Below are 57,671 nucleotides of genomic sequence, written 5' to 3'. Positions count from 1 at the left end.
CATCGCCGTGATCCGCAACACGCGTCGAATGCCGGTCATATCTTCGTCCCTTACACCAACCCGCCCGGCCGCCGCCCGAGCCGAACCCCCTTGGCAAGCGAGCATGGCAGCGTCGTGACACACGCCAAGACCAAAATCGATCCAATTTTTGATTGAGAGTTATTAGCATTATCGATATTGGCGCCGTGCAAATCGATTGAATGGGGGTCGTTGGGAAATGTCGAAGACAATGGGCCGCGTCATGCTGTTGGCCGGATGCGTCATGGCGCAACCCGGCTGGGCCGCGGATCGGCCGACCGCCCCCCTTTCGCCCGTCGACGACACGACCGCCGCCACCGACGCGCAGAGCGACATTGTCGTCAAAGGCCTGCGCGAGGCGAGCGCCAGCATCACCGGCACCGACGCCTCCGCGCGCCGCTATCCCCAGTCGCTGCGCATCATCGATCGCGCGCTGCTCGACCGGCTGGGTGCGACCCGACTGGACGATACGGTCGAGCTGGCCGGCGGCGTCGCCCGCCAGAACGACTTTGGCGGGCTGTGGGACAAATATTCGATCCGCGGTTTTGCCGGCAACGAGAATAGCGGCCCCGATGTCCTCATCAACCGGTTCAGCAGTAATCTGGGCTTCAACGCCCCCATCGACACCGCCACGGTCGAGCGGTTCGAATTCCTGAAGGGCGCCGCCGCCGCGCTGTCCGGCCTGGGCGAGCCGGGCGGGTCGCTCAACATCGTCACCAAGGCGCCGACCAGCACCCTTCAGGGCGAAACCTCGCTCAGCTATGGCAGCTGGAACCGGGTGCGCGCGACCGGCGACATCGGCGGCCCCGTCACCGACACGCTGGCGGTGCGGATGATCGGCGTGGCGGAGGAGGGCGACAGCTTCCGCCGCTACGTCCATACCGACCGGCTGCTGCTCGCCCCCTCGGTCGCGTTCACGCCCAGCGACAGCCTGCGCCTGCTCTACCAGGCCGAGTTCATGCGCAACCGCGCGCCGATCGATCGTGGCGTGGCGGCGATTCGGGGCGATGCGCGCGCGATGGACCGCGCCACATATCTCGGCGAGCCCGCCGATGGCCGCATGACCCAGCGCATGCTGTGGCAACAGGGCAGCGTCTTCGCCGCGCTCTCTGACCGCGTCTCGCTGGAGGGCGGGCTATCGAGCCGCGCCGGCTTCCTGACCGGCTATGCGACGCAAGTCGATTTCGGCGCGCGCGGGGTGCAGGCCGATGGCCGGACGATCGGGCGGTCGCGGCGTTTCCATGATTTCCGCTGGCAGGACCTGACCGCGCGGATCGAGATGACCGCCAAGCTCGACTGGCTGGGCCTATCGCACGAACTCCGCTTCGGGGCCGACCGGGTGCGGCATGGCATGGACTTCCGCATGGACCAGGCACGCGGCCGACCCGGTGCGCCGATCCTGACCATCGACGCCTTCAACCCCGTCTATGGCCAGACGCTGCCGGTGCCGACGCCGTTTCAGGACCGGCATCATTCCTTCCGCAGCGAGAGCCTCTATGCGCAGGACCTGATCCGCTTCGGCGACTTTACCGCGCTGATCGGCGCGCGCTGGAATAATTTCCGCGAGTCGATGCTCAACCGCATCCGGGGTCTGCGGCTGGAGACGGTGGATCGCGGCATCACCCCGCGCGCCGCGCTGACCTGGGCGGCGGCACCCAACCTGTCGCTATTCACCAGCTGGGGCCAGTCGCTGCGGCTCAACCCGTCGGACGGCGTCGCCAGTTTCGACGCGGAGAAGAGCGATTCGGCCGAGGTCGGCGCGAAATACACGCTGTTCGGTGGTGCGCTGACCGGTCAGACGGCGCTGTTCACCATGACGAAGCGCAACGTGCTGAACCCCAACGCCACCGACGTCTTCGTCAAGACGCAGATCGGCCGCCAGCGCTCGCGCGGCGTGGAGACGGTCGCCGATCTGGCACTGACCGGCGGGCTGACCGCGACCGGCACCTTCACCTATACCGACGCAACGGTGCGCAACGACAAGAATGCCGCGCTGATCGGCACGATGCTGTCCAACGTGCCGCGCTATCTGGGCGCGCTCGACCTGCATCAGCGGATCGGTGCGGTGACGATCGGCGGCGGGGTGAACCATGTCGGCGCGCGTAACGGCGATCCCTTCGCCTCGGGCTATCGCCTGCCCGCCTATACGACGCTGCGCGCCGATGCGACGTGGCGGGTCAATCCGCAGTTCGACGTGCGCGTCGACCTCGAGAATATCTTCGACACCTATTACATCGCCAGTAGCTATGCCGATGTGTGGACGATGCCGGGCGCGCCGAGAAATGTGCGGGTGACGTTGCGGGGGCGGTTCTAAGCTCCCCGCCCTCACCCTTCCCACCCGCCTATGGCGGGCGGGCCCCTTCCCTCTCCCGCTGGGAGAGGGAGGGAGGCGCAAAGCGTCGGAAGGGTGAGGGTGGAGGCTCAGGCGTCGGCCCAGCGGCGCAGCAGATTGTGATACACCCCAGTCAGCTCGACGACCGAGCGATCGCCCTGCCCCTTGTCCGCGCCCAGCCGCTGGATCGCCCGGTCCAGGTCGAACAGGATGCGCCGCTCGCCATCGTTGCGGACCATCGACTGGACCCACAGGAACGACGCGACGCGGGCGCCGCGCGTGACGGCCTCGACCCGGTGCAGGCTGGAGGCGGGATAGAGCACGGCGTCGCCCGCGCCGAGCTTCACCCGCTGTTCGCCGAACAGATCCTCGACCACCAGTTCGCCACCGTCATAGGCGGCCGGGTCTTCGAGGAAGAGGGTCAGCGACAGGTCGGCGCGCATCCGGAAATCGCTGCCGCGCTTCAGTCGCACCGCATTGTCGACATGGACGTCGAACGCCTGACCGCCGGCATAGCGGTTGAACAGCGGCGGATAGACCTTGAGCGGCAGCGCCGCGGCCACGAACAGGGCTGAGCGGCCCAGCGCGTCGAGGACCATTCGCCCCGCCTGGGTGGCGGCGGCGCTATCCTCCGGCAATTGTTCGTTGCGCTTGGCGAGCGCGGCCTGCGGCCCCGAGGTCGCGTTGCCGTCGACCCAGGGACTGTCGTCGATGATCCCGCGAATGGCGGCGACGCCGGCGGGATCGAGTATGTTCGGAATCGCGATCAGCATGGCGGCAACGCTATCCGGTTCAGAAATTATAGAACAGGCTGAGCGTCGTCTGCCGCCGGTCGCCGGGCACTGCCCAGCCGCCGGTGACCATGCCGGTCGTCGCATTCACATTGTTACGCACGCTGGTGACGTACTTCTCGTCGGTGAAGTTCTGGACATTGAGCTGCAGGGTCCAGCGTTGCGCCACGGTATAGGCCAGATAGGCGCGGTGGATCAGATAATCGTCCACCCGAAACTGCACCGGGTTCAGGCCCACCGGCGCGTTGGTCGCGAACGATCCCTGATAGGTCAGGCCATAGCCGACCTCCAGGCCGAAGGGCAGCTTGTAGGTGGTGAACAGGCTGCCCGAATGTTCGGGCGTCTGGATCAGCCGGCTGCCCGCCTGCGGATCGACGATGCCGGCCGCCTTGTCGCGGTTGGAGATGCTCTGCCGGACCTTGCCGTCGAGATAGGTGTAGTTGGCGAAGATCGTCCAGGCCGGGGTGATCGCGCCCGATGCGCCCAGTGCGATGCCGTCCACTCGGCTGCGTCCGTCGAGTACCTGCAGATTGGCGGGCAGCGACGGATCGTTGGAGGGCACGCGGTAATTGGTGCGTTCGTTGCGGAAGACGGCGGCGGTCAGCTCCAGCCGGCGGTCGAACAGCCCGGCCTTCACGCCGACCTCGTAATTCTTCGCGGTTTCGGGTGCGACGGCGCAGGGGTTGGCGGCGGTCGCCGAGGCCGGCACGCCGCAACCCAGCCGGACGGTCGTCGAGGACGGCGTCCTGGCATTGCCATAGCCGGCATAGATGCTGACATGCTCGACCGGGTGGAACACGCCCCCGACCCGCCAGGAGAACAGCCGCTCGCGACTGACCTGCGGCTGCGTCGCCAGCGTGTTCACCGCCGCCGCAGCCAGCGGCAGCGACCGGAAGTTCGCCTCCTGATACTCCCAGCGCACGCCGCCGTTCAGCTCGAAGAAGCGGTTCAGCTCCAGCGTGTCAAAGGCATAGACCGCGATGTTGCGCGTCTCGCTGCGCGACTGGGCGGTGGTCACGAAGTTGATCGGCCCGGCATAGTTGGTGTCGGGCGCGGCAATGTTGATGAGGGGCAGCGTCACCGCGCTGCCATCGGCGTTGCGCGGCAGCGAGCCTTGGGTGATCCGGTAATTCTCGACCATCCCCGACACGCCGATGTTCAGGACATTGTGCAGCCCGCCCTTCACGCCGGCCTCATGCCGCAGATCGGTCTGGTTATAGAGCAGCTGGTTCTCCTGGTTCCGCACCAGCCCGCGCGGACCCGAGGGCAGATAGAAGCCGGCCGGGACATTGGCGGGGCAGGCCGCGCCGCTGGGCTGTCGGCCGGTCGATGCCAGGCAGAAAATCCCCTGCGGTGCCGAGGTCACGCTGTCCTGCTTCACCTGTTGCCAGCGGGTCAGGTTGCGCACGCTCCAATGATCGTCGATCGCGTGGCGGAAGGTGGCGGTCAGCCGGTCGACGGTGATCGCCTGGCGATCGAGATTGGCCATGCCGAAATAGCTGTCGCGCCGCGCGCCCGGCACGAAGCCGTCGATCAGGCCGTTGTCGAACCAGGGCACGCCGTACACCGGCGTGTTGCGATCCTCCTGATGGACATAGGCGAGCGTCAGGCTGGTCGGCCCGCCGATGCCGATGGTGACCGACGGCGCGATGCCCCAGCGCTCCATCGTCTCGACGTCGCGGCCGGGTACGTCATTATGGTGGTACGCGCCGTTCAGCCGCACCGCGACCAGATCGGACACGCGGACATTGCTGTCGATCGCGCCACGATAGTAATTGTCGGTGCCGGCCGATCCCTGGACGATAGTCAGCGTCTCGGGCGTGGGCACCTTGGAGACCAGGTTGATCGTGCCGCCGACCGATCCCGATCCGTTGAAGACGCTGTTGGCGCCGTTATAGACCTCGACCTGTTGCAGGTTGAACGGGTCGGTGCGGCTATACTGTGCGCTGTCGCGGACGCCGTCGATGGTGACGTCGTTGTTCGCCGAATAGCCGCGCAGGTTGATCGAATCGCCATAGCCGCCACCGCCCTCGCCCGCGCCGAAGGTGATGCCCGGTATCGTCTGGAGCACGTCGCGCAGCGTCTGGAGATTCTGTTTCCGGATGGTCTGTTCGCTGACCACGGTGATCGTCTGCGGCGTGTCGAGCAGCGGCGCGGTCGCCTTGGGACTTTCCAGCGTCGCGGCATGCGCGCGCTGTCCGGTGACGATCACCGTATCGCGCTGGCCGGCGGCGTCCTGTGCGCGGGTCGTCGGTTCGACGCGCGGCGCCTCCTCGGCCGCGGCGACATGTGGCGCGGTGGCCAGAAAGCCCACGCAGGATAGCGCGATGAACGAATGCGACATGATCTTTTCCCCTTCGATCCAGTCGCTATTGCGAGACAATCGCACTGTCAATGCGATTGATAGTGATTCTCATTTATCCAGCATTCCCTCTTTTCCTCCCCTGCGAGGGGAGGTGGCAGGCTACAGACCTGACGAAGAGGTGCCCCCGTCGTCGCGATCAGCCTCCGCTCATGACCGAGTACGCTGTCACCGGCATGCTCCACATGAGTGCGAGTGCGATGGTGCATCGGGATGTCGATACGACCCGGTCGGCGCGACTGACATGCGGGCTACATAATCGCCCGCTAAGCGCGCCCGCGTCGGACCGGCACCCATGCGCCGGATCTGGGGGATCGGGCGCGTATAACGGATGACAGACGGGGCGAAGGGCCGCCGCACCGGCACGGGTCAGGTGCGGGGATGACGCTGTTGCTGGCGATCGCTCTGGCCGGGAGCGTGCAGGACGATCCCGTCCTGGCGGTCGACCTGCCCGCCGGCCCCGTCGCCGCCGGTCTCGACCGGCTGGCGCGGCAAGCGGGACAGGCGCTGGTCGCGCGGCCCGCCGATCTGGCGGGGCGTCACGCCCCCCGGTTGCGCGGCGCGATGCGGCTGTCGACCGCGCTCGATCGCTGGTGCCGGCCGGCGGGACTGTCCTGCCGCCAGCGTGCCGGCGGGATCGTCGTCCGCCGCGCCATTCCACGACCGCCCGAAGCGCGCCCCGCCCCGGCCGCCCCGCCCCCCGTTATCGGTGCGGAGGTGATCGTCTCCGGCCGGCGCGGCACCAGCGTGCAGGGCGAATTGGAGCGAAGCTATTCCGCGTCACAGATCGCGACCGTGGAGCTTGCCCGCCGCGCGCCGCAGAGTCTGGCCGAGCTGCTGTCGGGCCTGCCGGGGCTATGGGTGGACAATTCGGCCGGGGTCGCGGCGAACACGATCCGCGTGCGCGGCATCCCGCTCGACGGGTATCAGGCGATCGCGGTGCAGGAGGACGGCCTGCCGGTGCAGCATGACACGCTGCCCTGGACCGATATCGACCAGTTCATCCGCCCCGACCTGATGATCGAGACGGCCGATTATGTGCGCGGCGGCCCCTCGGCGGTGTTCGCCAGCAATGCGCCGGGCGGCATCCTGAACCTGCGCAGCCGGGCGCCGACTGCGCGGCGATCGGCGGAGACCCGGCTTACCCTCACCGATTACGGCCTGGCGCGGTGGGAGGGCTATGTCGCCGGCCCCATCGCGCCGGGCTGGCGCGCGATCGTCGGCGGGATGGCCACCCGCGACCCCAGCGTCCGCCGCATCGCCTCGACGCTGGGCGGGGGGCAGGTGCGGGCGCGGGTCGACCATGATCTGCCGCAGGGCGGCACGTTGACGCTGGCGCTGCATCTGCTGGACGACGACACGCTCAACATCTCGTCCTTTCCGATGCGCTATGATCGCGGCCGCCTGTCGCCATTGCCCGGTTTCGATCCCCGGCGGGGGAGCTTCTTCGGACCCGATTTCGCCACGCTCGACTTCGCGGCGCTGGGCACGCGACCATTGGGCCGCAACAACCGCAATCGCCTGGCCATGCCCTCGCTTGCGTGGAGCCAGCCGCTGGGCGCGGGCAAGCTGACCCTGCGCGCGCATTACCGCGCCTCGCATACCGAGCGTTACGCCCTGTCCTCCTCGGGCAGTGCGGTTCCGGCGGCGGACATGCTGACCCAGGCCCTGCCCCGCCTGATCGCCGCCTTTCCCGACACGGCCAGCGTCGCGCTGTGCCATGCGGGCGACGGCACGCCCTTCGCCGCGCTGCCGGGCAATGACCGCGTCACCATCCTCAACCCGGTCGCGGCCGATACCCGGCTGCATGAGGCGATCGCCGACCTGTCCTATTCGCGCGCGCTGGACGCGGCGGGGCATCATGACCTGACGCTGGGCGTCTATGGCGTCGGCTATGACTGGCACTTCGCCCGCGCCGTCGCGCGTGCGCTGGTCGAGGCGCGCGAGCAGGGGCGGCGGCTCGATCTGGTCGCGCTGGATGTTAACGGTCGGGCGATCGGCCGGCTCACCGATCGGGGCTTGCTGACCGCCGGTTCGACCTATGAGGCGCTGGAGGGGCGACAGCGCATGGTCGCGCTCTATGCGGCGGACGAATGGCAGGTCGCGCCGCGCTGGCGGATCGACTGGGGCCTGCGCCACGAACGCGCGCGCCTGTCCGCCCGGATCGAGCGGCCCGCGATCCGCGACGGTGGCGATCCGGAGACACTGGCCGACGACCGGCTGATGATCGGATCGGGCCTGTGGGACGATCGCCGCCAGCCGCTGGCGCGGACCGCCGCGACCGTCGCGCTGCATTGGCGTGCCGGTGAGGCGCTGGGGAGTTTCGCGCGGCTGACCCGCGCGATGCGGCTACCCGATCCCGGCGTCTTTCGCATCGGTAGCACCGACGCCCCGCGCGCGCTGACCATCGAACAGGCCGAGCTTGGCCTGATCTGGCGGCGCGGCGCTTTCGGCCTCGACGCGACCGCCTTCGCCAGCCGCTTTCCCAATATCGGCCTGCCCAATCTGTCGCTCGATCCCGCCACCGGCGGGGTGCAGGTCGGGCAATATGACGCGACCGCGCGGACGCTGGGATTGGAACTCGCCGGCCGGGTCGAGCCGATCCCCGGCCTGTCGCTGCGCGGCACCGCGACGTGGCAGGACCCGCGCCTGCTCTCCTATCGCCTGTCGAGCATCATCGATGGCCGCCCGGTCGTCACCGACCTCAGCGGCCGCCTGCCCCGCCGCGTACCGCAATGGATGGGCCGCCTGTCCGCCAGCTGGATCGCGCCCGACACCGGCGTCACGCTCGATGGCGACGTGTCGACGATGGGCCGCCGCTTCGCCGATGATGCCAACACGCTGGCGCTGCCCGGCTTCGCCATTGTCGATCTGGGCGCGAGCTGGGCGGCGACGCCCGCCCTAACTATGCGGCTACGCGCCACCAACATCCTCGACCGGATCGCGGTGATGCAGGGCGACGCGCTGGGCGGCGAGGTCCGCGCCAGCGATGCCGGCGGCGTCATCACCGTTCGCGCCCAGCAGGGCCGCGTCATCGCGCTCAGCGCGGATTGGCGGCTGTGAGCGTCCGGCGATAGGCCGACAGCTCCTGCACCGCCGCCGCCATGTCGCGGCGGAAGGCGGCATCGCCATGCTCGCGCGCCACCACCGCGCTCGCTGCCAGATAGCCGCCCTCGACCGCGCTCAGGCTGTGCGCGCCGCAGATCCAGCGGCTGTCGCCATAGTCGCGGCCACGCGCCAGGATCGCTTGCGCCCGGTCGGGCAACAACTCGGCCATGATCAGCGCGAAGCCCCAGCCATGCGCGGTATGCCCCGAGGGATAATCGCCATTGGCGATCAGCGAGGGCGTGCGCGGCTCGCAGATGGGCAGGTCGGTGCCGATGAACGGTCGCGCGGACTGCCAATAGGCCTTGCCCGCCCGGATCGCCGCCGACCGATCGGCATCGAAGCGCGCGATCAGCGCTTTGGTCACCGGCAGCCGTGCCCAGTCCGGGCGAAAGCCCAGCGCGCCGGCGAAACGCTCACCCAGGTCGCTCGATACGTCCGCCGTCGCCTGCTGCCAGCGCGGCGAGCCCTGCATCGCGCGGCTGTCACGGAATATCTGTGCGTCCGAGCGCGCACGCGGCGAGCCGGCGGCGGGCGGCCCGGGCAGAATGGTCGCCAGGTCCAGCCCCTCGCCCGCGCGCAGATAACCGCTCGTGTCCCGCGCCCCGGCCGGAGCCGACAGCATCATGATTGCCGCCAGACCCGCCCGCCATGACATCACCCGCATATTCCGCTCCATGCCCAAGATGTGATCCGTGTCCCCAAGAGTATCGCAAAGATGTAACGGGGACAGCCATGGCCCGACAATTTTGCGAAAGGTCCGACATCGCCAGCGATGTAACAAAAACGCCATAAATGTCTTAAAACTTTTACAAAAATCCTTGTCCCCGTTTGTCGGCCGCTCCCGTCTTCCCCCGCGATCGTCCGCATGGCCGGGCGAGCTATTGGATTTCCTTGGGGGGTATTTCGTGACGAAGTGGACGAAGAGGGCGCTGCTGCTGGCGTCGAGCACGCTGTTCGCGGTGCAGCCGGCGCTTGCGCAGGATATGGGGGCGCAGGATGGGGCGGCGCAGGATGCGACCGCGCCGGATCAGGGCAGCCCGACGAATGCGGCGGGCGACGTCATCGTCACCGGCTATCGCACCAGCCTGGCCGCCGCGCGCAATTCCAAGCGCGAGGCGACGATCATCAAGGATTCGATCTCGGCCTCCGACATCGCCGCCTTTCCCGACCTGAACCTCGCCGAAGCGCTGCAGCGCCTGCCCGGCGTCGCGATCAACCGCGAGGCAGGCGAAGGTCGCCGGATTTCGCTGCGCGGCCTGGGTCCCGACTTCACCCGCGTCCAGCTCGACGGCATGGAAGTGCTGGGCAATGTCGACTCGCCGCAGGACAGCCGTGGCCAGACGACACGCGACCGCGCCTTCGACTTCAACCTGTTCGCCGCCGAACTGTTCAACCATGTCGATGTCGAGAAGTCCTACCAGGCCAGGCAGACCGAGGGCGGCCTGGCCGGCACCGTCGGCCTCTATACCGCGCGGCCGTTCGACCATAAGGGCGACAAGGTGGCCTTCTCGGCGCAGGGCGGCACCAACTCGCTGACCCGCGATTTCCAGCCGCGGCTGACCGGCCTGATCTCGAAGAACTGGGGTGATTTCGGCATTCTCGTCTCGGCCGCCTATAGCCGCCGCAACACCCGCGAAGAGGGCTTCGATACCTATCGCTGGCGCCGCAACAAGGCCAATGGCAGCGACCTGTCGCGCCTGACCGCCGCCGAGCGGGCCAAGATCAATTCGGGCGACCTGCTGTTCCCGCGCGGCAACCGCCTGTCGGTGTGGGACAGCACGCAGGAGCGGATCGGCCTCACCAGCTCGGCCCAGTGGAACCCGACCGACAAGGTCCATCTGACGCTCGACGGGCTGTACGGCCAGTTCAAGGGCGACCGGTTCGAGACCCATCTCGCCTCGCGCGGCGGCGGCAGCTCGACCTGGCTGGGCGGCGGCGAGACCTTTGCCGGCACCGTCTATCCCAATTCGCGCGTCAACGCGATCCAGTGGAACGACCGCAACGAGGTGGTCTATCTTGACGTCAGCGGCGGCAAGGCGTCGACCGAGACCCGCGTCCAGAACACCAAGAACATCTTCAAACAGCTCGTCCTGTCGGGCGACGCCGAGCTGGCCGACGGCCTGACCTTCACCTGGCTGGGCGGTGTCGAGCGGTCGGGCTATGCGATGCCGGTCAACGACAAGTTCACCCTGGAAGGGTTCGGCGACGTCATCTCCGACTATCGCGGCGGCACCTATTCGATGGTCAACACCTATAAGTTCAACACCGCCGATCCCAATTTCTGGCACGCCAAGCGGCTGTATGCGAACAAGACCTATCAGGACACGGCGTTCGACAACGTCAAGGGCCGCTTCGACTACAAGGTCACGGCCGACGACACGATCAGCGTCGGCGGCGAATGGCGGCGGTTCGGCAATTCGGGCTATTATGCCGAACAGGACAATATCCTGACCAGCGGCTTCGTGTCGGGAAAGGTCAACGCCAATCCCAGCGCCTATGCGCAGACCTATACCGGTTATTCGGGCCAGGACTGGACGATCGTCGACTTCCCCAAGATGCTTCAGACGCTGGGCATCGACCGGTCGCAATATCTGACCAACAAGCTGGGCGTGTTCGCGGTCGAGGAGCGGACGGGTGCCGCCTTCGTCCAATATGACTGGAACCATATCCTGGCCGGCGTGCCGTTCCGCGGCAATATCGGCGCGCGCTATTATCGGACCACTGTCACCTCGGACGGTCTGGCCAGCGTCGGCCCGATTACGGTGCGCGGCGAGTATGAAGGCGTGCTGCCCGCCGCCAACCTGATCTTCGAGCTGGATCAGGGCCTGATGGTCCGTTTCGCCGCGTCGAAGAACATCAACCGCCCCTCGCTGGGCGCGCTGGCGGTCAACGGCTCGGTCAACAACGACAATGGCAATATCACCGTGTCGCTGGGCAACCCCAATCTGCGTCCTTACAAGTCGACCGATTTCGACATCTCGACCGAATATTATTTCGGCTCGGTCGGCTATGTCGCCGCCGCGCTCTTCTACAAGACGCTCGACGGCTATATCTCGACCCAGACGGTCAACAATGTGCCCTATGCGCAGACCGGGCTGCCCGACAATCTCTATCCGGGCGTCACCGGCAGCACGATCGTCGACAGCTATTCGCGGCCCGTCAACCTGCTCAAGACCAACCTGTTCGGCGTCGAGCTGTCCGGCCAGACCGACTTCAAGTTCCTGCCCGCGCCCTTCGACCGGCTGGGGACGGCGGTGAACTTCACCTATGTCGACTCGCGGCTCGACTATTCGAAGATCTACACCGGCAGCATCGCGACCACGCTGGAGGGGCTGAGCAAGTACAACGCCAACGCTACCCTCTATTACCAGGACAAGGCGTTCGACGCGCGCGTCTCGGCCAATTATCGCAGCGGCTATATCTTCAGCGCCTCGCCGGTGCTGACCGCGCTCGGCCCCGATCATGACGTGACCGGGTTCGAGGGCACGGTCTATGTCGATATGTCGGCGCATTATGCACTTACGAAGAACGTCCAGCTGACGCTGAACGGCATCAACCTGACCAACCAGCGCGAGCGGCAATATTCGAACAGCACCAGGCGGCTCTATGTCGTGACCCGTTCGGGCACGACGCTGCTCGGCGGTGTCCGGGTCAGCTTCTGATCCCGATGCCTCTTGATGTCCCGCCGCCGCGGGGTATCGAAATCACCGCGCGTCGGCCCCTGGCGGGGTCGGCGCGCGCCGTTTTTCGACAAGGAATGTCCCCGGATGCCCTGCAACCGGCTCTTCATGGACGGGACCGAATGACCGGATCGGCGGCCTGGGTCGTCGAAGGGCGGTCGCGTCTGCTGACCTATGTCCGCCGGCGCATTCGCGAGCCCGAACAGGCCGAGGATATCGTGCAGGAGGCGATCATGCGCGTCATCGAACAGGAGGGCAAACAGGTGATCGAACAGCCGCTCGCCTATGCCTTTCGCGTGGCGGACTCGGTCATCCATGGCCGCGCCCGGCGGCCTGCGCCCGATACCGGGCCGGTCGATGTCGACCTCGCCTGCGCGCTGCCGCTGGCCGACGAGGTGCTCGACTATCGCCAGCGCTTCGGCCGTTTCCAGACCGCGCTCGCCGCCTTGCCGCCGCAACGCCGCGCGGTGTTCGTCGAGCGGCATCTGGAGGGCAAGTCGCGCAGCCAGATCGCCGAGGAGATGAACATCAGCGTCGAAGCCGTGAAGAAGCATCTGGTCCGCGCCATGATCGATCTGGCCGGCTGTATCGACGACCTGCCCATACGCCTCGGCGGGATCGTGGCGCATGACTGATTCCCTGACACAGGCGCAGCTGGAGCAGGCCGCCGACTGGGCCGATCGACTCGACACGCTGTCGCCCGACGAACGCGGTGAACTGGGCCGCTGGCTGCACGCCTCGCCCGATCACCGCGCGGCACTGGCGCGCATGGTCCGGCTGCTGGGCGACCCCGCGCTGTTCGAGGTCGTCGAGCAGGCGCGGCGTGAGGCGATCCCGCCGCTGCCCGCGATGACCGAACCTCGGCCCGCCCGACGCTGGCCGGCCCGGATCGCCCGTCCCGTTCGCCGGCGGGTGGCGGTCGGCATCGCCGCCGCGCTGGCCGCCGCCGTTGCGACGCCGCTCATCTGGCGTGCCGCCGCACCCGAGCAGGCCGAGACCGTCCGTCTCTACGCCAGCGCCATCGGCCAGCAGCGGCAAGTGGCCTTACCCGACGGATCGGACATGACGCTCGACGCCGCCTCGCGCGTCGCCATCGCCTTTTCGGACGCGGCCCGCGACCTGACGTTGCGATCGGGTGCCGCACGGTTCGAGGTACGGCACGACGCCGACCGCCCCTTCGCCGTGTCCACGCCCGAAGGACAAATGGTCGCACTCGGCACCAATTTCAGCGTCGATCGCGGCGCGGAGCATAGCGAACTGCGTGTGTTTCGCGGCCGCGTTCGGCTGACCGTGCCCGGCCAGCCGTCCGTCATCGTCACCGCCGGACATTGGGCGGAGGCCGGGGCCGGCCCCGTCATCGTCCATGACTTCGATGTTGGCGGCTATCAGGGCTGGCAGGACCGCTGGCTGAGCGGCGACCGCATCCGCCTGGGCGACGCTATCGCGCGGCTGGGCCGCTATAGCGACCGTCCGATCCGTCTCGCCGACCCGGCGCTGGCGAACGAGACGTTCAACGGCCGTTTCCGACTCGATCGACCGGTGGAAAGCCTGACGCTGATCGGCGAATTGTTCGACATGCCCCTCGATCGACGCGGACATGTCCTTCGCCTCGGGCCGAAGCGCCGCGACTGACCAAATTCGACAAATTTTTCCGCCCGCGAGGGCAAATCTTATCTCTTCTGGACAGACACGCCGTGCGTCCGAAATTGAAATATATATGTTTTCCCGTAGGTTAGACGGACACAAACCCCCTAAATCGTTTTCGAGGCTCAACGAAGCCTTTACCGCCTTTCCGCTACGGCTGGCGACATGACCGACCGTTCCGACCCGAATCGCTATCTCCGCATTGAAGGGCGGCAGGCGGAACTGGGCATGTATATCCATGCATTGCACTGTGCGTGGCTGGACAATCCGTTCTGGCGCACCAGCTTCCTGCTCACCGAGCAGGGCGACCGCGAGCAGATTCACGAGTCGATCCCGCATGTCACCATCGACCTGACCAAGGGGCGCGGCCTGACGCTGACCCGCGCCGCCCCCATCGCCGAGGACAGCCCGCCCCCGCCCGCCAAGGTCGCGCGCATCCGGCCGCCCCGACGCAAGCCGCGCACCGATGTCGAAATGGCGACCGCGCTGACCGAGCATGCGACCGCCACCGTTTCCCGCCTGTACGGCGAGGCGCGGCTGGGTCATTCGATCCATGTCCCCGACCTGACGCCCGTGGTCGAGGAGATCGCGCAGTTCATCGCCAAGGGGTCGGCCACCATGCTGGCGGTCACCCGGCTGAAGGACGGCGATCAATATACCTATATCCACTCGGTCGCGGTCGCGACGCTGATGATGGGGCTGGCCCGGCATCTGGGCCTGCCCAAGGACGACATCCGCATCGCGGGCATGGCCGGCCTGCTCCACGACATCGGCAAGATGCATGTCGCGCCCGCGATCGTCGACAAGGCGGGCAAGCTGACGATCAACGAACTGGCCGAGATGCGCCAGCATCCGCGCCTGGGCTATGACGTGCTGGTGGGGATCGAGGATCTCGACCCGCGCATCGTCGATGTGTGCCGCCACCATCACGAGAAGATGGACGGCACCGGCTATCCCGATGGGCTTCGCGACGACCAGCTCAGCGTGTTCGTGCGCATGTCGGCGATCTGCGACGTCTATGACGCGGTGACCTCGATCCGCCCGTACAAGCGCGCTTGGTCGCCGCACGAGGCGCTGGCGCGCATGGCATCGTGGCAAGGGCATCTCGATCCCGAGATGCTGCGCGCCTTCATCGCCAGCCTGGGCATCCAGCCCTATGGCGCGCTGGTGCGGCTGCATTCCAACCGGCTGGGGCTGGTGGTGCGCGAGGGCGACTGCCCGCTGACGCCGATCGTGCGCACCTTCTTCCACATCCCCGACCAGCAGCCCCTGCCGCCCGAGGATGTCGCGACCGCCACCGACCCGATCCTGCGCGGCGAGCGCGGCGATTACTGGTTCGGCGAGCGCTGGCCCGCCATCTATGACGAGATCATGGCGCAGGCCGCGCTGCCCGATCCGCCCCGGCGGCGGCTGGCGGGCGGCACCGCCTGATCTACCCGGCGACACGCCTTTCGCGCGATGGCGCGGGGGCGGCGGAGCATGTATGGCGCAGGCATGATCCGCCTCAGTGAATTGAAACTGCCTCTCCACCATGCGGACGAGGCTCTGCCCGCCGCCATCTGTCGCCGCCTGCGCGTGACGCCGCGCGACATGATCCGCTTCACCATCGCCCGGCGCGGCCATGATGCGCGCGACAAGAACAATATCCAGCTCGTCTATTCGGTCGACGTCACGCTGAAGAACGAACCCGCGGTGCTGGAGCGCTTCCGTCGCGACCGCGATGTGCAGCGCACCCCCGACCAGCGTTATCACCTGCCCAGCGCGCCGCCGGCCGGCGCCAAGCGTCCGGTGGTGATCGGTGCCGGCCCGTGCGGCCTGTTCGCCGCGCTGATCCTGGCGCAGGCCGGACATCGCCCCATCATCCTGGAACGCGGCAAGGTGGTGCGCGAACGCACCCAGGACACCTGGGGCCTGTGGCGGCGCAGCGTGCTGAACCCCGAATCCAACGTGCAGTATGGCGAAGGCGGCGCGGGCACCTTTTCGGACGGCAAGCTCTACAGCCGGATCAAGGACCCGCGCCACCTGAACCGCAAGGTGCTGACCGAGTTCGTCAAGGCGGGCGCGCCGCCCGAAATCCTGACCGAGGCGCATCCGCATATCGGCACCTTCCGCCTGGTCACGATGGTCGAGAGCATGCGCGCGACCATCGAGGAACTGGGCGGTGAATATCGTTTCTCCACCCGGGTCGACGGACTGGACGTCGAGACCGACGGATCGGGCGAACGGCGGGTGCGCGGGCTCCATCTGAACGGCGGCGGCTATCTGGAGGCCGATCATGTCGTCCTCGCCATCGGGCACAGCGCGCGCGACAGTTTCGAGATGCTGCAGGCGGCGGGCGTCCATGTCGAGGCCAAGCCCTTTTCGATCGGCGTGCGGATCGAGCATCCGCAAGGGTGGATCGACCGGGCACGTTTCGGGCATCAGGCGGGGCATCCGATCCTGGGCGCGGCCGAATATCATATCTCGCACCACTGCTCGAACGGGCGCACCGTCTACAGCTTCTGCATGTGCCCCGGCGGCACGGTGGTCGCCGCGACCAGCGAAGAGGGCCGCGTCGCGACCAACGGCATGAGCCAATATTCGCGCAACGAGCGCAACGCCAATTCCGGCTTCGTCGTCGCGATCGATCCGGAGCGCGATTATCCCGGCGATCCGCTGGCCGGGATCAAGCTGCAACGCGTGCTGGAGGAACAGGCCTTCGTCGCGGGCGGCTCGAACTACAAGGCACCGGCGCAGCGGGTCGGCGACTTCCTGGCGGGACGCCCCTCGACCAGCCTGGGATCGGTCACCCCCTCCTACCGCCCCGGCGTGACGCCGACCGACCTGTCGCAATGCCTGCCCGATTTCGTGATCGCCGCGATGCGCGAGGCGATCCCCGCCTTTGGCCGGCAGATCGCAGGCTACGACCATCCCGATGTGGTGATGACGGGCGTTGAGACGCGCACCTCCTCACCGGTCCGCTTCACGCGCGGCGAGGACGGGCACAGCCTGAACACGCGCGGGCTGTTCCCGGCGGGCGAAGGCGCGGGCTATGCCGGCGGCATCCTGTCGGCGGCGGTGGACGGGATCAAGACGGCCGAGGCGGTGGCGCGCAGCATCGGCACCGCGTGAAGATCTTCTTCGACGGCGGCCACCGCCCCGGCGGCATGGAATATGCCGTCGTGCTGGGCGGGCAGGTCCATATCGCCCGCGACCTGGGGCCGGGGACGAGCATGACCGCCGAGTGGCTCGCGCTGATCGCCGCGACACGGTTGGCGCATGAGGCGGGGCTGGCCGATGCGGTGCTGCTGGGCGATGCGGCGGCAGTGATCGCGCAGGCGCTGGGCGACGTGCGCGTGCCGCCGGCGCACCGGGCGCAGTTCCAGCTCTGGTCCGATCTCCCCCGCCCGCCCGGCCGCTTCCGCCTGCGTCACATCAAACGGACGCAGAATCTGGCGGGCATCGCGCTTGCCCGGGCGGCGCTTCGCCAGTCGACTGGCTGAGCGTCACCGCATCGCGAAGGTGCGCGACAGGCCGTGATAGAGCTTTTCGCGGCACACCAGCTGGCTGACCCCGTCGGCGATGAAGGCGGCGGCGAACATCGGCAACATCAGGCCACGGCTGGCGGTCGTCTCCGACAGGATGATCACGGCGGTCAGCGGCGCGCGGACCACCCCGGCAAAATAGCCGACCATGCCCAGGATCACGATCGCCGAGGCGGGCGAGCCGGGAAAGATCGAGCAGAGCAGATTGCCCAGCCCCGCACCGACCGACAGCGACGGCGCGAAGATACCGCCGGGCAACCCCGCAACCGCCGTCGCCAGCGTGGCGAGGAATTTGGCGGGCCCGAACCACAGTGGTGCATCGACCCCGACGATCATCGCGCGCGCCGCGCCGTAACCGGTGCCCCAGGTCAGCCCGGTGCCGACGCCCAGCCCCGCGACGACCAGGCCGCAGATGCCGGCGAACAGGACGGGACGCTGCTTGCTCCACCGCGTCAGCCCGTTGGTGCCGGTTGCCATCGCCAGCATCAGCCGCGCGAAACCGCCCCCCGCCAATCCACCGACGATACCCGCGACCGGGGCCGCGACCAGCGCGGTCAGGATCGGCATATGTGCACCGATCAGCCCGAAATAGACATAGTCCCCCTGCACCGACTGCGCGACCATGCCCGCGATCGCGATCGCGGCGATGACCAGCAGCGTGACCTTCTGCTCATAGGCGGAGGCCAGTTCCTCGATCGCGAAGAGCAGCCCCGCCAGCGGCGTGTTGAACGCCGCCGCGACACCGGCCGCGCCCCCCGCGATCAGCACCGCGCCGCGCAAGGGCACCCCCAGGATACGGTGCGTCAGCCCCATGATGGCGGCGGCGATCTGCACCGTCGGCCCCTCGCGCCCGACCGAGGCGCCGCCCAGCACCGCCGCCAGCGTCAGCCCGGCCTTGCCGACGACGGTGCGGACCGACACCAGCCCCTGCGTCGCGCGTTCGGGATCGGCCTGCGCCGCCATCACCTGCGGAATGCCCGAGCCGCGCGCCAGCGGGACATAGCGGCGGGTGATCCACACCAGCGCGGCGAACAACAGGGGCGTGATCACCAGCGGCGCCCAGTGATAGCGCGCGGCGAAATGGCCGAACATCTCGCTCGCCATGTCCGCGCCCTTCGCGAACAAGGTCGCCGCCAGGCCGATCGCCACCGCGCCGATCAGGATCGCCAGCCGCGTCCGGAACTTGACCGAGCGCGGCCCCTGTCGGCGCAGCAGCGCGCGGTAACGGGCGGGCGTCCAGGTCCGGTATCCGGGGCGGGGCGGGTGCGACTCGGCCATGCTCCGGCTGTACGGCGGCGACCGCGTCGTGACCAGCGGCACGACCCCGCCCCCCGGCTGGCACGGATCATCGACCGGGCCATGACGGAATGCGCCGGCCTCCATCCATGTTATGGCAGCCTCCCTCGCCTGTCGCTCTACTCGGATCGGACAGGCAAGGAGGTACGTCGTGCCACTCCACCATCGCCGCATCCTGATCGTCGAGGACGAATATATGCTCGCCTTCGACCTGCAGACCGAATTGGAAGACGCCGGGGCGGTGGTCATCGGCCCCGAGCCCTCGGTCGCGCGCGCGCTGTCGCGGATCGACCGGGAGGCGCGGATCGATGCCGCGCTGCTCGACATCAACCTGCGCGGCGAAATGGCCTTTCCGGTCGCCGATGCGCTGGCGGCGCGGCACATCCCGTTCCTGTTCGCCAGCGGCTATGACGACACGGTCATCGGCACCCGCTATCCGGGGGTCGACCGGTGCAACAAGCCGTTCAGCAAGCCGTTGTTGCTGGGTTCGCTCGGCCGGTTGCTGGATGCGGCGCCCGCGCGCCACCCCTGACCAGCGGCCGAAAGGAGATGGTCGATGACTCCCCCCGTGACGCCCGATGGCCGCTATATCGTGGTGCGCGGCCGGCTGTGGCGGCGGGCCAACCCGAACCTGCCGGAGGATGAGCGTCAGGCGCATGTCGATGCCCTGATGCGCGCGCGGCGGGCCGTCCGCGACGCGCTGGCGGGGGATGATGCCGAGGCGCTTCGCGCCGCGCGGGCGGCGGTGAACGAGGCCAAGGTGGCGCTGGGTGAGCGGGGGCCGACCTGGTGGCCGGGCGATGAGGATCTGAACCGGCACATGGCGCGCAACACCCGCTATGCCGACTGGTACGCCGCGCTCGACCCGTCGCAGCACCGCTGAACCAACCGCGACGGCGATCGGTTCTGTCTGCTCCAGATCAGGAGACGAGGCAGAATGGCGAGGATGACGCTGAACGGGTTGGAGATGGCCTATACCGATACCGGTCCCCGCAACGGCCCGGCGGTGCTGTTGCTGCATGGCTGGCCCGACGATGCCTCGACCTGGGATGCGGTGGTCAGCGTGCTGGCGGGTGCGGGCCTTCGCGTGATCGTGCCGACCTTGCGCGGCGTCGGCGAAACGCGATTCCGCCGCGCCGACATCCCCCGCACCGGCGACAGCGCGATCCTGGCGCTGGATGCGATCGCGCTGATGGACGGGCTGGGCATCACCCGCTTCCAGGTCGCCGGGCATGACTGGGGCAGCAATATCGCCGAGGCGCTGGCGGTCGGCTGGCCGACGCGGGTCGAGCGGATGGCGATGCTCAGCACCCCGCCCCGGCTGGGCGGCATGCCCACACCGTCCTTCGCACAGGCGCAGCGCCAATGGTATCACTGGTTCATGGCGACCGCGCGCGGCGCGCAGGCGGTGCGCGACGACCGCAAGGGTTTTGCGCATATCAACTGGACCAACTGGTCGCCACCGGGCTGGTTCGATCAGGCGACCTTCGACCGGGTTGCGACGTCGTTCGAGAATCCCGACTGGGCGGCGGTGACGATCCACAGCTATCGCGCGCGCTGGGACGAGGCCAAGCCCGATCCCGCCGGGCGGTGGCTGGCCGAACGCGTCAAGGCGAAGAAGAGCCTGTCGCTTCCCACCCTCTATATTCATGGCGACCGCGACGGGGTGAACCCGCCTTCGACGGCGGACGATGTAGCGGCCAAATTCACCGGGCCGTTCGCCCGGATCACGCTGTCCGGCGTCGGTCACTTCCCGCAGCGCGAGCGCCCCGAGGCGGCGGCGCAGGCGCTACGCCGGCTGTTCACCGGTGACGCCAGCCTGTTCCCGGCAGAAGCCGTGCCGGCAAAGCCGGTGTCGCTGGCGCTGGGCGTCGCCGCGATCGGACTGGCGGTCACGGTCGCCGGGATCGTCGGCAGCCGCCGTCAGGCGGCGGGGCAGTAGCTGCGCAGGAACGCCGCATGGGGCGGGATCGGCGCGATCGCCTCCTCGATCTGGCGATCCAGCCCCGTCAGCGACTCCCGCAACGCCTGGGGGCTGAGCATTCGCACGATCTGGTGATGCGCGCGCGGCATCAGCCCCTGGCCCAGCATCACCGACACCCAAGAATCGATGCGGAAGAGGTCGTCCTGCCCCTGCCACGCGCCCGCGCTTTCGACGAACAGCGCGATGCGTTCCTTTAGGCTGTCAGGTAGCGGCATATCGGCGCACCGCTTCCAGAAGGGGGAGTCGTCGCGCTCGGTCTGGGCGTAATGCAGGATGATGAAGTCGCGGATATGCGCCCATTCATGCGCCGACTGGGCGTTGAACCGCGCCGCCAGCGCACCCGTATCGCTGCCACGAAACGGGAAGGACTGGATCAGCCGCATCACCGCGATCATCACCAGATGGATGCTGGTCGATTCCAGCGGCTCGATGAACCCCGCCGCCAACCCCAGCGCGACGCAATTGCGGTTCCACGCACGCCGCCGCACGCCCGCACGGAATCGCAAAGGGCGCGGATCGAACAACGGCCGCCCCTCGATCGCGCCGAGCAGGGTCGCCGTGGCTTCGTCATCGCTCATATGATCGCCGGCATAGACCAGGCCGTTGCCGACGCGCGTCTGAAGCGGGATCTGCCAGCGCCAGCCGGCACGGTGCGCGATGGCGCGGGTATAGGGCACGGGTTCGCGCACCGCCTCGGTCTGCACCGCCAGCGCGCGGTCGCAGGCCAGCCATTGGCTCCAATCCTCGAACCCCGTCTCCAGCGCCCCTTCGATCAGCAGCGCACGAAAGCCGGTGCAGTCGATGAACAGGTCGCCCGCGATCCGCTCACCGCGTTCGAGATGCAGCGCGGCGATGTCCCCGCCCTCACCGTCGCGCTCGACACGCGTGATCCGCCCCTCGACCCGGCGCACCCCCGCCGGCTCGGCGATGGCGCGCAGGAAGCGCGCATAGGCGGTGGCATCGAGATGATAGGCATAGGCCAGCGTCTCGTTCGCATCGCGCGCGAACCGCCCCGCCGCCGCGGCCCGCGCCTCACGCGAATAATCGGTGTAATCGCGCCCGAAGCCCTGGGCGCGCGCCTCCAGCCAGAAATGCTGGAAATCGGCGATCGGGATCGACCGACCCACCGTGCCGAAGGGATGGAAATAGCGCGCACCCACTTCGTGCCAATTCTCGAACGCGATGCCCAGCTTGAACGTGGCCTGGGTCGCGGACATGAACGCCGCCTCGTCCACCCCCAGAAAGGCGTGGAAGCTGCGTGCGGTGGGGATGGTCGACTCGCCGACGCCGACCGTGCCGATCTCATCCGATTCGATCAGCGTGACGTCGACCAGCGGCCCCAGCTGCCGCACCAGCGCGGTGGCCGCCAGCCAGCCGGCGGTGCCGCCCCCTGCGATGACGACACGGGTGGGCGGGGGCGTGTCGCTCATCGATTCAACCTATGCAGCAGATAGGCGCGCAGCCGTCGCGCACCCTGATCATCCAGCGGGGCGAGCGGCCCGTGCACCGCCGGCGGCAGATGGCCGGTCACCGCCTCGTCGGGCCCAAAGACATAATGGTCGAGGATCACGCGCCAGGCCTGTTTCTCCGCTGCCGGCCGGTCGCGCAGCGACAGGATCGCGTGCATCACCGTGTCCATCGGGCTGTCGAGGAAGTCGGGCGCGGCGTTCCACCAGTAATTCACGAGGACGTTGAAATCGTCCAGCGCCTCGACATGATGCCACCAGAGCGCGGGATAGACGAGCAGATCGCCGGGGCCGAGTTCGGCCACCTGCGCATGGGCGACCGCCTCGGCGAAGCGGGGAAAGCGGTCGAAATCGGGCGCGGCGAAATCGACCATGCTCACCACCTGCCCGCCCGGCGTCGGCGCCAGCGGCCCCGGATAGAGATTGCCGATCTGGTCGGGCGGAAACAGCGTGAAGCGGCGATGCCCGACTGCGCAGATCGCGGCATTGTTCGCCATGTCGTAATGCGCCGAGGCGATGGTGCGGTTGCCGATCCAGATGCTGGCGAGCGGCGGATGCTGCGCGAACAACGCCCCCGCCGGCGTGAGTTCATTCTCGGTCCGAAAGCCGGGCAGATAGGTGTCGAGATCGGTCGACCCCATATAATAGGCCGTACCCGACCGGTCGCCGAGCAGCCGATCGAGAAACTCGGGCAAGGCGAAGGGCCGCGCCTGGAAATTCAGCGCGGTGCCGCTGGCATCGTAATGGAAACGCCCCCGGATCGCAGGGTCGCCGATATAGCCGGTGACCGGCCGTCCCTGATCGAAGCGGCGCAGATAGTCCGCCGCCGCCCCATCGGAGTGCTTGCCCTCGCGCACCAGCGGCCAGTCGGCGGCATGGCCGCGCAGGATGACCGGCACGCCGTCCGCGACCAGCGCCGCCAGGTCGGGCGCGCCGTCCGCCGCAATTTCGTGGACCCGCGCCGCCACGGGCAGGCGGTCAGCCATGCGCGTCCTGCCGGATCTTGCGATCGATCAGATGGCGCAGATTGCCCAGCGACGAGGCGATCCAGATGGCGGGGCGCAGATGGTCCTGCGCGTGCAACATCGCCAGCGTCTCAGGGTCGAGCGCCGCCAGCCGGTCGGTGTCGACGGTCAGGCAATCGGGGATATTGTAGCGCCGCCCCTCGTCCAGATCGAGTTGCAGCAGCGCAGGCGTCAGCAACCCCGCCCCCTCCAGCGCGTCGAACAGCTCGGCCTCGGTCTGCACCCCGACATAGATGCGCTGGAGCATCGCCGAGACATGGTCGAGCAGCGGTGCGTTGCCGCCATGGTCGCGAAAGACGGCCATGCCTTCCGGGGTCAGGCGCGGATGATCGGGATCGACGAACACCATCGGCGCGCCGTCCGCGTCATGCCCGATCGAGAACGGCCCGCGCGCCCGCGTCGCGGGAATATAGCGCGCGTCCCAACGCTCCCCATCGAGGAACAGATTCTCGTCGGGGTCGAGGCCGAGCAGCACCGTGGCATAGAGCCTGTCGCTCTCGTCCCGGCGCAGCAGGATCGCATAGTCGCGCTGCAATTCCTCGAACTCGGGCGGGAAGACGCGCGTCTGGTTGATCGCGTCGCCGTAACGCGCGTGATGACCGACCGCGACGCGAAGGTCGCGGTGGTCGACATTGTTGAGCAGCACGAAGGTCATGATCGCACTCTATACCCGGAAGACCGCCGGGGGGGCAGCGGCCTTCCGAGTTCCGGCATCAGAAGCGGTAGCGCGCACCGACCAGATAGCGGGCGGAGCCTTCCGCCAGATACCAGGTGTTCATGCGGTCGCGACCATAGGTCTGGACGCCCTCCTCCGTCAGGTTGATCGCCTCGAAGCCGAGCGCGAAGCGCGGCGTCAGGTCGAAGCTCATCGAAAGGTCGAGCTGGCCATAAGGTGCGGTGAAGACCGGGTTGCGGTCGCCGCCACGGTTGATGTCGCTCAGGAACTTGTCACGCCAGTTGTACGACAGGCGCATCGAGATGCCGTGCTTGTCGTAGATCAGCGTGGCATTGGCGGTATCCGACAGGCCGACCAGCGCGAAGGTGTTGACCGTCGGATCGGCGGCGATGTCGATGCCGATATTGCCGCGCACCAGCGTGTAGCTGGCGGCGAGGCCGAAGCCGGTCTCGCCCAGGAAATACTGGCCCGCCAGCTCGACGCCATAGATATGCGCGTCGCGGTTGTTGATCGGCGTGTTGACCGCGAAGTTGAACAGCGGATCGCTGGCGTTCGGGCTGACATCCAGGGCACCCAGCACCTGGTCGACGAACCCCTGGTTCAGCGCGCGGCTCTGGGTGTTGTAGTTCGCGCCGAACTGCGCATTGGTCGCCGCGACATTGCCGCCATTCTGCTGGAGCAGCGCGGTGTAGGTGAACAGGTTCACGTCCGTAATGTCGGCGCCGAAGGTGCCGGTCAGCTGCTCCTTCGCCACGCCCGAGCGCGTGCCCGCCGCGCCCGAGGTCGCATCGCGCAGGCCGAACAGGTTGCGGTTGACGACCGTGTTGCCGATAAAATTATGCACCCGCTTGTCGAAGAAGCCCGCCGACAGGAACACGTCCTTGCGCGGATACCATTCCAGCGTGACGTCGATATTGTCGGCCGACAGCGGCAGCAGCCCGGTGTTGTTGGCCGAGCCCGTGGCGATGCCGCCGATCGCGGTCGGCCGCCCCGGCGCGCCGACACCGGTCGAGGCGAACAGATTGCCGTAAGGCGCACGCGAGATCGTCTTGCTGTACGAGGCGCGGGCGAACAGATTGTCCATCACCTCCAGCTTGGCGTCGATCGCGGGCAGCCAGTTGCTGTACGATCCGCGCGCCGTGATCGCCTGACGGTCGGTGCTGTTCTGGACGACGAAGTCGTTGTCGGCGGTCCAGACGATGGCCAGCGGCACCGGCTGGAGCGAGACCGCGCTGACCTTGGTATTCTCGTACCGCAGGCCGGCGACGATCTGCGCGGTGCGGCCGAAGACGGTGCCGTTCCAGGTCCCCTGGAGATAGCCGGCCCAGATATTCTCTCGCACCGAATTATCGCTGTTGGCGTCGATATTGTTGCGATGGTCGACGCCGTCGTTGGTCACGCCGATATAATGGTTGAACAGCGTGTTGTAGAGCTTGGTCGCGTCCTGCGTGCGGAACGCGATCTGGGTGTTCGCGTCGGCGTTCGGGTTGTTATGCTCGAACTTGCAGGTGTTGCAGAACTGGAAGACCTGGCCCGGGGCCAGCTGCGCGACGTCGGGCGGCAGCGAGTTGCCCCAGTCGCCCAGCACCTGGCGGGTGTTGTACTGGGTCTGGCGCGTGGTGGTGGTGCGATAGTCGCCACCGGCGTCGAAGCGGAACTGGTCGTTCAGCTCCCACCCGGCATCGGCGCGAATTTCCTTGATCCGCTGCGTCTGGTTCGACGCGAACTGGCGCTGCACCGCGCTCGACAGATCGCCGACATCGAGGATGCCGTTGCCATTGCCCTTGATGAAGCTCTGCCCCGTAGGCGTCGTGCTGCGCGTGCCATCATTGATGGCCAGCGTCTGCTGCGGGAAGCCGTCGGGCGTCCAGAACAGGCTGTGCGCCGCCACGACCGGCGCGTTGATCGCGACGGTGGTCGAGGTCTGGCCGTTGGGATTGTCCGGCGCGCTCTGCGCCTCGCCGATATGGCCGTCGATCGACAGGCTGAAGCGGTCGGTCGGCTTCCATTCGATATTGCCGCCGAAATCGTACAGCTTGTTCTTCTGCGCGCGGTACGCCTGCTCGAACGCGGCGTCCTTCACGCCGTTGATCGTCTCGGCCAGGAATTGCGTCGTGGCGATGCCGTTGCTGGCATCGTCGAACGTCACTTCGCCGAACGGACGGTTGAACCAGTTGGACTGGCTCGACCGGCGCTCCGACTGGCGGAGCTGCGCGTAGAGGCCATCGGCGGTGAAGGTCAGCGTCTCGGTCGGGCGGAATTGGATGATCGCCTGGCCGTTGATGCGCTCGCGGCTGGCCTCCGAGAAGTGATAGCGGAAGTCGTTGGGGACCGAGACCAGCGGGTTGCCGGTCGGGCGGTTGTTGATCTTGGTCGCCGCGTTCACGAACCCGTTGGACGGGTTCAGGAAGTCACTCAGCGAGCGGATGTTCCAGTTATCCGGCGCGACGCTGGCGAAGCTGAAATTGCGCTTCTGATAGCTGCCGAACAGCGACACGCCGAAGCGCTGCTCGCTGTCGGACCAGCCGACCGTGCCCGACGCCTCGGGCGTGACACGCGCGCCGCAGTCGATGCAGTCGGCCGAGCTGTTGTCATAGCTGCCCTTGACGCCCAGCGAGCCGATGAAGCCGGTATCGGCCGCATCGAGCGGACGGCGGCTGACCACGTTGATCGTCGCGCCGATCCCGCCCGAGGGGATGGCCGCGCGACCGGTCTTGTAGACCTCCAGCGTCTTCACGCCTTCGGAGGCGAGGTTGGAGAAGTCGAACGACCGGCCGAAGCCGCCCGCGCCGTCGCCGCCCTGGTCGCCGCCGACCGCGACGATGTTCGAGGTGGCCAGCTGACGCCCGTTGAGCGTGACGAGGTTGTACTGTGCGCCGAAGCCGCGCACCGTGACGGTCGAGCCTTCGCCGTTGCGCCGGTCGATCGACACGCCGGTGATACGCTGCAGCGACTCGGCCAGGTTGGTGTTGGCGAACTTGCCGATGTCCTCGGCGCTGATCGCGTCGACGACGCCGTTCGAGTCGCGCTTGATCGCGATCGAGCGCTCCAGCGAAGCGCGGACACCGGTGACGACGATATCGCCGCTATTGGTTTCGGGCTGGGCGTTGGTGGGGCTGGCCTCGCCAGCGGGGGGCGGCGGATTGCCGGTATCGGCCTGCGGTGTGCCCTGCTGCGGATCGCCGGCGGCGACCTGTGCCTGGGCGTGGCCGGCCAGCAACAGCCCGGCGCTCAGCCCCAGTATCGATGTCGAGCGCACGAGTGCGCGCGCAAGCGTCTTCCCCTTCATCCCACCTCTCCCTGTTCACGACGTCATGGCGCCGCTGTGTTCTGCCCGGCCGTTCATCGGCCAAGTCTTTGTATCAAAGCCTTGCTATACCGACCGACATCGGTGTCAACGAAATTGCCACCCACCTATGTCGGTCGGATCGATCAGTTGGTCGACTGTGCTCCCGCCGCCACAGTCACATCGCCCGACGCCACGGGATGCTCGGCATCGGTGGCCAGCGTCAGGCGATAGCGACCCGGCGCGGTGGCCCAGCCGCTGCCCTTGGTCCAGCGTGCCAGGATGCGCGGATCGGCGGCGATCGAGATTTGCCGCGTCTCGCCCGGCGCCAGCGTCACCCGCTGGAACCCGGCCAGCCGCAGCGGCCCCTGCCCCTGGCCGGTGACATATATCTGCGGCACGACGACGCCCGCGCGCTTGCCACTATTGGTGACCGCCACCGCGACCGCCGGGGCGGCGCCACCGGTAAAGCGTGGGCTGCCGAAGCGGAATCGGGTGTAGCTGAGGCCATGGCCGAACGGGAATAGCGGCCGGTCGCCGCGCGCGGCATACCAGCGATAGCCGACATCGCTGCCCTCCTGATAATCGACCGGGAAGGGAGCGAGGTCGCCGGTGTCGACGACGCCCGCATTGCTCGACGCATCGGTCAGCGCGGTCACGCCGGCGGGCAGGACCGGGCGCGGACGCGGCAGTTGCGCGATGGCGCGCGGGAAGCTGATCGGCAGGCGGCCGGAGGCGTCGACCTGTCCGAACAGCACGCGCGCGATCGCCTCGCCACCGCGCTGGCCGGGATACCAGGCCTGGACGATGCCGGCGACATCATTCACCCAGGGCATCAGCACCGGGCCACCCGTCTCCAGCACGACCACGCTGCGCGGATTGGCCTTGGCCACCGCCGCGATCACCGCATCCTGATTGTCGGGCAGCGACAGCGAGGGGGCATCCTGCGCCTCGGTCTGCCACTGGGTGGCGAAGACGATGGCGACATCGGCGGCCTTGGCGGCGGCGGCCGCCGCCGCCGGATCGCGCCCGTCGACGAAGCTCACCTGCGCGTCCGGTGCCGCCGCCCGGATCGCGCGCAGCGGCGACGAGCTGTGATAGGTGATCCGCGCGAAGGACGCCGCCGCGCCCTTGGTCAGCGGAATCTCGATCGGCACGCCACCGACCGAGCGCACCTGGCTCGACCCGCCGCCCGACAGCACGCCGACATCGGCATGGCCGCCGATCACCACGATCCGCTTGGCGCTCGCCGCCAGCGGCAGGACGTCGCGGTCGTTCTTCAGAAGGACGATCCCGGCCTCGGCGGTGCGCTGGGCGACATCGGCATGCGCGGCATAGTCGATCGCCTGCGCGGTCGCGGGCGTGGGATCGTCGTACAGCCCGCTGGCGATGACGCCGGTCAGGATGCGCGTCACCATCTCGTCGAGCCGCGCCTCGGGTACGCGACCGGCCGCGATCGCGTCGGCGAGCGGCTGGCCGAAATAGATCTGCTTGTCGAGTTCCTGCCCCGATTCCTGGTCGAGCCCGGCGAGCGCGGCCTTCTCGGTCGAATGGACGCCGCCCCAGTCGCTCATGACGAAGCCCGGATAGCGCCATTCGCCGCGCAATATGTCGGTCAGGAGGAAGCGGTTCTCGCAGGCATAGTCGCCGTTGATCTTGTTATAGGCGCACATGACCGATCCCGGCCGACCGCCGTCGATCGCGATCTTGAACGCCAACAAGTCACTCTCGCGCAAGGCCTTTTCGTCGATCCGCGCATCCAGGATGTTGCGCCCCGTCTCCTGCGCGTTGAGGACGTAATGCTTGACCGTCGAGACGATGTGGTTCGATTCGACGCCCCGGATCGACTCGCCCGCCATGATGCCGGCCAGCAGCGGGTCCTCGCCCAGATATTCGAAATTGCGGCCGTTCCAGGCGTCGCGCGTCAGGTTGACCCCGCCCGCGAGCAGCACGTTGAAGGTCTTGGCCCGCGCTTCCGCGCCGATCATCGCGCCGCCGGCATAGGCGATGGCGGGATCGAAACTGGCCGCCGTGGTCAGGCTGGAGGGCAAGGCGGTGGCGGTATCACCTTTGCGCTGTTCGACCTGGTTGGCCACGCCGAGGCTGGCGTCGCTCTCCCGCAGCGTCGGCACGCCCAGCCGGGGGACGCCCGGCACATAGCCCGCCGACGGAATCATGTCGGCATGGCGTTCCTTGGTCATCGGCGGGAACAGGCCATGGACATAGGCGAGCTTTTCGGCGCGCGTCATCGCCTTGACCAGCGCGCGCGCGCGCTCGGCGGCGGGCGCAGCCGTGTTGCGCCACACGCCATCGACCGGGGCCGCCTGCTGCGCCGACAGGGCGACGGGGGCGGCGCCGACGAGAAGGGCGGCGGCAAAAGCGAGGCGATAGGTCATGAACGGCTCCTGGCGGTCGGGGTCGAACAGGAGCGCAAGGGCCCATGGCGAACGGAGGCCAAGCCCCCTGCCCGCACATGATCCTCTCCCGGTGAAACCCCGTTTCGCCATCGATGTTCGGCGTGTATGACATCGATGTCAACGCCAAATCGGTGATGATGGCGTGGGCGATGTCTGCCCAAGGCCGGGACAGGGTCGTGCCGCCTCACGCGTTGCGGGCGGGTCGGCCCTGGCTAAAATGGACAGAATATGCGGCCTTCTCCGATTCCCCTCCCCTCCGGTGCGCCGCGATGAAGCCGCTGACCATCAAGGACGTGGCGCGTCAGGCGGGCGTCTCGCCCAAGACCGTGTCGCGCGTCATCAATGGCGAGGCGCATGTCCGCCCCGAAGTGCGCGAGGCGGTGGCGCGCGTCGTCGCCGAGATGAACTATCAGCCCAACGCCTTTGCGCGCGGGCTGTCGAGCACGCGCTCCTTCCTGATCGGGCTGTTCTTCGACGATCCGGCGTGCAGCTATGCCAATGACGTGCTGCTGGGCGCGCTGGGGCGGGCGCGGGCGCTGGGCCGGCATCTGGTGATCGAGACGGTGGCGTTCGACCGGGCGGACTGGCGCGAGCGGCTGGAGGAAAGCCTGCGCGGCCTGCGGCTGGGCGGGGCGATCCTGACGCCGCCGATCGGCGACCGCGACGACCTGATCGCGATCTTCGAACGGCATGACGTGCCGGTCGTGCGGATCGCGCCGGGCACCCACACCGCGCGCACCCCGCGCGTCTGGATGGACGACCGCGCGGCGGCGCGCACCATGACCGAGCATCTGCTGGCGCAGGGGCATCGCCGGATCGGCTTCGTGCGCGGCAATCCGCAGCACACGGCATCCGAGCGGCGCTGGATGGGCTTTTACGAGGCGATGACCGATTTCGGCATCGTGCCCGACATGGCGCATGTGGCGCAGGGCGACTTCACTTTCCGCTCCGGCCTGCTGGCCGCCGAGACGCTGTTGCGCGGGGCCAACCCGCCCAGCGCGATCTTCGCCAGCAATGACGAAATGGCGCTGGGCGTGCTGACCGCCGCCAGTGCCGCGCAGATCGCGGTGCCGCAATCGCTCGCCATCGCGGGGTTCGACGATGCGCAACTGGCGCGCATGGCCTGGCCGCAGCTGACCACGATCCGCCAGCCCAATGTCGAAATGGCCGCCGCCGCGATCGACCTGCTGGTCGACCGGCCACCCGATGACGGCGTCATGCCCGCGCTGGAGCTTCCCTATGAACTGGTCGTCAGGGCCAGCTCGCGCGTCGAGGACGCGCGCGAGGTCCAGCCGAAACCCCAGACCGGCAGGTAACAGGCGGCGGGCAAAAGCAACGCGGGCAGCAACCCGATCCGGTCGGCGAGCAGCCCGGTCAGCAGCGGCACGACCGCGCCGCCCACCACCGCGACGCACAGCACCATGCCGCCGGCCGGCGCCTCCTCGGGCCGGGCGGGCAGCGCGAGGACGTAGATGGTCGGGTACATGATCGAATTGGCGATCCCGACCGCCAGCAACGCGACCGTCGCCGCCATGCCCTGCCCCAGCAAGGCCGCCAGCACGAGGCAGGGTGCCAGCGTCGCCGCCGCGGCAAGCAGCAGCGCCGGTGCCATCCGCCGCAACAGCCACGCGCCCGCGAACCGCCCGACCATCGCCCCGCCCCAGTACAGCGCGACCAGCCGCGCGGCGGCGACGGGTGACCAGCCCCCGCCATGGCGGGTCATCAGAAAGTCGGTCAGCAGCGCACCGATCGTCACCTCCGCCCCCACATAGGCGAAGATCGCCAGCGCCCCGCCCTGCAACCGCCGGTTGCGCAGCGCCGCCATCCATCGCCCGCGCGCACGCGCCTTGGGCGCCAGCCCGGCCAGCAGGTCGCGGTAACGCGCAAAACCCAACGCCAGCCCCGCCAGCACCAGCGCCGCCAGTCCGAAGGGCAAGGCGGGCAGCCAGCCGCCGGCCCGCACCGTCGCGGGGATCAGCGTGCTCGCCCCCAGCACCGGGCCGATGACGGTGCCCAGTGAGTTGAATCCCTGAAGCAGATTCAGCCGCGTCGCCGCCAGCCGGGGATCGCCCGCCATCGTCACCGCATTGTTGCTGGCGATCTGGAGGAAGGTCGCCCCCGTCGACAGCGCGAGCAGCGCGAGCAGGACGGCCGCATAGACCTGCGTCCCCAGCCCGAGGATCAGCAGCCCGCTGCCCAGCGCCATGATCGCGAGGCCCGTCGCATTGGCGCGCATATAGCCGGCCTGCGCGACCAGCGCGGCGGCGGGAAAGGCGAACAGCAGATAGCTGGAAAAGGAGGCGAACTGCACCGCGCTCGCGGCACCATAGCCCAGCCCCCAGGCGAGGCGCACGCGCGGCACCAGCAGGCTGATCGACGACGCGACGAAGCCGCCGATGAAGAACACCCCGATCGACAGCCGGAACAGCAAGGTCGCCGTCCGCGCCGCATCGCCCTGGGGCGCGAATTGAGATGCGGCGGGCGGATCGCACGGGGACATGGCCCCCTGCCTATCAGCTTTTGTCACGCCGCCAACACCGGCGTCAGGCCCGCATCCGGGCGACACGACCAATCCGGAACACAAAGACGCCCAAATAGACCAGGGTCAGGAGGAGCAATATGCCGAGCGGCCCGACCACCTCGCTCGCTCGCGCGCCCATCTGGTTGAGCCGGATGAACAGATGCATGCCGCCGGTCGCGGGCGAGCCCCAGGCCAGCGTCGCCAGCCAGCGTGGCATCGCGTCGAGCGGCCAGGCGAACCCCGCCAGAAAGACGAGTGGGACCGAGGTCGGCAGGAGGATCTTCAACGCGTCGTCGCCATTCCGAAAGAACGTGCCCACCGCCAGCCCCAGCGCCGCGACCGCCCCGGCAAAGGCGGGCACCGCGACCAGCAGCATCGGCATGTTGCCGCCGCGCGGCATGTCCTGCACCCAATAGATGAACCCGAAATAGAAGAATGCCGCCAGCATGCCGATCACCGTGCATGCCATCCACATGCCGAGCGCGGCGGGCAGGCGGACGGGGGCGGGATTGCGCCGTCGCCGCTCCGCGATCAGCCGGGCGCTGGCGAACAACAGGGTCTGTTGCAGGATGATATTGGCGACCGCCGGGAAGATATAGTCGCGGTAGCCGCCAGTGGTATTGAACAGCGGGTGGACCAGCACGGGCATCGCCGCCTGCCGCGCGGCCACGCCGCCCCGCGCCGCGCGCCATTCCTCGATCGTGTCGACGACCACCTCGGCCAGCCCCGCGCCGACGCTTTCGGCGCGCAGCAGATAGGTGCCGTTGAGCCAGAGCGCGACGCCGCTCGTCCCCCGCCCGGACAGCGCATTGCGGGTGAAATCGGGCGACAGCATCAGAATCGCCTCGGCACCGCGTTCGCGCATCACCGCGCGCGCGGCGGGCATGTCCGCCACTTCGCCCACCACCGCCACCGCCCGCGTCTGGCCCAGATGCGCGACCAGCCGGCGCGACAGGGGGCTGTGATCGCCATCGACCACCACCACCGGCAGACGGGTCGCCGTCTGGTGCGCATAGGGCGCGGGATAGTAGAAGGCATAGAGCAGGACCGACAGCACCGCGACCGCGACCAGGTCGCGCGTCGTCAGGATGGTCAGCAGCGTCTGCTCGAAGGCCGCGCGCACGCTCATGCCTGCGCCCCCGCCCGCCGGATCAGCAAGGCACCCGCCCCGCCGGCGACCAGCGGATAGAGCAGCAGGACGGCGGCATGGCGCAGGAAAGGCATGGCGGCGACACCCATCACCTGATCCATCTGCAGCGTCATGAAATGGGTCAGCGGCAGGATCTGGCTCCACACCCGCGCGAACAGTCCCGCGCCGGTCAGCGGCAGCGACGCCCCCGAATAGGCCAGCGCCGACCCCGCCAGGATCACCGCGCCCGACAGCGACGTCGACACCTCGCGCGTCGCCGCGACCAGCAGGAGCGCGAGCGCGGCGGTGGCGGCGAACAACAGGACCAGCCCGACGACGATCAGCATCAGGCTGCCCTCGGGCCGATAGCCGCGTGCCAGCGTCAGCCACAGCATCCATATGATGCCCCACAACGTCCCCGCCGCGACATGCAGCAACAGCCGCCCGACCAGCGTCGCGACCGGGGCCGGGGTGCGCCGGACAAAGGCGGCGAAGCCATGATTCTCCATCAGCGCGCCGATGCTGGAGACACAGGTGACCGCGATCAGCAGGTGCAGGATGCCCGGCCCCAGCAACAGGCCCAGATACCATTCGAAACTGGTCGTCGGATTGCCCAGGATCGTGACCGCGATACCCGGCAGCGGCAGGCGCGCGCCCGCCACCTGGCCCAGCCCCGCGTCCCGCGCCCTCGCGCGCAGCAGCGTCGCGGTGATCACCGTCCGCAAATTGGTCGCCGCCAGCGCGCCAGTCGACAGGAACACCGCCTGATGGAAGATTTCGACCGGCGCGCCGTCCGCCACACGGCTCCCGACGCCGTGCGGGATGACCACCGCCGCCACCGCCCGCTCGCTGCGGATTATCGCCATCGCGCTATCTAGGTCGGCGCTGCGCGCGACGATGCGAAGGCCGTGCGAGGCCGCGATGTCGCGCGCGATCACCCGCGCCAGCGCGCCGCCGTCATGGTCGACGATCACCGTCTTCAGGCCATAGGGCGACCCCGCGAACAGCATCGCGGCCATCGACCCCAACAGGATCAGCGGCATCAGCGTCAACAGGATCAGGTCGACCCGCGTCCGCCCGATCCGCGCGATCTCGGCCCCAAAACCGGCCCCGACCGCGCTCATTGCGGCCAGTCGAACAGCACGCTCATCCCCGGCCGCAGTCCGGCGACCGGCGTCACCGGTTTCAGCTTCACCGCAAAGGCGCGCACGTCGTAGCCGCGCGACTGGCGGGTGGCGCGCCACGTCGCGAAGCTGCCTTGCGCCGCCACATGCGCGACGCGGAACCGGACGTCGCGGTCGAGCGCGGGCACATGGCCGACCAGCTCGCGGCCCATCGCCATGCCGCGATAATCATCCTCGCGCACGTTCAGCGTCACCCAGGGATGATCGATGTCGATCACCTGAAAGGCGGGCAGGATCGGGCTGACGATCTCGCCGTCGCGCAACAGCCGGCGCGACACCTCGCCATCGATCGGCGATACCAGCTTCGTCTCGCGCAGCAGCGCATCGGCGGTCGCGGTGGCGGCGCTGGCCGCGCGCACCTGGGCATCGGCGATGGCGCGATTCTGGGGGCGGACGCCGGCGACGACCTTGTCATATTGCGCCTTGGCCGCCTGTGCCGCCCGCGCGCTGCTGTCGCGTGCGGCATGCGCCTCGTCGCGGCGCTGCGCGGCGATGACCCCTTCAGCGAACAGCCGGTCGGCGCGCCGGCTGGAGGTGGCGGCGAGGTCGGCGGTCGCCTGCGCCGCCAGCCATGTCGCACGGACCGAGGCGACATCCTCGCCGCGCGCGCCCTCGACCGCGATCGACTGGAGCGCGCGCGCACTGTCGAGTGCGGCCTGCGCCTGTTGGCGGCCATTGGCGACTTCGGGCGCGGACAGCGTGGCGAGCACCTGTCCCCGGCGGATGCGATCGCCCTCATCGACGTGCAGATGGTCGACACGCGCCAGCGTCTTGGTGGCGATGTTGATCTCCTCCGCCTCGACCTCGCCCTGCAACGGCTCGGGCGCGGGGCGGCTGGCGAGCCACAGGCCGATGCCGATCAGGACCGCGACCAGCACCAGCCCGCCCCACAGCAACACCCGCGCCCGGCGTGACGGCGTGGACGAAGGCGCGGGCGGCGGCGCCGTGTCGGCGGGGGTTTCGATCTCGCTCATCGACGCGGCTCCTCCGTCAGGCGGATGTCGGCCCGCGCCAGGTGGTCGGAAAAATCGTCCAGCCGCCCCGACGCGGCCAGCAACCCGGCCAGCGCCAGATCATATTCATAGGCGGTCGCCGCCTTTTGCGTACGCGCGGCGGCCAACACGGCCTCGGCCCCCAGCACGGCGGTCAGCGTCCCCTCGCCCTCGCGGAACGACACGTGCTGAACACGCAGATTCTCGCGCGCCGCCGCCATCGAACTGTCGAGCGACAGGAACGCACGCCGGGCGCTTTCGACCAGATCCCACGCCTTCAGCGTCGCCCCCGTCGCCGCCTTGCGCGACTCGCGCGCGGCATCGGCGGCGGCGGCGGCATTTTCCTGCGCGGCGTTCAGCGCGTGGCGGCGATCGATATTGGACAGCAGCGTGTAGCGCACGCCCACGCCCGCCACCCAGTCCGGCTCGGTCGGCAGGCTGTTGCCGCGATTGAGATTATATTCGCCGAATGCGAAGGCCTGTGGTCGGTAGCGCGACCGGGCGAGGTCGACCCCGGCATCGGCCACGCCGTGCGTCGCCTCCGCCTGGCGCGTCTGAGGCAGGCTCGCCTCGCCCCCCAGGAAGCTGGCGGCGGGGGCGAGCGGACGGCTGGCGACGAACAGCGGGGTCAGCGGCGCGACCGCCTCCACCTCCAGCAGCCGCGACAAATCGCCCCGCGCGCTGTCGGCGGCGATCGCGGCGCGCTGCCATGTGCGGTCGGCGGTGTCGCGCGCCACCTGCGCCTCCAGCGTGCGGGCATGGGGGATGACGCCCGCCGCCTCCAGCTTGCGCGCATCGGACAGCAGCCGGTCGAGCGCCTCGCGCGATTCCAGCGCGGAGGCGGCGAGTTGGGCCGCCATGATCTGCCCGAAATAGACGCGGATCAGGTTCAGCCGGGTCAGGTCACGCGCCTGCGCCGCGCGCGCCGCCGCCATGTCCGCCCCCGCCCTGGCCCCGCGCTGGATCGCCGGGATCGCACCGCCCGAATAGAGCGGCAGGACACCCTGCACCGTGGGGCGGAACACATCGTCGCGATAACGATAGGACAGGCTGTCGGGAATGATCGCGAACAGACCGGGCAGCGCCTGCGAGATGCGGCCGACGATGTCGCCGGCGATCTGTTGAAAGGCGGGCGGCACCGCGCCGGGGATGCCCGACAGGAAATCCTGGGTCGCATCGCTCGCCGACTGTTTCGATCCGGTGAGATCGACCGACAGCGTCTTTTGATATTCCAGATACGGGGCCGAGGCGGTGATGATCGGGCGGCGGAGCGTCGCGACAGCCGCCGCCGTCTCGCGCGCTGCGGTTTCGGCATGATCGGCGGCGGAAAGTGCCGGCGATACCGTCTGCAACCGGTGCGCGGCCGCGTCATAGCTCAGCGCGATCGGTCGATCCTGCGCCATCGTGCCCGCCGGCCACCCCATCAGGGCAAGGGCAAACAGGCATCGCGTGGGACCACGCGGCGAACCGACCGTCTTCACATCGACACTCCCCGTCTGGCCCCCGCCCATGACGGGCATAGCGCGGTTGACGCTTACGTCAAAGGGTCAGGCGTCAAAGGGTCGGGATGCGGAGAGGAGCGATCGGTCGAAATGGGTGCTCCGGCGGGCAGGGCATGACCCCGCCCGCCGTCGCGATGACGTTACTTGCCGCGCAGCGTGTTGATCAGGGCAAGACCCAGCACGCCGCCCAGTGCGGCGGCCGCGAAGGGGCGCTCCTGCACGAAATTGCGCACCGCGTCCTTGGCGTCGCCGAAGGTTTTCTGCGCGGTGCCGGCCAGCTGATCGGACTTGCCCTCGGCCTGCAGCGACTTGTCGCCCATCGCCGACCCCAGACCTTCCTTGACCTGGCCGCCGATGTTGGTGGCCGAACCGGTAAGCGTATCGGTGTTCATCGATCGTCTCCTTGGCAAATGGATGGGACAGCGTCCTATCCCCGCCAGCCCAACGCGCGACGCGCCTTTGGGGTGCATCGCCCCGATCACCCCATCGCTTATCCGGCCAGCCCCGCCGCGACCGCCTGGACGCGCAGGCGCGGGAACACCGCCTCGACCGGCTTGGTATCGGGCATGATATAGACATAGCCGCCCTTGCGTCGGAACAGCGGCTGGATCTGGCGGGCATAGACCGCCTTGGGCACGTTGATGCAGCCAAAGGTGATGCGGTTGTCCGTTGGGTCGGGCGACAGCATCCGCTCGCGCCGCTTCTCGCGGGCACCGGCATCGGTCGGGATCGGGTGGATCGCGACCGAGGTCGCATAGTCGACCCACAGCACCCGCTCGCCCGCCACCGGCAGCCCGAATTTGGCAAGATAGCGGCCCGCCGGCGTCGTCTTTTCGGCCGGTCCCAGATCGGCCAGCTTCTTGCTGCCGACGCCGGGACTCGCTTCGTCGCCGGGCGCGATGCCGATCAGGACGGGGGCGGCGGCGACCTGTTTGCCCTTGCCGTCGAACAGGAACATCGTCGCCTGGGTCTTGTCGATGACCGCCCAGGGCAGGCCGTGATTGTCGCCCGCGCCGCCGACCCAGGTCATGACGCGCGACGCCGCCTCGGACGGCAGCAGGACGGGCGGCGGCGCGACCGGTGTGGCGGCGGTTTTGGGCCTCGTCTTGGTCTTGGCGGACTTGGCCTTGGGCGGCGGTGCAGCCGCCATCGCCGTCGTCGGCAGGATCAACGCCAATCCCGCCATGATCCGCACGATCGGAGTCATCGTTGGGGCATGCTCACAAAAGATCGGCCGCCCCGCGAGGGGACGGCCGAGAGGCTGAAAGGGGATATATTCGGTACGCCTTGCGCGATCAGTGGCGCGCGCGCTTGGCGGGACGCTGTTCCTGAACGGTCAGGCGCTGGTCCATGCCATCGACCCGGCCATTGAGCTGGTCGAGCCGCTGACCGTTGTTCTGCGCCTGTTGCGAGGCGGCCTGCGCCTCGGCCAGCGCGGACTTGGCCGTGCCATCGGTTTCCTGCAACCGGGCCTCGAGCGTGTCGACGCGCTGGCTGACCGGCGCGATCTGTTCGCGGACGAAGGATTTGGTGGCGCAACCGCCAAGGCTGACGGCACCTGCCAGAGTTGCCAGAGCAAGCAGGGATTTGGACGCGTAAGCAGACATTACTGGACTTTCAGTCGTTGACCAACTGAAACAAGCAAGCCGAGCCGTACGAAACGTACAATCCGCATTCTGTTCGACCGTGCCGCATCTTCGACCAGTCGATACGGCCGCGTAACAGGCCGTGAATTTGGCGCAGTTCGTCGCATGACACTTTGGCCCGCCGGGATTACTTGCGCGACTTGCGGCCCGAACCGCTGGCGAACGGATCGCGCGGAATGTCGTCCGAACCGGCTTTTTCGTCGCCCGACACGCGCGGCGTCGCGGCCGATCGGGCGACGCACTGGCGCAGCGCGGTGACCGCCGCACCGCTGCCATCGAGCGGCAGGCGCTCGACCGGCGTATCGCCGCGCGCGATCGCCAACTGACGCGAATTGGCGAAATAGGCGGGGAATTTCGGCTCGAAGCTGGTCACGAAGCCGCGCTTGCCGTCCGCCGCCAGCCCGACCGCGAAATGCCTGGCATAGCCGCCCTTGGACAAAGTGAAGTCGAGCTTGAGCGATTGCTTCGGTTCGATCGACCAGTTGGCGTTGAGCACCGTCAGATGGTTGGTGCCGTCCCGGTCCAGCCCGAGAAGCAGCGTCGTCTCACCCGGGCGGTCATAGACCTTGGTCAGGAAGCAACCCTGCCCGTCCTTGCTGGGCGCCACCGTCCAGCCGCCGCTGATCCCGCGCGGCGGATCGTCGCGCGCGATCGCCGGCACGGGCACGGTCAGTCCGGCGGCAATGGCAAGACAGGCAAAGGACAGGCGCTGACGGGATTTGGGCATATCATGGGTCTCCGCCGGCGATCCTAGCCGGCGGAAAACGCATTGACCATGAACGGCCCCGCCCAGGCGACCGGCATCCGGGCGGGTCGGTCGATCAGGCCTTGAGCGACTTGGCCATGTTCAGATGCGCGGTGACCGTCGGAATCAGGCCGGTGGCGAAGTCCTTCAGCGCGGGCATGTCGCCCGACGCGGCATAGGCCTTCAGCGTGTCGAGCGTCTGCTGGTGCCCGGCGGTCTGCTCGGCGATATAGGCCTGGTCGAAGGCGGTGCCGTTCAACGTCTTCAGCCGATCGAGCTTCTGCTGCTGCTCGGCGTTCAGCGTCGCATCGGGGGTGATGGCGGGCATCAGGCCGGCGACCGTCGTCTTCAGCTTGGCGGTCGAGGCGGTGTGCGCGTCGATCATCTTCTGCGCATAGGATTTCACCGAGGCCGATGCGCCGTTGGTCAGCGCCAGCTTCGACGTCTCGATCTCGAAGGCGTCGCTGGCGGCGACCGCATTGGCGAAGGTCTGCGAGGCGCTGACCGCCGCCGTCGGGGTGGCTCCCGGGGTGACGGAGGTCGCATCCGGCTGCGTCGTCATGGCGGTGTCGTTGGCCATGTTGGTCTGCGCGGCCTCGTTGCCACGGCCGCAACCGGCGAGCGCGAGAAGCGCGGTGGTGGCGAGGATGGTGGCGCGGATCTTCATATCGGCAACTCCCGGAAATTGCATGCGAACGTCTTACATAAGCGCGCCAGCCACCATGACGTTCCATCGATGGACCCGACCCCGCCCCGCATCGTTGGAACACCGAGCGTCCGCGACGCCACGATAGCGAAGGAAAGGGACATCATGAGCATCTTCGGCAACATTCTGGGCAAGATCTTCAACCATGGCGGCAAGAAGGCCGAGGCACCGGCCGCCCCCGCCCCGACGCCTGCACAACCGACGCCCGCGCCCGTCGCAGCGCCCGCCCCCACGCCGGCCCCGGCACCGCAGGCGGCCCCCCAGAGTGTCGATGTCGGCGCGGTCCTGTCGGAAATGGCGTCGATGAAAAATGGCGGCGGCAATTACCAAAGCTCGATCGTCGACCTGCTCAAGCTGCTCGACCTCGATTCCAGCCTGGCCGCGCGCAAGGAACTGGCGAACGAACTGGGCGTCCATGCCGGCGAGGACGGCAGCGCCGAGCAGAATATCGCGCTGCACAAGGCGGTGATGGCCAAGCTCGCCGAGAATGGCGGCATCGTGCCCGACAGCCTGCGCAACTGATCGCAGACGGATGACGTGTGTCACGAGCCCCTCGGCCCGTGACACCGTGTCCGGCCATCGGCCAAGGCATCGTTCCCGCCAGTCCGTCTTGCATTCAGCTTGGCCGGTCCATGCCGGCATGAATTAAGGGAAAGGTACGGCGATGCTGAAACGATGGGGAATGGTGGCGGCGGCGGGCGGCGTGCTCGCCGCATGCACGACGATGACTGCTGACGGCCCCTCGACGTCATCGCCCACCGCAGAAACGGTGACGGTGGCGGTCGGTCCGTGTTTCGGCTTCTGCCCCGTCTATCAGGTCTCGGTCGCGCCCGATGGCATGCTGCGCTTCGTCGGCGAGCGGCATACGGCGGTCATCGGCGAGCGCACGAAGATGATCGGCGCGGCGGCATCACACGCGCTGATCCGCGACCTCACCCCCTATCGCCCCGCAACGGGTAACGAGACGCAGGTCGCCTGCACCGCGACCGTGTCCGACACCTCCTCCTATACCGTGACATGGCAAGATCGGGACGGGCGCAAGACCGTCGCGACCGTGCAGGACCATTGTCCCGGCGGCCCCGGCCAGTCGCTCGGCGCCTTGTTGCGCACCCTGCCGACGCGGCTCGGCGTCGCCGACTGGGCGAAGCAGGTCACGCGGCCCGGCGTCTCGCGCGGATAGACCCGCCGGTCAGGAGGCGCGGCGCAGCTGCGGTCGCTCGTACGTCTCGCGCCCATGCGCCTGCGGCGATGCCGCGCGTCCGCTCGGCGCGCCATCGACGTTGAAGCGCATCACCGAGGAGACGAGCGTGCCGCACTCCTTGGCGAGCATCGTCGCCGCGGCCGTCGATTCCTCGACCATCGCGGCATTTTGCTGGGTGACCGAGTCGATCTCGCCGATCGCGATATTCACCTGGCTCAGGCTGTGCGCCTGTTGTTCGGACGACTTGGCGATCACATCGACCACCGCGCTGACGTCGGACACCTTGCCGATGATCCGTTGCAGCGCGTTGCCGGTCTCGTCGACCAGCGTCACGCCCGAGCGGACATGTTCGATCGCCGAGACGATGCGCGACTTCACGTCCGAGGCCGCGTCCGCCGAACGCTGCGCCAGCGCGCGTACTTCGGAGGCGACGACCGCGAAGCCCTTGCCCGCGTCGCCCGCACGCGCCGCCTCGACGCCCGCGTTCAGCGCCAGCAAATTGGTCTGGAAGGCGATGCCGTCGATGACCGAGATGATGTCGACGATCTCGCGGCTGGCCTGGTCGATGCCGTTCATCGCGGTGATCGACTTGGCGACGATCTCGCCACCCTTTTCGGCTTCGTCGCGCGCCTCGGTGACCGCGCGGTTGGCCTGGCTGGCATTGATCGCGCCGTCGCGCACGCCTTGGGTGATCTCGCCCACGGCGGCGGCGGTTTCGCGCAGGCTGGCGGCCTGCTGCTCGCTGCGCGCGGACAGGTGATCGGTCGCCTGGCGGATTTCCTCGATATTCGTGCGGATCGCGCCCGCGCTGCCGCGCACGTCGCTGGTCAGGCTGGACAGGTTCTGGACCGCGCCGTTGAAGTCCTGCGCCAGCTGATGGAAGGCCGGCGGCAGGTTGGTCAGGCGCGCGGTCAGATCGGCCTGCGACAGGCTGTGCAGCCCGGTGCCGATCGCCTGGAGCGCCAGTTCGCGTTCGCGGTCGTCATCGACCTTGGCCTTGGCCGCGTCGCGGAAGACGACTACCGCGCGCGCCATGTCGCCCAGTTCGTCGCCGCGCTCGCTGCCCGGCACCGCGATGTCGTTCTGGCCCTGCGCCAGGTCCGCCATCCGCTGGGTCAACATGGTGATCGGCCGGGCGATGCTGCGGCTGAGCAGCATCTGGAGCATGATGGCGATACCGATCAGCATGATGCCGCCCAGCACCAGCGCGATGATCGCGGTGTCGATCGCATGGTTCTGCGACGCCGCATTCTCCTCGATCGCGGCGGTTTCCTGATCGCGAATGTCGCGCAGCGGCAGCACGATCGCGCTGGTCAGCACCGCCTTGCCCGCATCGCGCACCGCCTGCTGCGCCTCGTCGCGCCGGCCCGCCTTCACCCAGGTGGTCAGCCGGTCGCTCCACTGACGCCGCCACTTGGTGGTCTCCTCGCGCGACTTGGCGACCAGCGCCAGTTCGGCCGGATCGGTCAGCATCGCGGTCAGCTCGCGGCTGGTGGTGTCATATTCCTTGCGCGCCTCGTCATAGGATTTGAGGTAGCTCTTGTCGCCCGTGACCAGAAAGCCGCGCAGCTGGCTGTTCTCGCGCAGGATCGACGTCTCCAGCGTCAGTGCCTTGGCATAGACCTCACGCGCATGATTGTTCCGCTCCGCCGCGCTTCGGATTTCCCAGATATTCGCGAAGAAGACGATCGTCATGACCGCAGCGGACATGCTGATCACCAGGAACGATACGCCCAGTTTCTTGGGAATGTTCATGTTCGAGAGCATCACGCGGTTCTTTCAGCAGATCGGGGCCAGGAGCGACGGCAAGCGGACGGTCAGAAGTCGAAGCGCACGGTCGCCGACACGGTGCGCCCGTTGAGCGGACGCCCCCGGACGATCCCGGACGCGGGGATGCTCGATTCGTCGAAGCCGGTGAAGGCGGCGACATCGAACAGGTTGTTGACGTTGAAGAGCAGGGTCATGCGATCCGCCACCCGCGCCTGGACGAAGCCGTTGGTGGTAACGAAGCCCGGGACCTTGAGCAGGTTGTTGTCCTGCGCATAGCTGTCGGTCGTGCCGACAAAGGTCGCGCCGATGGTGAAGTCCTCGATCATCAGCTGCGGCGTGGCCTGGAAGATGAAGGCGGCCTGGTGCCGGGGCGTGTTGCCCTCGAACGCGGGGTTCACGCGGTCCTTGACGATCCGGGCATGGGTATAGGTCGCCCCCGCCGTCAGGCCGAAGACGCCGCGACGCAGACCGCCCTCGAACTCCAGCCCCTTGGCCTCGTAATCGCGCGAGATGAACTGCGATGTGACGGGATCGACATTGCTGTCCTGGCTCTTGGCCCAGAATCCGGTCAGGTTCAGGGTCAGCAGGTCGGTGCGGTACTTCACCCCGACCTCGGCCTGCTTGACCGGATCATAGGCGGCCGATGGCATCAGCAGTGCGCCGGTGGTGTTGCTGACCGCCGGCGTGAACAGCAACCGGTCGGCATTGGCGCGCGCGCCCCGGCTGTAGCGCGCGAAGACCGCGAGCGGATCGGCGATGCGGAAGTTGATGCCCGTCGAATAGGACAGATAGTGATAATCGTAATCGACCGGCGCGGGCGCGGTCAGCGGCGAGACGCCGACCTTCTGCTCGGCGGGCGAGATGACGCCGTCGCCGTTCATGTCGCGCGCGACCGTGCCGACCCGGCCACCGCCCAAATCCGCGCTGATCATCCGGCCCTTGGCGGAGCCGAAGTCATAACGGACGCTGGCACCGATCGCGACGCGGCCGCTATGATAATTGACCGAGGCGAAGGGCGCGTTGACCGCATAGTCGACGTCGATCGAGCGGCGGCGCGTGCCGTTCGCCAGCGCCAGGTTGAAGGCGTAGATGCCGTTCAGCGTCAGCAACCGTCCGGTCCGGTCGCGAATGTCGAGCAGCGCGGCGCGGCCGTCACCGCGCACATCGGCGATCAGCGTCGACCATAGCGCGTCGCGCGCGATCGTCTGGCGCGCGGCATAGAAGCCCGCCGTCGTCGTCAGCTCACCGCCGCCGACAGTCCAGACGCGGCTGGCGCGAATGTCGTTGGTGACATTGTCGAGATTGTTGTTCTGCAGGTCGAGCAGGTTGACGATCGCGAACAGGCCGTTGCCGTTCAGCGTCGCCGGATTGGCGATCGCCTGCCCCGCCAGCGGACCATTGGCATAGGACAGGGTCGCACCCGCGCCGCCGATCAGCGGCAGGGCCGATGTCGGCAGGAACGCGCTGCTGAACGGGGCGATGAACGCGCCCGACATCTTGGCGTAGCGGAACCGTTCGGTGACGGTCCAGCCCGACAGGTCGATCTGGGTCTCCAGCCCGATCGTCGTCGCCTTGCTGCGCAGGCCATCGACCGCATGCGCGGCGATGTTGTTATTGCCGTCGAGCACCAGGCTGTTGCGGATATAGCGCGACATCATGGTGTCGTGGATGCCGTCGAACCCGACCACCGGGCGGACCTGCGGATCGGCATTGGTGCCGGTCGCGCGATAGGGCACCGCGTCGTAGAAGGGCGTGCGGTCGTCCAGATATTTGCCGTACAGGCGGATATAGCCCCCGGCGAATTCCTTGGTGACGTTCAGCTTGATCTGGCCGCCCTTCTGCGCGTCATAGCCGGTGCGACGCGGGCCATCGCCCTGGCGATAGAAGCCGCCGACATGGAAGCGCAGGCCGTCGCCCAGCTTGGCACCATAGTCGAAATCGGCGCGATACTGGCGATAGTCGAGGCCGGCGGTCAGCGCGACCGCGCCGCCCTCCTGCGTGCCCGTCTTCGACACGAAGTTGATCAGGCCGCCGGGCGAATTGGATGCGAAGGTGGAGGCCGATCCGCCACGGATCACCTCGACCTGCGCGATGTTCAGGTCGGTGCGCAGATACAGATCGGGTCCGGCGGCCAGGATGTCGCCGAACTCTAGGACGGGCAGCCCATCCTCCTGCAACTGGACGAACTTCAGCCCCTGGCTGGCGATCGGCAGGCCACGGACCGACAGGCTGACCCCGCCCTCGCCGGTCGACGCCTCGGAACGGATACCTGGAATGATGCGCAGAAGATCACCGGTCGAGCGAGGACCGAAGGTTTCGATCTCTTCGGGATGGAGGATACTGGTCGAAGTCGCGCTGTCGAGTCGATCGCGTCCCTTGGCCACGCCGGTCGAAATCGTGTCGCGCGACGCCACCGGCGCCTGCGGCGCGGCATCCTTGGCCGCCACGTCTTCGACAATGGCGGGCGGTACGAAGCCTAATGAAGCGACGGTCGCCAGCAACGAATGAACGAACATAGTCCCCCGAATAATCTTATGATTCTTGTCCCGGGGACGATAGGATTGCGCCGTTAATTATAGGTGAAACCACCCATAATTTTGCTTGCACCATGGTTACAAAGGCTTCCAGTCGAACCAGCCGCCATAGGGGTGGCAATGCGCCAATATCCGGTCTTCCCCGTCCGGCCAGGACCGCAGCCGCAGCTCGACCTGGGTACGCGCGGCATTCCATTCGAATCCGATACAGGCGAAGGGGCGGCCTGCGTCCGCCTGCTTGGCCGTCGCGGCCAGCGTGCATTCGATGGCGGCGCGTTCGTCCGCGCCGACATATTGCAGCACCATCGAATGCAGGACGACGCGGTGTCGGCCTTCGGGGGCGGGCATGGCGAGTCGCGCTGCCAGCCAGTCCGCCGCGCGTCCGGTCGCGACCTGCGGCGGATGCGCGCGCGCAATCCCGAGCGCCCGGTCGAGGCGCTCGCTGCGGTCGGGCTGGTCGGCGAAGATGAAGGAGGCCAGCCGCTCGCACGCCGCCGGATCGCGAATATCGATCGGGTTGAGATCTACACCCTGGGCGGCCTCGACGACCACCGGTGCGATCGGCGGCGGCGATCCGTGCCAGGCCGGGGCGATCCGCACGGGCGATCCGGGCAGGCCGGCATGGACGCCGCCCAGATTATAGGCATAGCGCGCCAGGTTCAGGTTCAAGCCGGCGCTCGCGCCGATCTCGAACAGTTCGAACGGGTGCCCATAGCGCCGGGCGAGCACCATCAGCGCGGCGTAGAAGCCCGCGGCGCGCCCGACCTCATTGGTCTGCGGCACCTGATGCAGCCATTCGACCAGCACATCGTCATGTCCCGCCAGGGCCTGGGCGACGGCGTCGTCGAAGCGGCGATGCTCACCGGCATAGAGCGCGCTGAGCAGCGGCACCCGCCCCTGCCGCGCCAGCGCGTGGAGCGCGGCGTTGATCCGCATGGCGATGGCCGAAGAGGCCGCCCCGCTGCCCCAGGAGCGGATCAGCCGCGCGGTGCGCGGCGCATGGTCGAGCTGGCGGTCGACCGCCGCCAGCAGGTCGGCGACGAAGGGCGTTCCGATGCTGCGCATGACCTGCGACTGGCGCGCCAGTTCGCTGACGGTTGGAGTATCGATGGGGGGCGGCATGCCCGGCGACGACGGACTATCCGACTTCACGCACATCACTGTCGAACGCTCCGGCTGCATCGCCCCTTCATGGGGCCGCACGGGTTAACAATTACAGGCGTGCCACGCGCCGCGCCACCATCGGGCGCGACGCATGGCCGACCGCCGCCGGATCAGAAGCCGACGCGCACCGACAGCGAGGTCGTCCGCGCATTGATCGACCGCGCCCGGACGATGCCGTTCGCGGGGATCACCGCATCCTCCGCCTCGGTAAAGCCCTTGCTGTCGAACAGGTTGTTGCTGTTCAGCGAAACGAGGATGCGGTCGGTCGCGCGGAACTGCACGAAGCCGTTCACGACCGTATAGCCGGGCAGTTTCAGCTGGTTGCTGTCCTGCGCATAGCTGCTGGTCGTGCCGATCGCATTCGCACCGACCATCAAACGGCCGACCTCGACCTGCGGCGTCGCCTGGAAGATCAGCCGGGCCTGGCGACGCGGCGTGTTGCCGACGACGCCGGGGTTCAGCGCGTCGCTGACGATCTTGGCATCGGTCCAGGTCGCGCCGCCCGTCAGGCTGAACGGGCCGTAGGTGTAGGCACCGTCCAGTTCCAGGCCATAGGCGCGGTACTTGCGGTCGATGAAGACCTGGCGCGTCGCCTCGTAATTCTGCTCTTCGGTCTTGGCCCAGAAACCGGTCAGGTTCACATACATGCCGTTCCGGCGGTACTTCAGCCCCGCCTCGGCCTGCTGGACATAGTCGACCGCCGCATCGGCATTGACGAGATGGCCGTCGACCGTGCTGACCGCGGGGCCGAACAACAGGCGATCGGCATTGGCGCGCGCGCCCCGGCTGTAGCGGACGAACATCGCGAACGGTTCGGACACGCGGAAGTTGATGCCCGAGGAATAGGACAGATAGTGCCAGTCATAATCGACCGGGGCCGGGCTGCTGAGTGGAATCACGCTGACGCGGCGCTCGGCCGCCGAGACGACACCGTCGCCGTTCATGTCGCGCACCGTCGTGCCGACACGCCCGCCGCCCAGGTCCGCCCCGAAGATCGCCCCACGCGCGCTGCCGAAGTCGTAGCGGATGCTGGCGCCCAGCGCGACGCGGCCGATCTTGTAGTTCAGCGACCCGAACGGCGCGTTGACGTCGTAATCGACCCGGTAGCTGCGCCGGCAGCAGCCGCCGAAATAGTCGGCACCGAATGCGTAATAGCCATTCTGCGTCTGCGCGACGCCGCCAGCGTTGAACACATCGACCAGCGCGGCACGCCCCTGCCCGCGCACGTCCATCAGCGTCGAGGTCCACAGCCAGTCGGTATCGACCGTCTGGCGCGACTTGTAGAAGCCGGCGGTGGTGGTCAGCTCGCCGCCGCCGACATCGAACACGCGGCTGGCGCGCAGATCGTTGGCGACATTGTCCAGGCTGTTGAGATTGACGTCGAACACCACGACCCGCGCCAGCAGGCCATTGCCGTTCAGCCCCGCCGGGTTCGCGATCACCTGCCCGACGCTCGGCCCGCTGGCATAGCGCAGGGTCGCGCCCGCACCGCCCAGCGCTGTGGCGGTCGCCGCCGCGCCATCGACGGCGGCGGGGAAGTTCGAGATGAAGCGGCCCGAGATGTCGGCATAGCGGAAGCGGTCGGTGACGGTCCAACCGGCCACATCGAACCGCGTCTCGACACCGAAGGAATTGACCACCGGATGCATGCCATCGCGCTTGTCGTGGATGACCGGATTGTTCTGGCCGTCCAGCGTCACATTGCTGGTGTCGTAGCGCGACAGCAGCGCGTCGCGGGCGATGTCGAAGCCGGGCACACTCTCATAGCGCGGATCGGCATCGGTGCCGGTCACGCGCACCGGATTGGGCAGATAGGCGGCCGAGCGGTCGTTCAGGAACTTGCCGTAGAAGCGGATATAGCCGCCGCTGAACTCCTTGGTGACGTTCAGCTTGATCTGGCCGCCCTTGGTGCCGTCATAGCCGACCCGGCGCGGCCCTTCGCCCTGATGGTAGAAGCCGCCCAAGTGGAAGCGCAGCGTGTCGGAAACCTTGGCGCCGTAGTCGAAGTCGAGCCGGTATTCGCCATAGTCCAGGCCGGCGGTCGCCATGATCGCACCGCCGGTCACATCGCCGGTCTTGGAGATCATGTTGACCACGCCGCCGGGCGAGTTGGACGAGAAGGTCGAGGCCGAGCCGCCGCGAATGGCGTCGACCGAGGCGACGTTCATGTCGGCGCGCAGGAAGATGTCGGCATTGCCGAAGGTGATGTCGCCGAATTCCAGCACCGGCAGGCCGTCCTCCTGCAATTGCAGGAACTTGGCGCCGCCCGATGCGATCGGCAGGCCGCGGATCGAGATGTTGGCGTTGCCGTCACCGCCTGAGCTTTCAGAGCGCAGGCCGGGAATGTTGCGGAAGATCTCGGCGGTCGAACGCGGTGCCGCCTTCAGGATTTCGTCCTGCCCCAGCGAGCTGGTCGAGATCGCGCTGTCCAGACGGTCGCGCCCCCGCGCCACCGCCGTCACCACGACATCCTTGTTCAGCGTGCCGCGCGACGCGGTCTCCTCGCCCGCCGCCTTGTCGGCGGTGCCGCTTTGCGCCAGCGCCTGCGCGGGCAGCATCAGGGCAAGCGGCATGGTCGAGATCAGCAAACGATTTAAAAGCATGACAGTCCCCCGGTCTTGATCGGACCGTCCCTAGGGCGCGATGCTTTGGAAAAATGTTAATGCGCGGGGCCAGTTGATCAAAATTGTACGCTTTCCGCCGACATATGATCGGGCGCGGCGCATGACGAAAAGCGGCCGGCACTATTGATCCCGATGGCCGACACGGGCGTTTCCTTCCGATCGGAAGGGGGCTGTTCGACGTGGCATTGGCTGACAGGGGGTTTCGGATCGTTCGGCATCTCGCCGCGACGTGGGCAAGGCCGCATCGCGCGTCGCCGGTAATGCACTGGGCGAAGCTGCTGGTCCGTACGGTGCGCAGCGCGTTGCGGGACGATTTCGGCATCGCGGCCAGCTCGATCGCCTTCGCCGCCTTTCTGGCGATGATCCCGGTCATCGGCCTGATCACCGGGGCCTATGGGCTGTTCGCCCCGCCCGCCAGCGTCATCCGCAACCTCAAGACCCTCGCCGCCATCCTGCCCGCCGAGGCGCGGCAGATCGTGGTGGGCGGGCTGCACAGCACGCTGGCCTCGCACCCTGGCGATCTCGTCACCCTCGTCATCGCGCTCGGCATCGCGCTGTTCAGCGCGCGGCGGGCGGGCCGGTCGCTGCTGCACGGCATCAACCTCGCCTATCGGATCGATGGCGAGCGACGGGGGCTGAAGCGGCAGATCGCCTCGACCCTGCTGGTGCTGGGCTGCGCGGCGCTGGTGCTGACCGCGCTGATCTCGCTGTCGGTGCTGGCCTTTCTGAAAAGCTACGTCCCCGATGGGCTGCCCGGCGCACGCACCGCCTCGACGATCATCCTGTTCGGGTCGCTGACGCTGGGCGCGGGCGGCGGCCTCCTCCTGATCTATCGCTACGCCCCGGCCGCTGAAGAGGCGATCCCGTGGCGCCGCGTCGTGCCCGGCATGATCGCGGCGGTGGCGATGTGGCTGGCCGCGACGACGCTGTTCCGCACCTATGTCGCGCATGTCGCGCGGTTCGATGACACCTATGGCTCGCTATCGGCGGTCATCGTGCTGCTGCTGTGGCTGCTCGTCTCCGCCTGGGCGCTGCTGCTCGGCGCGCGGCTGAATGCCGAGGCGATGGACGGCCTCTGACCCGGTCTTATCCCTGCCGCCAGAGCCGGTCATAGGTCGCGTCGAACGCGGCCCGGTCGGCGGCGTCCTCCACGGTTTCGGCAACGCGCCGCGCATGACGCTCGGCCCAGACGGTGATCGCATCGCGCGCATCGGGCAGCGCGGCATGGATCGCGCGCAGCGTATTGGTCAGGCGCAGCGACACCTCGATCTCGACCACCCCTTCGCGCACGATCGGACCGAAGGCGTCGGTCAGCATATCGTCCATCGACGGCAGGCCGATATGGACGGGATAGGTGCGTGCGGCCTCCTCCCGGGGTGTCGCGTCGGGGCGCAGCGTCAGGAAGACGCGCAACAGCGCGTTCAGCACCTCGATCCCCGTACCGGGATCGTTGGTCGCCGGCGCCAGCGCGCGGCTGCCGATCTCGGCCAGCGCGATCAGGCCCAGGCGCGGGTCCTGATCGAAACGGCGATGACGTTCGATGGTGAAGGCCCGGACCAACGCCGTGCGCAGCGCGTCGTCGACCGCGCCCACGACATGCAGCAGCGGCCGCGCCGGATGCATCATCGCCCCCGGCAGCGCGGCGACATGGACGGACACGCCGTGGTCCTCGGCCAGGCGGCCCAGCGTCTCGGCATCGATATGGGTGATATAGCCCGTCTCGGTCGCGACGATCGCGGTTGCGCCCGCCGGCACCGGGATGGCGGGGCGGCCGCACAGATGCGGGCGCGCGGCGAAACCGGCCATGGCGCGGGTCGCGGCATCCTCCACCCGGTCGATGACATCGGCCATCCGTCCGAAGGCGGTGATATGCCCGATCCAGCGCAGCAGCGTCCCCACCACCAGCAGGATGATCAGCACGGTCGCGGCGAACAGGATGATCCGGCCGCTATTGCCATAGGCTCCCGTATTCAGCCCGACGATGCCGATCATCGAAAAGACGAACGCCCCCAGAAAGGTCGACAGTGCGTTTTGCGAGGTCGGGTCGCTGACCATCAACTGGGTCGCGCGCGGCGTCGCCAGCTGCGTCGCCGAGGAATAGGCGCTGACCATCGCGGTCAGCGAGAAGGTGGTGACCGCCAGCATGCTGGACGCCATGATCTCCAGGATGGTGCCGACCGACGTCTGGCCGATCTCGACCGAGAAGCTATAGGGCAGATAGGGCGTGACGATCGCCGCCAGGATCGCCAGCGCCACCCCGCCGGCGCTGATCAGCGCGGCGCGAAACCAGATCTGCTGCACGACCCGACGCAGAATCCAGGACCATTGCTTCATCGCCCGCCCCGCCTGTCGGGCGCCGGCCCCGTCATCGTCAATGTCGTCCATCCCCTGATGTGGGGCCGCCAGCGCCCCGTTCCGACCCTATACCGCGCGGGCGATGCGCAAGGTTCCGGCAACAGGCCACGGATCGTCTTGGCGCGTCCGGGGTTGCAAGGTGTGAGGACCGACGATCCCGTTGGTTTTGCGTCGGAAAGGACCTGGACCATGGGCGATATCGAGACATCCCGTCGCGGCATATTGAGCGGCGCCGCCATCGGAGTGGCGGCGGCCACCGCCCCCGCCGGCGCGCTGGCCCAGGCGGGCGGCGACGCAGCCGCGCCCAGCCTGCGCGATCCGCGTACCAAATATACCCGCACCCCCTTTCCCGAACAGCGCCAGCCCTGGCCCGCGCTCGCCAGCAAGATGACGCCGCGTCCCGATCATGGCGAAACCAGCTATCGCGGATCGGGCAAGCTGACCGGGCGCCGCGCGCTGCTGACCGGCGGTGACAGCGGCATCGGCCGCGCCGCCGCCATCGCCTTTGCGCGCGAGGGCGCCGATGTCGCGATCAACTATCACCCCAGCGAAGAGCCCGACGCGCGCGAGGTCGCCGACCTGATCCGCCAGGCGGGGCGCAAGGCGGTGCTGCTGCCCGCCGACATCCGCACGCAAAAGGCCTGTGAGGAGACGGTGCGCAAGGCGATCGCGCAGCTCGGCGGCCTCGACATCCTGGTCAACAATGCCGCCTATCAACAGTCCAAGGCCGACATCATGGAGATTTCGGACGAACAGTTCGTCCGCACCTATGAGACCAATGTCTTCCACGTTTTCCGCTTTTCGAAGGCGGCGATCCCCTCGATGCCGCCCGGCGCGGTGATCATCAACACCATCTCTCAGAACAGCTACGATCCGGGCGAAGACCTGATCGACTATGCCTCGACCAAGGCGGCGATCCAGAATCTGACGCGCGGCATGGCCAAGCAGCTCGCCAAGAAGGGTATCCGCGTGAACGCGGTGTCGCCGGGGCCGATTTGGACCCCGCTGCAGGTCGCGGGCGGGCAGTTGCCCGGCAAGATGCACGAATTCGGGCAGGACACCTCGCTTGGCCGGGCGGGCCAGCCGGCCGAACTCGCCTCGCTGTTCGTCGCGCTGGCCTCGGACGAGGCCAGCTATTCGACCGGCACCGCCGTCGGCGCGCATGGCGGCAAGGGGTTCCCCTGACGCCGTTTCCCGAGCCTTGGCCCGGATGGATATTAGGGCGCCCCCCTATCTTTCCTCCCCTGTAAGGGGAGGGGGACCATGCGAAGCATGGTGGAGGGGTGTCCCCGGCCATGGCTATAGTCCCAAACTCTCCGCCCGGAACACCCCTCCGTCAGGCCTGACGGCCTGCCACCTCCCCTTCCAGGGGAGGAATAGGAGGAATGTCGATCCGGCCTGGACCATGATGACATTGCATGAAACCAATGCGAGCCCCTCCCCTTCAAGGGAAGGGTGAGTCCATCTTATGTCATCATGCTTTAGCGCCGCCGCCAGCGCTCCAGCTGGCCCAGCACGTCATTGGCGATCTGATCGGTCGAATAGCCGGTCAGGTCACGCGTGCCCGCCACCCCGTCGGTGCTGGCGGTCAGCATCCAGGTCAGGCTGCGCCGCTTTTCCGACGCCTCCAGCGCGGTAAAGGCCGCCAGCGGGCGCGAGCGCGCGGTCAGGCGATAGACCAAGACGTGATCGGGGCTGAGCGTGATGGTCAGCGTCGCGGTCCCCTCGTCATGCTCGACCTGGCTGTCGGCCCAGCCCTCCTGCACCATCGTCTCGCACACCGAACGCAGCGCGGGCAGCGCGCGCTCCTCGATCTGGCGGAGAATGTCCTTGCGACTGGCGGGCACGAACAACCGCTTGAGCCGCTCGCCCACCGCCGGCGTGTCGCCGTCGAGCGAGACGCCGGCGAGATCGGCCTTGGTCTGGCGGATCAGCCCGAAGGCGAGCAGCAGCATGATGAAGCAGAAGGGCAGAGCGGCGAGCAGCGTCGCGGCCTGAAGCGCGCCCAGCCCGCCCGCGACCAGCAGCAACGCCGCCGTCGCGCCCAGCAGCACGCACCAGTACATGCGCTGCCAGCGCGGCGTCTCGTCCTCGCCTCCGGACGCCAGCGTATCGATCACCAGCGCGCCGGAATCGGCCGAGGTGATGAAGAACACGCCCACCAGCAGGATCGCCAGCGACGAGGTGAAGCCCGCACCCGGCAGATATTCCAGGAACTTGAACAAGGCGGTCGACAGATTGTCCTGCACCGCCCGCGCGATGCCACCCGCCGCCCCGCCCAGATCGAGCGAGATCGCCGTGTTGCCGAACACCGTCATCCACAGGAAGGTGAAGGCGGTGGGCACGAACAGCACGCCGATGACGAACTCGCGGATCGTCCGCCCGCGCGAGATGCGCGCGATGAACATGCCGACAAAGGGCGACCAGGCGATCCACCATGCCCAATAGAACAGCGTCCAATGCGCCATCCACGCGCGCGGTTCATAGGCGTAGAGGGTGAAGGTGCGCTTGACGAAATGGTCCAGGTACAGCCCGAAATTCTGCACCAGCGCGCGGAAAAGGAACAGGGTGGGGCCGACCGCCATCACGAACAGCATCAGCAGCACGGCCAGGACCAGGTTCAGCTCGGACAGGCGGCGCACGCCGCGATCCGCGCCGCTCAGCACCGACAGGGTCGCGGCCCCCATGACCAATATGATCACCCCGATCTTGACCGTGATCGTGTCGGGCACGCCATATTCATAATTCAGACCCGCCGTCATCTGCGACACGCCGAAGCCCAGCGAGGTCGCCACGCCGAAGACGGTGCCGCAGACCGCGAAGATGTCGATCGCATCGCCCAGCGGGCCGTTGATCCGCTTGCCCAGCACCGGCGAAAGCCCCGACCGCATGGTGAGCGGCAGGCCCTTGCGATAGGTGAAATAGGCCAGGCTGATACCGACCAGCGCATAGATCGCCCAGGCATGGACGCCATAATGGTGGAAGGTGATCGCCATCGCCTCGCGCGCGGCCAGGATCGTGCCCGGCTCGACATCGGGCGGCGCGATATAATGCTGGATCGGCTCGGCCACCGCGAAATACATCAGGCCGATGCCCATGCCGGCGGCGAACAGCATCGCCAGCCAGGACAGATAGGGGAAATCGGGCTCGGCATCGTCCGGCCCCAGCTTCAGCTTGCCCGCCGGCCCGAAGCCGAGCGCCAGCACGATCGCCAGAAAGGCGGCGACCGAGGCGATGTAGAACCAGCCGAACGTATCGATGGTCCAGTCCTGCGCGGCCTTGAACGCGGTGTCGGCGGTGCCGGGCATCAACAGGGTGGCGATCAGCATCGTGGCGACGATCGCGCTGGCGCCCCAGAAGACGCGCCGGTTCATTCGAGAAGTCGGCATCGCGCCAACCTAACCGGGATCAGTCCAAAAGCCCATATGCGCGAACGACTTGGGACCGAACCCGGCCCGGCGGACGCCCGCGACGGACGATCCTCACGCTTCCCCGGCCTTGGGAAAGCGTGAGGCGCGGCATCAGAAGTCGAAGCGTGCGGTGGCCGAAATCGCCCGGCCGTTGAGCAGGCGGGCGCGCAGCAGACCGGTCGCGGGGATGCGGTCCTCCTCGATGCTGGTGACCGCCACGACGTCGAACAGGTTGGTCGCGTTCAGCGACAGGAGCAGCCGGTCGACCGGGCGCACCTGCACGAAGGCGTTGGTGGTGACATAGCCGGGCATGCGCAGCAGATTGCTGTCCTGTGCGAAGCTCTTGGTCGTGCCGATGAACACCGCCCCCACCGCGAACCGGTCATTGCTGATCTGCGGCGTGGCCTGGAAGATCAGATTGGCCTGGTGGCGCGGCGTGTTGCCCACCACGGCGGCGTTCAGGCGATCGGCAACGATCTCGGCGGTCGTATAGGTGGCACCGCCCGCCAGGCTGAACAGCCCCTGGCTCACCCGCCCCTCGAACTCCAGCCCCTTGGAGCGATAACGCCGCGAGAGCGCCAGCTTGGTCGAGTTATCGACATTGGTGTCGTTGCTCTCGACATGGAAGGCGGTCAGGTTCAGCGCGATCCAGTCCTGACGGAACTTCACGCCCAGCTCGGCCTGCTTGACCGGATCATAGGCGGCGCTGGGATCAGTCAGCCGGCCCGTCGCGGCGTCGATCACCGTGCCGAAAGCCAGGCGATCGGCATTGGCGCGCGCACCCCGGCTATAGCGCGCAAAGGCCGAGAAGGGTTCGGCGATGCGGAAATTGACGCTCGCCGAATAGGACAGATAGCCATAGTCGTAATCGACGAAGGCGGGCGCATCATTGGGCGTCACGCCGACGCGCCGTTCGGGTGAACTGATCGTGCCGTCGCCGTTCAGGTCGAAGGCGATCTGCCCGACCCGGCCCTGGCCCAGCTCGACACCATACAGCGTGCCGCGCGCCGTGCCGCGATCATAGCGCAGGCTGGCACCGACCGACAGGCGGCCGGTGCGGAAATTGGCCGAGGCGAAGGGCGCATTGACCGTGTAGCGCAGACGCGTCGTCCGCCGCTGAGTCCCCGACAGCGCGTTATAGGCATAGATGCCGTTCTGCGTCCGCGCGACGCCGGTGCCGTCGAACACATCGAGCAGCGCCGCATCGCCGCCACCCCGGATTTCCGACACCGCGACCGCGTACATCGAGGTCGTGTCGATCGACTGGCGCGCCGAATACCAGCCGGCGGTCGTCGTCAGGCTGCCACCCGCGACCTCCCAGACGCGGCTGGCGCGAATATCGTTGGTGATATTGCCGATGTCCTGCTGGTGGCGATCCCGGATCGCGAGCACGCCGATCAGGCCGTTACCGTTCAGCGCGCTCGGGTCGGCGATCGCCTGCCCCGCATTGGGGCCATTGGCGTAGCGGAACGTGCCGCCGGTCGCCCCCAGCCGGGTCAGCGCGGCGGCGGGCGACAGGATCTGGCTGCCCGACGGACCGATCAGCCCGCCCGAGCGACCGGCGATGCGGAACCGTTCGGTGATCGTCCAGTCGGCCAGGCCGAACTGGCTTTCCAGCCCGAACGCCTGTTCCTTCACCCGCTGGCCATCGCGCATGTCCTCCAGCACCGGGCGATTGTCGCCGTCCATGATCAGCAGCGACTGGAACCGGCTGGACAACAGCGTGTCGCGGGTCGGGTCGAAATTGGGGATGGCGGACAATGCGGGCTTTTCGTTGGTGCCCGTCACGCGGAACGGCACCGCCTCGTAAAAGGGCGAACGGTCGTCGAGATACTTGCCGTAGAAGCGGATATAGCCGCCGGCGAACTCGCGCGTGACATTGGCCTTGATCTGGCCGCCCTTCTGCCCGTCAAAGCCGGTACGACGCGGACCTTCGCCCTGGCGGTAGAAGCCGCCGATATGGAAGCGCAGATTGCTCGTCAGCCGCCCGCCATAATCGAAGTCGGCGCGATACTGGTCGAAATCGAGTCCGGCGGTCAGCGCGACCGCGCCGCCTTCCTGCTCGCCGGTCTTCGAGATGAAGTTGATGATGCCGCCGGGCGAATTGGACGCGAAGGTCGAGGCCGAACCGCCCCGGATCGCCTCCACCTGCGCCAGGTTCAGGTCGACGCGCATGAAGCTGTCCGAGCTGGCGCCCAATATGTCGCCGAACTCCATGACCGGCAGGCCGTCTTCCTGCAGCTGGACGAACTTGGCGCCCGACGAGGACAGCGGCAGGCCGCGAATGGTGATGTTGGCGATGCTCTCGCCATTGGGCGCTTCGGCGAAGATGCCGGGAATGTCGCGCAGCAATTCGCCGACCGAACGCGGTGCCAGCCGCGCGATCTCCGTCTCACGCAGCGAACTGGTCGATGTCGCGCTGTCCAACCGGTCGCGGCCCTTGGCGACGCCGGTGGTCACCACATCCTGTTCAGCCGTCTTGGCGTGTTCCGGCGCGGTCTGTGCTTGAGCGGGCATGGCGATCGCCGACGCGGCGGCCAGTAAAATCCAATTAACCTTCATGCATCCCCCGATGGCTA

The 57,671-nt window shown here is 68.0% G+C and carries 43 protein-coding genes (1 of these 43 only partly in view); 16 read left to right on the top strand and 27 right to left on the bottom strand.

The genetic code is table 11. The features are described from left to right. Nucleotides 1-39, bottom strand: partial view of an endonuclease/exonuclease/phosphatase family protein gene (locus ACQHGV_RS01260; protein WP_440979141.1) — the start only. 807 nt of this gene lie to the left of the window's left edge; 39 of the gene's 846 nt are visible here — the first part of the coding sequence; it begins with the start codon at nucleotides 37-39; the stop codon falls past the left edge of the window. A 178-nt stretch (nucleotides 40-217) separates the two neighbouring features. On the opposite strand from ACQHGV_RS01260, the gene ACQHGV_RS01255 reads away from it, so the two are divergent. After that, entirely contained in the window at nucleotides 218-2,332 is a 2,115-nt protein-coding gene (locus ACQHGV_RS01255) for a TonB-dependent siderophore receptor (protein WP_440979140.1), read from the top strand. Between the two features lie 107 nt (nucleotides 2,333-2,439). Here the strand turns inward: ACQHGV_RS01255 and ACQHGV_RS01250 are convergent, their stop codons facing one another. Next, a complete protein-coding gene (locus ACQHGV_RS01250; protein WP_440979139.1) occupies nucleotides 2,440-3,123 on the bottom strand; it encodes a Fe2+-dependent dioxygenase in 684 nt (227 codons plus the stop codon). A gap of 19 nt (nucleotides 3,124-3,142) precedes the next feature. Next, nucleotides 3,143-5,485, bottom strand: coding sequence for a TonB-dependent receptor (locus tag ACQHGV_RS01245; protein ID WP_440979138.1), 2,343 nt, complete (start codon nucleotides 5,483-5,485; stop codon nucleotides 3,143-3,145). Between the two features lie 399 nt (nucleotides 5,486-5,884). Here ACQHGV_RS01245 and ACQHGV_RS01240 point away from each other — a divergent pair, with 399 nt between their 5' ends. Continuing rightward, entirely contained in the window at nucleotides 5,885-8,566 is a 2,682-nt protein-coding gene (locus tag ACQHGV_RS01240; RefSeq protein WP_440979137.1) for a TonB-dependent receptor, read from the top strand. On the opposite strand, the gene ACQHGV_RS01235 is transcribed toward ACQHGV_RS01240, so the two are convergent. Further along, a complete protein-coding gene (locus ACQHGV_RS01235) occupies nucleotides 8,544-9,275 on the bottom strand; it encodes an acid phosphatase (RefSeq protein ID WP_440979136.1) in 732 nt (243 codons plus the stop codon). The two genes, ACQHGV_RS01240 and ACQHGV_RS01235, sit on opposite strands and share 23 nt — an antisense overlap. A 241-nt stretch (nucleotides 9,276-9,516) precedes the next feature. Here ACQHGV_RS01235 and ACQHGV_RS01230 point away from each other — a divergent pair, with 241 nt between their 5' ends. From ACQHGV_RS01230 to ACQHGV_RS01205, 6 genes are all read left to right on the top strand, one after another. After that, nucleotides 9,517-12,273: a TonB-dependent receptor gene (locus ACQHGV_RS01230; RefSeq protein WP_440979135.1), complete on the top strand. Its 2,757-nt coding sequence runs from the start codon at nucleotides 9,517-9,519 to the stop codon at nucleotides 12,271-12,273. A 140-nt stretch (nucleotides 12,274-12,413) separates the two neighbouring features. Continuing rightward, entirely contained in the window at nucleotides 12,414-12,926 is a 513-nt protein-coding gene (locus ACQHGV_RS01225; RefSeq protein WP_440979134.1) for a sigma-70 family RNA polymerase sigma factor, read from the top strand. Next, the gene (locus ACQHGV_RS01220; protein ID WP_440979133.1) at nucleotides 12,919-13,923 is read left to right on the top strand and encodes a FecR family protein; all 1,005 of its coding nucleotides are present in this window, start codon (nucleotides 12,919-12,921) and stop codon (nucleotides 13,921-13,923) included. Before ACQHGV_RS01225 ends, ACQHGV_RS01220 begins: the two co-directional genes overlap by 8 nt. A 177-nt stretch (nucleotides 13,924-14,100) precedes the next feature. Next, nucleotides 14,101-15,366, top strand: coding sequence for an HD-GYP domain-containing protein (locus tag ACQHGV_RS01215; protein WP_440979132.1), 1,266 nt, complete (start codon nucleotides 14,101-14,103; stop codon nucleotides 15,364-15,366). A 63-nt stretch (nucleotides 15,367-15,429) separates the two neighbouring features. Next, nucleotides 15,430-17,046 (top strand): NAD(P)/FAD-dependent oxidoreductase, encoded by a 1,617-nt coding sequence (locus ACQHGV_RS01210; RefSeq protein WP_440979131.1) that lies wholly within the window; start codon nucleotides 15,430-15,432, stop codon nucleotides 17,044-17,046. Beyond that, on the top strand, nucleotides 17,043-17,417 hold the full coding sequence (locus ACQHGV_RS01205; RefSeq protein ID WP_440979130.1) for a reverse transcriptase-like protein: 375 nt from the start codon (nucleotides 17,043-17,045) through the stop codon (nucleotides 17,415-17,417). Before ACQHGV_RS01210 ends, ACQHGV_RS01205 begins: the two co-directional genes overlap by 4 nt. A 3-nt stretch (nucleotides 17,418-17,420) precedes the next feature. Here the strand turns inward: ACQHGV_RS01205 and ACQHGV_RS01200 are convergent, their stop codons facing one another. Next, nucleotides 17,421-18,737, bottom strand: a complete 1,317-nt coding sequence (locus ACQHGV_RS01200) for a chloride channel protein (RefSeq protein WP_183951351.1) — start codon at nucleotides 18,735-18,737, stop codon at nucleotides 17,421-17,423. A gap of 169 nt (nucleotides 18,738-18,906) precedes the next feature. Between ACQHGV_RS01200 and ACQHGV_RS01195 the strand changes: the two genes are divergently transcribed. From ACQHGV_RS01195 to ACQHGV_RS01185, 3 genes are read left to right on the top strand one after another with little or no spacing between them, the layout of a single operon-like run. Beyond that, the gene (locus ACQHGV_RS01195; protein WP_183951283.1) at nucleotides 18,907-19,287 is read left to right on the top strand and encodes a response regulator; all 381 of its coding nucleotides are present in this window, start codon (nucleotides 18,907-18,909) and stop codon (nucleotides 19,285-19,287) included. A gap of 24 nt (nucleotides 19,288-19,311) precedes the next feature. Further along, nucleotides 19,312-19,638 (top strand): hypothetical protein, encoded by a 327-nt coding sequence (locus tag ACQHGV_RS01190; RefSeq protein ID WP_440979129.1) that lies wholly within the window; start codon nucleotides 19,312-19,314, stop codon nucleotides 19,636-19,638. A 54-nt stretch (nucleotides 19,639-19,692) separates the two neighbouring features. Further along, on the top strand, nucleotides 19,693-20,697 hold the full coding sequence (locus ACQHGV_RS01185; protein WP_440979128.1) for an alpha/beta fold hydrolase: 1,005 nt from the start codon (nucleotides 19,693-19,695) through the stop codon (nucleotides 20,695-20,697). Here the strand turns inward: ACQHGV_RS01185 and ACQHGV_RS01180 are convergent. The 5 genes from ACQHGV_RS01180 to ACQHGV_RS01160 all read right to left on the bottom strand — a co-directional run bounded on the left by ACQHGV_RS01180 (nucleotide 20,679) and on the right by ACQHGV_RS01160 (nucleotide 29,588). Beyond that, nucleotides 20,679-22,169 (bottom strand): tryptophan halogenase family protein, encoded by a 1,491-nt coding sequence (locus tag ACQHGV_RS01180; protein WP_440979127.1) that lies wholly within the window; start codon nucleotides 22,167-22,169, stop codon nucleotides 20,679-20,681. The genes ACQHGV_RS01185 and ACQHGV_RS01180 overlap by 19 nt on opposite strands. Next, entirely contained in the window at nucleotides 22,166-23,191 is a 1,026-nt protein-coding gene (locus ACQHGV_RS01175) for a cupin-like domain-containing protein (protein WP_440979126.1), read from the bottom strand. Before ACQHGV_RS01175 ends, ACQHGV_RS01180 begins: the two co-directional genes overlap by 4 nt. Then, nucleotides 23,184-23,885 carry a SapC family protein gene (locus ACQHGV_RS01170; RefSeq protein WP_440979125.1) on the bottom strand — a complete coding sequence of 234 codons (702 nt, stop codon included), beginning with the start codon at nucleotides 23,883-23,885 and terminating at the stop codon, nucleotides 23,184-23,186. Before ACQHGV_RS01170 ends, ACQHGV_RS01175 begins: the two co-directional genes overlap by 8 nt. A 58-nt stretch (nucleotides 23,886-23,943) precedes the next feature. Then, on the bottom strand, nucleotides 23,944-27,195 hold the full coding sequence (locus ACQHGV_RS01165) for a TonB-dependent receptor (protein ID WP_440979124.1): 3,252 nt from the start codon (nucleotides 27,193-27,195) through the stop codon (nucleotides 23,944-23,946). Between the two features lie 143 nt (nucleotides 27,196-27,338). Continuing rightward, complete coding sequence (locus ACQHGV_RS01160; RefSeq protein ID WP_440979123.1) at nucleotides 27,339-29,588, bottom strand: beta-glucosidase family protein; 2,250 nt, start codon at nucleotides 29,586-29,588, stop codon at nucleotides 27,339-27,341. 290 nt (nucleotides 29,589-29,878) lie between these two features. On the opposite strand from ACQHGV_RS01160, the gene ACQHGV_RS01155 reads away from it, so the two are divergent. Continuing rightward, the gene (locus ACQHGV_RS01155; RefSeq protein ID WP_183951276.1) at nucleotides 29,879-30,925 is read left to right on the top strand and encodes a LacI family DNA-binding transcriptional regulator; all 1,047 of its coding nucleotides are present in this window, start codon (nucleotides 29,879-29,881) and stop codon (nucleotides 30,923-30,925) included. Here the strand turns inward: ACQHGV_RS01155 and ACQHGV_RS01150 are convergent. The 10 genes from ACQHGV_RS01150 to ACQHGV_RS01105 form a co-directional block, all read right to left on the bottom strand. Then, nucleotides 30,847-32,109 carry an MFS transporter gene (locus ACQHGV_RS01150; RefSeq protein WP_440979122.1) on the bottom strand — a complete coding sequence of 421 codons (1,263 nt, stop codon included), beginning with the start codon at nucleotides 32,107-32,109 and terminating at the stop codon, nucleotides 30,847-30,849. The two genes, ACQHGV_RS01155 and ACQHGV_RS01150, sit on opposite strands and share 79 nt — an antisense overlap. Before the next feature lie 43 nt (nucleotides 32,110-32,152). Beyond that, nucleotides 32,153-33,259, bottom strand: a complete 1,107-nt coding sequence (locus ACQHGV_RS01145; RefSeq protein ID WP_440979121.1) for an ABC transporter permease — start codon at nucleotides 33,257-33,259, stop codon at nucleotides 32,153-32,155. Then, the gene (locus ACQHGV_RS01140; protein ID WP_440979120.1) at nucleotides 33,256-34,383 is read right to left on the bottom strand and encodes an ABC transporter permease; all 1,128 of its coding nucleotides are present in this window, start codon (nucleotides 34,381-34,383) and stop codon (nucleotides 33,256-33,258) included. The genes ACQHGV_RS01145 and ACQHGV_RS01140 overlap by 4 nt, the downstream gene beginning before the upstream one ends. Beyond that, nucleotides 34,380-35,417, bottom strand: a complete 1,038-nt coding sequence (locus ACQHGV_RS01135; RefSeq protein ID WP_440979119.1) for an HlyD family secretion protein — start codon at nucleotides 35,415-35,417, stop codon at nucleotides 34,380-34,382. Before ACQHGV_RS01135 ends, ACQHGV_RS01140 begins: the two co-directional genes overlap by 4 nt. Continuing rightward, the gene (locus ACQHGV_RS01130; protein WP_440979118.1) at nucleotides 35,414-36,955 is read right to left on the bottom strand and encodes a TolC family protein; all 1,542 of its coding nucleotides are present in this window, start codon (nucleotides 36,953-36,955) and stop codon (nucleotides 35,414-35,416) included. Before ACQHGV_RS01130 ends, ACQHGV_RS01135 begins: the two co-directional genes overlap by 4 nt. A 122-nt stretch (nucleotides 36,956-37,077) precedes the next feature. Beyond that, nucleotides 37,078-37,329, bottom strand: coding sequence for a CsbD family protein (locus ACQHGV_RS01125; protein ID WP_183951272.1), 252 nt, complete (start codon nucleotides 37,327-37,329; stop codon nucleotides 37,078-37,080). Between the two features lie 98 nt (nucleotides 37,330-37,427). Then, nucleotides 37,428-38,144, bottom strand: a complete 717-nt coding sequence (locus tag ACQHGV_RS01120; protein WP_440979117.1) for a hypothetical protein — start codon at nucleotides 38,142-38,144, stop codon at nucleotides 37,428-37,430. A gap of 88 nt (nucleotides 38,145-38,232) precedes the next feature. Then, nucleotides 38,233-38,544 (bottom strand): hypothetical protein, encoded by a 312-nt coding sequence (locus tag ACQHGV_RS01115; protein ID WP_183951270.1) that lies wholly within the window; start codon nucleotides 38,542-38,544, stop codon nucleotides 38,233-38,235. 166 nt (nucleotides 38,545-38,710) lie between these two features. Further along, a complete protein-coding gene (locus tag ACQHGV_RS01110) occupies nucleotides 38,711-39,310 on the bottom strand; it encodes a hypothetical protein (RefSeq protein WP_440979116.1) in 600 nt (199 codons plus the stop codon). A gap of 94 nt (nucleotides 39,311-39,404) precedes the next feature. After that, nucleotides 39,405-40,019, bottom strand: coding sequence for a DUF4142 domain-containing protein (locus tag ACQHGV_RS01105; protein ID WP_440979115.1), 615 nt, complete (start codon nucleotides 40,017-40,019; stop codon nucleotides 39,405-39,407). 120 nt (nucleotides 40,020-40,139) lie between these two features. Here ACQHGV_RS01105 and ACQHGV_RS01100 point away from each other — a divergent pair, with 120 nt between their 5' ends. After that, nucleotides 40,140-40,556, top strand: coding sequence for a DUF3597 family protein (locus ACQHGV_RS01100; protein WP_409788601.1), 417 nt, complete (start codon nucleotides 40,140-40,142; stop codon nucleotides 40,554-40,556). Between the two features lie 142 nt (nucleotides 40,557-40,698). Then, a complete protein-coding gene (locus ACQHGV_RS01095) occupies nucleotides 40,699-41,214 on the top strand; it encodes a DUF6438 domain-containing protein (protein WP_440979114.1) in 516 nt (171 codons plus the stop codon). 9 nt (nucleotides 41,215-41,223) lie between these two features. On the opposite strand, the gene ACQHGV_RS01090 is transcribed toward ACQHGV_RS01095, so the two are convergent. From ACQHGV_RS01090 to ACQHGV_RS01075, 4 genes are all read right to left on the bottom strand, one after another. Further along, a complete protein-coding gene (locus ACQHGV_RS01090; RefSeq protein ID WP_440979113.1) occupies nucleotides 41,224-43,002 on the bottom strand; it encodes a methyl-accepting chemotaxis protein in 1,779 nt (592 codons plus the stop codon). 50 nt (nucleotides 43,003-43,052) lie between these two features. Next, a complete protein-coding gene (locus ACQHGV_RS01085; RefSeq protein ID WP_440979112.1) occupies nucleotides 43,053-45,521 on the bottom strand; it encodes a TonB-dependent receptor domain-containing protein in 2,469 nt (822 codons plus the stop codon). A 96-nt stretch (nucleotides 45,522-45,617) separates the two neighbouring features. Continuing rightward, nucleotides 45,618-46,697, bottom strand: coding sequence for a DUF2332 domain-containing protein (locus tag ACQHGV_RS01080; RefSeq protein ID WP_440980102.1), 1,080 nt, complete (start codon nucleotides 46,695-46,697; stop codon nucleotides 45,618-45,620). Nucleotides 46,698-46,813: 116 nt separating this feature from the next. Further along, entirely contained in the window at nucleotides 46,814-49,306 is a 2,493-nt protein-coding gene (locus tag ACQHGV_RS01075; RefSeq protein ID WP_440979111.1) for a TonB-dependent receptor domain-containing protein, read from the bottom strand. Nucleotides 49,307-49,587: 281 nt separating this feature from the next. On the opposite strand from ACQHGV_RS01075, the gene ACQHGV_RS01070 reads away from it, so the two are divergent. Then, nucleotides 49,588-50,406, top strand: coding sequence for a YihY/virulence factor BrkB family protein (locus ACQHGV_RS01070; RefSeq protein WP_440979110.1), 819 nt, complete (start codon nucleotides 49,588-49,590; stop codon nucleotides 50,404-50,406). Nucleotides 50,407-50,413: 7 nt separating this feature from the next. On the opposite strand, the gene ACQHGV_RS01065 is transcribed toward ACQHGV_RS01070, so the two are convergent. Then, complete coding sequence (locus ACQHGV_RS01065; protein WP_440979109.1) at nucleotides 50,414-51,712, bottom strand: DUF2254 domain-containing protein; 1,299 nt, start codon at nucleotides 51,710-51,712, stop codon at nucleotides 50,414-50,416. A 159-nt stretch (nucleotides 51,713-51,871) separates the two neighbouring features. On the opposite strand from ACQHGV_RS01065, the gene ACQHGV_RS01060 reads away from it, so the two are divergent. Next, nucleotides 51,872-52,867, top strand: coding sequence for an SDR family oxidoreductase (locus ACQHGV_RS01060; RefSeq protein ID WP_440979108.1), 996 nt, complete (start codon nucleotides 51,872-51,874; stop codon nucleotides 52,865-52,867). A gap of 296 nt (nucleotides 52,868-53,163) precedes the next feature. Here the strand turns inward: ACQHGV_RS01060 and ACQHGV_RS01055 are convergent, their stop codons facing one another. Further along, entirely contained in the window at nucleotides 53,164-55,071 is a 1,908-nt protein-coding gene (locus tag ACQHGV_RS01055) for a BCCT family transporter (protein ID WP_440979107.1), read from the bottom strand. Nucleotides 55,072-55,203: 132 nt separating this feature from the next. Beyond that, nucleotides 55,204-57,654, bottom strand: a complete 2,451-nt coding sequence (locus tag ACQHGV_RS01050; RefSeq protein WP_440979106.1) for a TonB-dependent receptor domain-containing protein — start codon at nucleotides 57,652-57,654, stop codon at nucleotides 55,204-55,206. Nucleotides 57,655-57,671 lie beyond the last annotated feature (17 nt).

It is taken from the genome of Sphingomonas pseudosanguinis, assembly GCF_052056765.1.
GTDB classification, from domain to species: domain Bacteria; phylum Pseudomonadota; class Alphaproteobacteria; order Sphingomonadales; family Sphingomonadaceae; genus Sphingomonas; species Sphingomonas pseudosanguinis.
The sequence above is the reverse complement of the archived record's forward strand: the minus strand, read 5'-3'. Positions and strand labels throughout refer to the sequence as shown.

What these genes read in the sequence shown, in the direction of transcription:
- ACQHGV_RS01255 (WP_440979140.1), top strand. Translation starts at nt 218, where the DNA reads ATGTCGAAGACAATGGGCCGCGTCATGCTGTTGGCCGGATGCGTCATG.
- ACQHGV_RS01250 (WP_440979139.1), bottom strand. Translation starts at nt 3,123, where the DNA reads ATGCTGATCGCGATTCCGAACATACTCGATCCCGCCGGCGTCGCCGCC.
- ACQHGV_RS01245 (WP_440979138.1), bottom strand. Translation starts at nt 5,485, where the DNA reads ATGTCGCATTCGTTCATCGCGCTATCCTGCGTGGGCTTTCTGGCCACC.
- ACQHGV_RS01240 (WP_440979137.1), top strand. Translation starts at nt 5,885, where the DNA reads ATGACGCTGTTGCTGGCGATCGCTCTGGCCGGGAGCGTGCAGGACGAT.
- ACQHGV_RS01235 (WP_440979136.1), bottom strand. Translation starts at nt 9,275, where the DNA reads ATGCGGGTGATGTCATGGCGGGCGGGTCTGGCGGCAATCATGATGCTG.
- ACQHGV_RS01225 (WP_440979134.1), top strand. Translation starts at nt 12,414, where the DNA reads ATGACCGGATCGGCGGCCTGGGTCGTCGAAGGGCGGTCGCGTCTGCTG.
- ACQHGV_RS01220 (WP_440979133.1), top strand. Translation starts at nt 12,919, where the DNA reads ATGACTGATTCCCTGACACAGGCGCAGCTGGAGCAGGCCGCCGACTGG.
- ACQHGV_RS01215 (WP_440979132.1), top strand. Translation starts at nt 14,101, where the DNA reads ATGACCGACCGTTCCGACCCGAATCGCTATCTCCGCATTGAAGGGCGG.
- ACQHGV_RS01210 (WP_440979131.1), top strand. Translation starts at nt 15,430, where the DNA reads ATGATCCGCCTCAGTGAATTGAAACTGCCTCTCCACCATGCGGACGAG.
- ACQHGV_RS01200 (WP_183951351.1), bottom strand. Translation starts at nt 18,737, where the DNA reads ATGGCCGAGTCGCACCCGCCCCGCCCCGGATACCGGACCTGGACGCCC.
- ACQHGV_RS01190 (WP_440979129.1), top strand. Translation starts at nt 19,312, where the DNA reads ATGACTCCCCCCGTGACGCCCGATGGCCGCTATATCGTGGTGCGCGGC.
- ACQHGV_RS01185 (WP_440979128.1), top strand. Translation starts at nt 19,693, where the DNA reads ATGGCGAGGATGACGCTGAACGGGTTGGAGATGGCCTATACCGATACC.
- ACQHGV_RS01180 (WP_440979127.1), bottom strand. Translation starts at nt 22,169, where the DNA reads ATGAGCGACACGCCCCCGCCCACCCGTGTCGTCATCGCAGGGGGCGGC.
- ACQHGV_RS01175 (WP_440979126.1), bottom strand. Translation starts at nt 23,191, where the DNA reads ATGGCTGACCGCCTGCCCGTGGCGGCGCGGGTCCACGAAATTGCGGCG.
- ACQHGV_RS01170 (WP_440979125.1), bottom strand. Translation starts at nt 23,885, where the DNA reads ATGACCTTCGTGCTGCTCAACAATGTCGACCACCGCGACCTTCGCGTC.
- ACQHGV_RS01165 (WP_440979124.1), bottom strand. Translation starts at nt 27,195, where the DNA reads ATGAAGGGGAAGACGCTTGCGCGCGCACTCGTGCGCTCGACATCGATA.
- ACQHGV_RS01160 (WP_440979123.1), bottom strand. Translation starts at nt 29,588, where the DNA reads ATGACCTATCGCCTCGCTTTTGCCGCCGCCCTTCTCGTCGGCGCCGCC.
- ACQHGV_RS01155 (WP_183951276.1), top strand. Translation starts at nt 29,879, where the DNA reads ATGAAGCCGCTGACCATCAAGGACGTGGCGCGTCAGGCGGGCGTCTCG.
- ACQHGV_RS01150 (WP_440979122.1), bottom strand. Translation starts at nt 32,109, where the DNA reads ATGTCCCCGTGCGATCCGCCCGCCGCATCTCAATTCGCGCCCCAGGGC.
- ACQHGV_RS01145 (WP_440979121.1), bottom strand. Translation starts at nt 33,259, where the DNA reads ATGAGCGTGCGCGCGGCCTTCGAGCAGACGCTGCTGACCATCCTGACG.
- ACQHGV_RS01140 (WP_440979120.1), bottom strand. Translation starts at nt 34,383, where the DNA reads ATGAGCGCGGTCGGGGCCGGTTTTGGGGCCGAGATCGCGCGGATCGGG.
- ACQHGV_RS01135 (WP_440979119.1), bottom strand. Translation starts at nt 35,417, where the DNA reads ATGAGCGAGATCGAAACCCCCGCCGACACGGCGCCGCCGCCCGCGCCT.
- ACQHGV_RS01130 (WP_440979118.1), bottom strand. Translation starts at nt 36,955, where the DNA reads ATGCCCGTCATGGGCGGGGGCCAGACGGGGAGTGTCGATGTGAAGACG.
- ACQHGV_RS01125 (WP_183951272.1), bottom strand. Translation starts at nt 37,329, where the DNA reads ATGAACACCGATACGCTTACCGGTTCGGCCACCAACATCGGCGGCCAG.
- ACQHGV_RS01120 (WP_440979117.1), bottom strand. Translation starts at nt 38,144, where the DNA reads ATGACTCCGATCGTGCGGATCATGGCGGGATTGGCGTTGATCCTGCCG.
- ACQHGV_RS01115 (WP_183951270.1), bottom strand. Translation starts at nt 38,544, where the DNA reads ATGTCTGCTTACGCGTCCAAATCCCTGCTTGCTCTGGCAACTCTGGCA.
- ACQHGV_RS01110 (WP_440979116.1), bottom strand. Translation starts at nt 39,310, where the DNA reads ATGCCCAAATCCCGTCAGCGCCTGTCCTTTGCCTGTCTTGCCATTGCC.
- ACQHGV_RS01105 (WP_440979115.1), bottom strand. Translation starts at nt 40,019, where the DNA reads ATGCAATTTCCGGGAGTTGCCGATATGAAGATCCGCGCCACCATCCTC.
- ACQHGV_RS01100 (WP_409788601.1), top strand. Translation starts at nt 40,140, where the DNA reads ATGAGCATCTTCGGCAACATTCTGGGCAAGATCTTCAACCATGGCGGC.
- ACQHGV_RS01095 (WP_440979114.1), top strand. Translation starts at nt 40,699, where the DNA reads ATGCTGAAACGATGGGGAATGGTGGCGGCGGCGGGCGGCGTGCTCGCC.
- ACQHGV_RS01090 (WP_440979113.1), bottom strand. Translation starts at nt 43,002, where the DNA reads ATGCTCTCGAACATGAACATTCCCAAGAAACTGGGCGTATCGTTCCTG.
- ACQHGV_RS01085 (WP_440979112.1), bottom strand. Translation starts at nt 45,521, where the DNA reads ATGTTCGTTCATTCGTTGCTGGCGACCGTCGCTTCATTAGGCTTCGTA.
- ACQHGV_RS01080 (WP_440980102.1), bottom strand. Translation starts at nt 46,697, where the DNA reads ATGTGCGTGAAGTCGGATAGTCCGTCGTCGCCGGGCATGCCGCCCCCC.
- ACQHGV_RS01075 (WP_440979111.1), bottom strand. Translation starts at nt 49,306, where the DNA reads ATGCTTTTAAATCGTTTGCTGATCTCGACCATGCCGCTTGCCCTGATG.
- ACQHGV_RS01070 (WP_440979110.1), top strand. Translation starts at nt 49,588, where the DNA reads ATGCACTGGGCGAAGCTGCTGGTCCGTACGGTGCGCAGCGCGTTGCGG.
- ACQHGV_RS01065 (WP_440979109.1), bottom strand. Translation starts at nt 51,712, where the DNA reads ATGGACGACATTGACGATGACGGGGCCGGCGCCCGACAGGCGGGGCGG.
- ACQHGV_RS01060 (WP_440979108.1), top strand. Translation starts at nt 51,872, where the DNA reads ATGGGCGATATCGAGACATCCCGTCGCGGCATATTGAGCGGCGCCGCC.
- ACQHGV_RS01055 (WP_440979107.1), bottom strand. Translation starts at nt 55,071, where the DNA reads ATGCCGACTTCTCGAATGAACCGGCGCGTCTTCTGGGGCGCCAGCGCG.
- ACQHGV_RS01050 (WP_440979106.1), bottom strand. Translation starts at nt 57,654, where the DNA reads ATGAAGGTTAATTGGATTTTACTGGCCGCCGCGTCGGCGATCGCCATG.